This is a genomic window from Pseudarthrobacter enclensis, from assembly GCF_030811655.1.
In the GTDB taxonomy this organism is placed as follows: domain Bacteria; phylum Actinomycetota; class Actinomycetes; order Actinomycetales; family Micrococcaceae; genus Arthrobacter; species Arthrobacter enclensis_A.
Map to the genome: position 1 here is coordinate 1 of NZ_JAUSRE010000029.1, position 50,888 is coordinate 50,888.

Annotated in this window: 47 protein-coding genes; 23 read left to right on the forward strand and 24 right to left on the reverse strand. The window is 63.5% G+C overall.

What is annotated here, in order from left to right; genetic code table 11:
• Positions 1 to 618 precede the first annotated feature (618 nt).
• From J2X98_RS20075 to J2X98_RS20100, 6 genes are all read left to right on the forward strand, one after another.
• Positions 619 to 891 carry a hypothetical protein gene (locus J2X98_RS20075; RefSeq protein WP_307311791.1) on the forward strand — a complete coding sequence of 91 codons (273 nt, stop codon included), beginning with the start codon at positions 619 to 621 and terminating at the stop codon, positions 889 to 891.
• A gap of 159 nt (positions 892 to 1,050) precedes the next feature.
• Positions 1,051 to 3,348 (forward strand): bifunctional polysaccharide deacetylase/glycosyltransferase family 2 protein, encoded by a 2,298-nt coding sequence (locus J2X98_RS20080; protein ID WP_307311793.1) that lies wholly within the window; start codon positions 1,051 to 1,053, stop codon positions 3,346 to 3,348.
• A gap of 124 nt (positions 3,349 to 3,472) precedes the next feature.
• Positions 3,473 to 4,432 carry a chitinase gene (locus J2X98_RS20085; protein WP_307311796.1) on the forward strand — a complete coding sequence of 320 codons (960 nt, stop codon included), beginning with the start codon at positions 3,473 to 3,475 and terminating at the stop codon, positions 4,430 to 4,432.
• On the forward strand, positions 4,429 to 5,082 hold the full coding sequence (locus J2X98_RS20090; RefSeq protein WP_186338480.1) for a hypothetical protein: 654 nt from the start codon (positions 4,429 to 4,431) through the stop codon (positions 5,080 to 5,082). Before J2X98_RS20085 ends, J2X98_RS20090 begins: the two co-directional genes overlap by 4 nt.
• A gap of 44 nt (positions 5,083 to 5,126) precedes the next feature.
• Entirely contained in the window at positions 5,127 to 5,528 is a 402-nt protein-coding gene (locus J2X98_RS20095) for a DUF3054 domain-containing protein (RefSeq protein ID WP_307311801.1), read from the forward strand.
• Positions 5,529 to 5,641: 113 nt separating this feature from the next.
• Positions 5,642 to 5,923 (forward strand): Lrp/AsnC family transcriptional regulator, encoded by a 282-nt coding sequence (locus J2X98_RS20100; RefSeq protein WP_043456257.1) that lies wholly within the window; start codon positions 5,642 to 5,644, stop codon positions 5,921 to 5,923.
• Positions 5,924 to 5,954: 31 nt separating this feature from the next.
• Here J2X98_RS20100 and trpD read toward each other — a convergent pair whose 3' ends face one another.
• Positions 5,955 to 7,010, reverse strand: coding sequence for an anthranilate phosphoribosyltransferase (gene trpD / locus J2X98_RS20105; RefSeq protein WP_307311805.1), 1,056 nt, complete (start codon positions 7,008 to 7,010; stop codon positions 5,955 to 5,957).
• Between the two features lie 112 nt (positions 7,011 to 7,122).
• Here trpD and ctaE point away from each other — a divergent pair, with 112 nt between their 5' ends.
• The 4 genes from ctaE (at position 7,123) to qcrB (ending at position 11,490) form a co-directional block, all read left to right on the forward strand.
• Positions 7,123 to 7,797 carry an aa3-type cytochrome oxidase subunit III gene (gene ctaE, locus J2X98_RS20110; protein ID WP_331322530.1) on the forward strand — a complete coding sequence of 225 codons (675 nt, stop codon included), beginning with the start codon at positions 7,123 to 7,125 and terminating at the stop codon, positions 7,795 to 7,797.
• Positions 7,798 to 7,883: 86 nt separating this feature from the next.
• Positions 7,884 to 8,672, forward strand: coding sequence for a cytochrome bc1 complex diheme cytochrome c subunit (qcrC, locus tag J2X98_RS20115; protein WP_307311810.1), 789 nt, complete (start codon positions 7,884 to 7,886; stop codon positions 8,670 to 8,672).
• A 99-nt stretch (positions 8,673 to 8,771) separates the two neighbouring features.
• Entirely contained in the window at positions 8,772 to 9,842 is a 1,071-nt protein-coding gene (gene qcrA, locus J2X98_RS20120) for a cytochrome bc1 complex Rieske iron-sulfur subunit (protein ID WP_307311813.1), read from the forward strand.
• Positions 9,820 to 11,490, forward strand: a complete 1,671-nt coding sequence (qcrB, locus tag J2X98_RS20125) for a cytochrome bc1 complex cytochrome b subunit (RefSeq protein WP_141941440.1) — start codon at positions 9,820 to 9,822, stop codon at positions 11,488 to 11,490. The genes qcrA and qcrB overlap by 23 nt, the downstream gene beginning before the upstream one ends.
• A 160-nt stretch (positions 11,491 to 11,650) precedes the next feature.
• On the opposite strand, the gene J2X98_RS20130 is transcribed toward qcrB, so the two are convergent.
• Entirely contained in the window at positions 11,651 to 12,421 is a 771-nt protein-coding gene (locus J2X98_RS20130; RefSeq protein WP_141941442.1) for a GntR family transcriptional regulator, read from the reverse strand.
• A gap of 162 nt (positions 12,422 to 12,583) precedes the next feature.
• Between J2X98_RS20130 and J2X98_RS20135 the strand changes: the two genes are divergently transcribed.
• Positions 12,584 to 12,877, forward strand: coding sequence for an HPr family phosphocarrier protein (locus J2X98_RS20135; RefSeq protein ID WP_307311817.1), 294 nt, complete (start codon positions 12,584 to 12,586; stop codon positions 12,875 to 12,877).
• Positions 12,878 to 12,950: 73 nt separating this feature from the next.
• Here the strand turns inward: J2X98_RS20135 and J2X98_RS20140 are convergent, their stop codons facing one another.
• From J2X98_RS20140 to J2X98_RS20160, 5 genes are all read right to left on the reverse strand, one after another.
• Positions 12,951 to 13,352 (reverse strand): cytochrome c oxidase subunit 4, encoded by a 402-nt coding sequence (locus J2X98_RS20140; protein ID WP_141941446.1) that lies wholly within the window; start codon positions 13,350 to 13,352, stop codon positions 12,951 to 12,953.
• Positions 13,349 to 15,076 (reverse strand): aa3-type cytochrome oxidase subunit I, encoded by a 1,728-nt coding sequence (gene ctaD / locus J2X98_RS20145; protein ID WP_141941448.1) that lies wholly within the window; start codon positions 15,074 to 15,076, stop codon positions 13,349 to 13,351. The genes J2X98_RS20140 and ctaD overlap by 4 nt, the downstream gene beginning before the upstream one ends.
• Before the next feature lie 10 nt (positions 15,077 to 15,086).
• A complete protein-coding gene (gene ctaC / locus J2X98_RS20150; protein WP_141941450.1) occupies positions 15,087 to 15,959 on the reverse strand; it encodes an aa3-type cytochrome oxidase subunit II in 873 nt (290 codons plus the stop codon).
• Positions 15,960 to 16,144: 185 nt separating this feature from the next.
• Positions 16,145 to 16,531 carry a HesB/IscA family protein gene (locus J2X98_RS20155; protein WP_043456239.1) on the reverse strand — a complete coding sequence of 129 codons (387 nt, stop codon included), beginning with the start codon at positions 16,529 to 16,531 and terminating at the stop codon, positions 16,145 to 16,147.
• Between the two features lie 185 nt (positions 16,532 to 16,716).
• Positions 16,717 to 18,171 (reverse strand): dipeptidase, encoded by a 1,455-nt coding sequence (locus tag J2X98_RS20160; RefSeq protein ID WP_307311824.1) that lies wholly within the window; start codon positions 18,169 to 18,171, stop codon positions 16,717 to 16,719.
• 92 nt (positions 18,172 to 18,263) lie between these two features.
• On the opposite strand from J2X98_RS20160, the gene J2X98_RS20165 reads away from it, so the two are divergent.
• A complete protein-coding gene (locus J2X98_RS20165) occupies positions 18,264 to 18,866 on the forward strand; it encodes a DUF3043 domain-containing protein (protein ID WP_307311827.1) in 603 nt (200 codons plus the stop codon).
• Between the two features lie 105 nt (positions 18,867 to 18,971).
• Here J2X98_RS20165 and J2X98_RS20170 read toward each other — a convergent pair whose 3' ends face one another.
• On the reverse strand, positions 18,972 to 20,042 hold the full coding sequence (locus J2X98_RS20170; RefSeq protein WP_307311830.1) for a quinone-dependent dihydroorotate dehydrogenase: 1,071 nt from the start codon (positions 20,040 to 20,042) through the stop codon (positions 18,972 to 18,974).
• 91 nt (positions 20,043 to 20,133) lie between these two features.
• Here J2X98_RS20170 and J2X98_RS20175 point away from each other — a divergent pair, with 91 nt between their 5' ends.
• Positions 20,134 to 21,093 carry an alpha/beta hydrolase gene (locus tag J2X98_RS20175; protein WP_307311832.1) on the forward strand — a complete coding sequence of 320 codons (960 nt, stop codon included), beginning with the start codon at positions 20,134 to 20,136 and terminating at the stop codon, positions 21,091 to 21,093.
• A gap of 1 nt (position 21,094) precedes the next feature.
• Here the strand turns inward: J2X98_RS20175 and J2X98_RS20180 are convergent, their stop codons facing one another.
• From J2X98_RS20180 to leuA, 3 genes are all read right to left on the reverse strand, one after another.
• On the reverse strand, positions 21,095 to 21,943 hold the full coding sequence (locus J2X98_RS20180; RefSeq protein WP_307311833.1) for an isoprenyl transferase: 849 nt from the start codon (positions 21,941 to 21,943) through the stop codon (positions 21,095 to 21,097).
• A gap of 2 nt (positions 21,944 to 21,945) precedes the next feature.
• Positions 21,946 to 22,698 (reverse strand): DNA repair protein RecO, encoded by a 753-nt coding sequence (gene recO / locus J2X98_RS20185; protein ID WP_141941460.1) that lies wholly within the window; start codon positions 22,696 to 22,698, stop codon positions 21,946 to 21,948.
• An 85-nt stretch (positions 22,699 to 22,783) separates the two neighbouring features.
• Positions 22,784 to 24,523, reverse strand: coding sequence for a 2-isopropylmalate synthase (gene leuA / locus J2X98_RS20190; RefSeq protein WP_141941462.1), 1,740 nt, complete (start codon positions 24,521 to 24,523; stop codon positions 22,784 to 22,786).
• Between the two features lie 253 nt (positions 24,524 to 24,776).
• On the opposite strand from leuA, the gene J2X98_RS20195 reads away from it, so the two are divergent.
• Positions 24,777 to 26,729: a M13 family metallopeptidase gene (locus J2X98_RS20195; protein WP_307311837.1), complete on the forward strand. Its 1,953-nt coding sequence runs from the start codon at positions 24,777 to 24,779 to the stop codon at positions 26,727 to 26,729.
• Between the two features lie 91 nt (positions 26,730 to 26,820).
• Here the strand turns inward: J2X98_RS20195 and J2X98_RS20200 are convergent, their stop codons facing one another.
• From J2X98_RS20200 to J2X98_RS20220, 5 genes are all read right to left on the reverse strand, one after another.
• Positions 26,821 to 28,416 carry an LCP family protein gene (locus J2X98_RS20200; protein ID WP_141941467.1) on the reverse strand — a complete coding sequence of 532 codons (1,596 nt, stop codon included), beginning with the start codon at positions 28,414 to 28,416 and terminating at the stop codon, positions 26,821 to 26,823.
• 97 nt (positions 28,417 to 28,513) lie between these two features.
• Positions 28,514 to 29,473 (reverse strand): GTPase Era, encoded by a 960-nt coding sequence (gene era / locus J2X98_RS20205; protein WP_141941469.1) that lies wholly within the window; start codon positions 29,471 to 29,473, stop codon positions 28,514 to 28,516.
• Positions 29,457 to 30,788 (reverse strand): hemolysin family protein, encoded by a 1,332-nt coding sequence (locus tag J2X98_RS20210; RefSeq protein WP_141941471.1) that lies wholly within the window; start codon positions 30,786 to 30,788, stop codon positions 29,457 to 29,459. Before J2X98_RS20210 ends, era begins: the two co-directional genes overlap by 17 nt.
• Positions 30,785 to 31,258 carry an rRNA maturation RNase YbeY gene (ybeY, locus tag J2X98_RS20215; protein WP_141941473.1) on the reverse strand — a complete coding sequence of 158 codons (474 nt, stop codon included), beginning with the start codon at positions 31,256 to 31,258 and terminating at the stop codon, positions 30,785 to 30,787. The genes J2X98_RS20210 and ybeY overlap by 4 nt, the downstream gene beginning before the upstream one ends.
• Positions 31,255 to 32,343 (reverse strand): PhoH family protein, encoded by a 1,089-nt coding sequence (locus J2X98_RS20220; protein WP_141946342.1) that lies wholly within the window; start codon positions 32,341 to 32,343, stop codon positions 31,255 to 31,257. Before J2X98_RS20220 ends, ybeY begins: the two co-directional genes overlap by 4 nt.
• Before the next feature lie 364 nt (positions 32,344 to 32,707).
• Between J2X98_RS20220 and J2X98_RS20225 the strand changes: the two genes are divergently transcribed.
• The gene (locus J2X98_RS20225; protein ID WP_307311841.1) at positions 32,708 to 33,664 is read left to right on the forward strand and encodes a GerMN domain-containing protein; all 957 of its coding nucleotides are present in this window, start codon (positions 32,708 to 32,710) and stop codon (positions 33,662 to 33,664) included.
• Here J2X98_RS20225 and J2X98_RS20230 read toward each other — a convergent pair.
• The 3 genes from J2X98_RS20230 to hrcA form a co-directional block, all read right to left on the reverse strand.
• Positions 33,651 to 34,430 (reverse strand): 16S rRNA (uracil(1498)-N(3))-methyltransferase, encoded by a 780-nt coding sequence (locus J2X98_RS20230; protein WP_141941476.1) that lies wholly within the window; start codon positions 34,428 to 34,430, stop codon positions 33,651 to 33,653. The genes J2X98_RS20225 and J2X98_RS20230 overlap by 14 nt on opposite strands.
• A 2-nt stretch (positions 34,431 to 34,432) precedes the next feature.
• Positions 34,433 to 35,560 carry a molecular chaperone DnaJ gene (gene dnaJ / locus J2X98_RS20235; RefSeq protein ID WP_141941479.1) on the reverse strand — a complete coding sequence of 376 codons (1,128 nt, stop codon included), beginning with the start codon at positions 35,558 to 35,560 and terminating at the stop codon, positions 34,433 to 34,435.
• A gap of 89 nt (positions 35,561 to 35,649) precedes the next feature.
• Entirely contained in the window at positions 35,650 to 36,663 is a 1,014-nt protein-coding gene (hrcA, locus tag J2X98_RS20240) for a heat-inducible transcriptional repressor HrcA (protein WP_141941481.1), read from the reverse strand.
• A gap of 171 nt (positions 36,664 to 36,834) precedes the next feature.
• On the opposite strand from hrcA, the gene J2X98_RS20245 reads away from it, so the two are divergent.
• Positions 36,835 to 37,686, forward strand: a complete 852-nt coding sequence (locus J2X98_RS20245; RefSeq protein WP_141941483.1) for a DUF3097 domain-containing protein — start codon at positions 36,835 to 36,837, stop codon at positions 37,684 to 37,686.
• Between the two features lie 73 nt (positions 37,687 to 37,759).
• A complete protein-coding gene (locus J2X98_RS20250; RefSeq protein WP_141941485.1) occupies positions 37,760 to 38,170 on the forward strand; it encodes a DUF4870 domain-containing protein in 411 nt (136 codons plus the stop codon).
• 58 nt (positions 38,171 to 38,228) lie between these two features.
• On the opposite strand, the gene hemW is transcribed toward J2X98_RS20250, so the two are convergent.
• Positions 38,229 to 39,458 (reverse strand): radical SAM family heme chaperone HemW, encoded by a 1,230-nt coding sequence (gene hemW / locus J2X98_RS20255; protein WP_307311846.1) that lies wholly within the window; start codon positions 39,456 to 39,458, stop codon positions 38,229 to 38,231.
• 25 nt (positions 39,459 to 39,483) lie between these two features.
• On the reverse strand, positions 39,484 to 41,340 hold the full coding sequence (gene lepA / locus J2X98_RS20260; protein WP_141941488.1) for a translation elongation factor 4: 1,857 nt from the start codon (positions 41,338 to 41,340) through the stop codon (positions 39,484 to 39,486).
• A 170-nt stretch (positions 41,341 to 41,510) separates the two neighbouring features.
• Between lepA and J2X98_RS20265 the strand changes: the two genes are divergently transcribed.
• Positions 41,511 to 42,056: a type II toxin-antitoxin system PemK/MazF family toxin gene (locus J2X98_RS20265; RefSeq protein WP_307311851.1), complete on the forward strand. Its 546-nt coding sequence runs from the start codon at positions 41,511 to 41,513 to the stop codon at positions 42,054 to 42,056.
• Between the two features lie 169 nt (positions 42,057 to 42,225).
• Positions 42,226 to 42,486, forward strand: a complete 261-nt coding sequence (rpsT, locus tag J2X98_RS20270; RefSeq protein WP_018761400.1) for a 30S ribosomal protein S20 — start codon at positions 42,226 to 42,228, stop codon at positions 42,484 to 42,486.
• 135 nt (positions 42,487 to 42,621) lie between these two features.
• Here the strand turns inward: rpsT and holA are convergent, their stop codons facing one another.
• The 3 genes from holA to J2X98_RS20285 all read right to left on the reverse strand — a co-directional run bounded on the left by holA (position 42,622) and on the right by J2X98_RS20285 (position 46,727).
• Positions 42,622 to 43,515 (reverse strand): DNA polymerase III subunit delta, encoded by an 894-nt coding sequence (gene holA / locus J2X98_RS20275; protein ID WP_307311853.1) that lies wholly within the window; start codon positions 43,513 to 43,515, stop codon positions 42,622 to 42,624.
• Positions 43,464 to 44,486, reverse strand: a complete 1,023-nt coding sequence (locus tag J2X98_RS20280) for a ComEC/Rec2 family competence protein (protein ID WP_373460935.1) — start codon at positions 44,484 to 44,486, stop codon at positions 43,464 to 43,466. The genes holA and J2X98_RS20280 overlap by 52 nt, the downstream gene beginning before the upstream one ends.
• A gap of 318 nt (positions 44,487 to 44,804) precedes the next feature.
• A complete protein-coding gene (locus J2X98_RS20285; RefSeq protein ID WP_307311856.1) occupies positions 44,805 to 46,727 on the reverse strand; it encodes an AAA family ATPase in 1,923 nt (640 codons plus the stop codon).
• Between the two features lie 292 nt (positions 46,728 to 47,019).
• On the opposite strand from J2X98_RS20285, the gene J2X98_RS20290 reads away from it, so the two are divergent.
• The 4 genes from J2X98_RS20290 to J2X98_RS20305 all read left to right on the forward strand — a co-directional run bounded on the left by J2X98_RS20290 (position 47,020) and on the right by J2X98_RS20305 (position 50,691).
• Positions 47,020 to 47,157, forward strand: a complete 138-nt coding sequence (locus J2X98_RS20290; protein WP_307311860.1) for a hypothetical protein — start codon at positions 47,020 to 47,022, stop codon at positions 47,155 to 47,157.
• A gap of 35 nt (positions 47,158 to 47,192) precedes the next feature.
• Positions 47,193 to 48,905, forward strand: a complete 1,713-nt coding sequence (locus J2X98_RS20295; protein ID WP_307311863.1) for a ThiF family adenylyltransferase — start codon at positions 47,193 to 47,195, stop codon at positions 48,903 to 48,905.
• Positions 48,906 to 48,922: 17 nt separating this feature from the next.
• The gene (locus J2X98_RS20300) at positions 48,923 to 49,366 is read left to right on the forward strand and encodes a Mov34/MPN/PAD-1 family protein (RefSeq protein WP_307311867.1); all 444 of its coding nucleotides are present in this window, start codon (positions 48,923 to 48,925) and stop codon (positions 49,364 to 49,366) included.
• A 179-nt stretch (positions 49,367 to 49,545) separates the two neighbouring features.
• Entirely contained in the window at positions 49,546 to 50,691 is a 1,146-nt protein-coding gene (locus J2X98_RS20305; RefSeq protein ID WP_307311870.1) for a DUF4062 domain-containing protein, read from the forward strand.
• Positions 50,692 to 50,888: the final 197 nt, after the last annotated feature.

The window sequence follows — 50,888 nt, forward strand, 5'->3', positions numbered from 1 at the left end:
CATGACCAAGTGGGTGTTTTGGCTTCCCTCGTCACCCCTGACGCCGGGGTCTGATCAAGGAATACGCCAAGACTCAATCCGCAGGGATGCCAGTAACGCGAACCTGGACCGTGCGGTCCTCCGGTACCCCTCAATGGCGACGCCGGATTGAGGCGCCCACCACCGATCCGAGTCCAAGACCCAGCGCGCATCCCCAGAATGGTGATTGGAAGATGGCCAGCCCCAGGCTGATTCCCAAGGCAGCTCCTACGAGGCTGCAAATCCACAGGGCTTTGTTCACTGCGCCTCCGGTCCGAGTGGGCTGGCCATGGTCCTGCTGTGACCTTACTGCATCCCCCTCCCCCTATCTGGCGGAAACGGGGGGCATGGCCCGGAAGTTGGGTAGCTCACACCCATGCGCGCTGCCGGTGGACGTCCTACTCTTTTGGACACGGCGGCAGGCCAGCCGGTTCTGCTGCGGGCGCGCATTGAAATAGCCTTTCCGGCCTTTCTTTTGTTCATGCAGACGGCGGCGGCGCCCGGTTCTCCCTTTAGCTCCAAGGACGCCCCATGCGTGAAGTCCTCCGCCCCGTAAACTGCACCCATCCCGGTGCCACCTGTGAGGGATGCCGATCGCTAATGCGCGACCAAGCCCTGAAGCATGCCCCCGGAAGACCCGTCCTGCTGTTGCGCCCGGCGCCGGTCAAGGTCCGGTCCTGTGTGGGCAATGCCGTGGCCTACACGGTGACGGACGTCCTCGTGGAATGGGACGAAGACTCCTGCTACCACCTGCGGTGGGAAGCGAGTTGGCTGGTTCGCAGGTGCACCGGCCAACAGGCAGTGAACAGCAAGGATGACGTACCCCTTCCCTCGCGCTTTGGGGCCATGGGACCTGCCCCCTCGCATAGGTAGGTAATACCTAACTCTTCATTGAGGTACGCGTTACGCGTGATGGGCCCGAACGCTGAAACCTATTCTCGTGTCTCCGGCCAGCCCTCACGGGCGACTCCAATGCAGTTCCCATTTGTAGGAAGAGGCCCAATGTCGAACCTCTCACCTCACTTACCAGCTGTGCAGCCACCAGTGTTCTTCGATGTCACCGGCACCCGCTGGCACAGGATCCTGAATGCTTTCCTGGCCTCAACGCTGGCCCTGGGGCTGGTTCTCGGGGTGGTGCTGCCGGCAGTTACCGCGCCGCTTCAGCATGCCCCATTGAACCAGACCCCGGACTATCCCCGTCAACTGCTTGCGCAACAGGACCTGAAAGACATCCCCCGGGTCGGGTACGACCAGGGCAATGAGATCTTCCACCGCATTGCGCTCGTGGAGCGGCGCGACGGCATCGATTACCTGAAGGATCCCTTCAGCAACCAAGTATGGCGGGAGGCAACAGCAGAGGAAGCCGCGACCATAGGAAACAAACCGTACGCCCTCGAAGCCTATGGCCTGCCTCCCGACCGCACGCTCATGCTCACCTTCGACGACGGACCGGATACTCGATTCACCCCGGAAATCCTGGACCTCCTATCGCATGAAGGAGTGCCCGCCACCTTCTTTGTCGTCGGTCAAAATGTCGTCGAAAGTCCGGATATCATCCGCCGCATGATCCGGGAAGGCCACATGGTGGGCAACCACACCATGAGTCATATCGACTTCTGGGCGCATGACGACGCCTTCAACCGGCAAGAGATCATCGGCGAGGACCGTGTGCTGCGGGCTGTTGACAACTACGCCTCCAGGCTGTTCCGGATCCCAGCCGGAAACCCTGAGAACAACACCCTCGCCCTGCTTCAGTCACAGCAACTGGGGTATCTGGACGTCAACATGGACCTCGATACCCGGGACTGGGAGTACAAGCCGGGAACCCCGATTCCTGCCCCGGAACTGGATGGACTTGGCCACGTCATGCTGGTCCATGACGGCGGCGGGGACAGGACAGCGACAATTGAAATGTTGAAGAAATTCATTCCCAAGGCCAAAGCCCAGGGGTACCGGTTTACCACCCTGGAGCCCATGCTGCCAGCTGCCTTTGTCCCCCAGCACAGCGTCACCCCCGGCTTCCAGGACAGCCTGACCTTCGGCGCTCTTACTGCCTACCTGGTAACGCCGAACGTGGTACTGACCTGGTTGTTCTGGTTTGGCGTTGGGTCACTGACCATCCTGACATTCCTTTTCGTGCTGCTGGCCCTCATCAGCAATTTCAAGCAAAGGAAAAGGAAGTGGGACCCGCCCGGCTCCACGGACTGGCCATTTGTCAGTGTTGTCCTCCCGGTCTTCAACGAGGAACCGGTCGTCCGCAAGACCCTGGATGCACTCAGGGCCAGCGACTATGCGCACTTCGAAGTGGTGGCGGTAGATGACGGATCCACAGACGGCACCCTTGAGGTCCTCAGCAGCTACGCAGAGAAGTGGCCGCAGCTCCGCGTCTACACGCAGGCCAACTCGGGCAAACCCGCGGCAAGCAACTACGGCATAGCGCAGTCGAAGGGGGAAGTCATCGTGACTTTGGATGGCGACACATTGTTTGAACCGCGCACCGTCAGGATGCTGGCCCGCCATTTTGTGGCACCTTCGGGGACCAAGGAGATAGGCGCCGTTGCCGGTCACGTAAAGGTAGGCAACCGGCGTAACCTCGTGGCGGCGTGGCAGAGCCTGGAGTATCTCTCAGGCATCTGCGTCACCAGGATGGCAGAAGGCCTGATGGGTGCCATCTCCATCGTGCCGGGAGCATGCGCAGCATGGCGCAGGGAGGCGCTGGTCAAAGCCGGTGGATACTCCGATGCAACATTGGCGGAAGATGCGGACTTGACGCTGTCCCTGCAGCAACTGGGCTACAGCATCGTGCAGGAGAACAACGCCGTGGCATGGACGGAGGCGCCGCTGACGATTCGGGGGCTGTTCAAGCAGCGGTTGAGATGGACCTACGGCAACATCCAGACCCTCTACAAACACCGCTCCATGCTCTTCAACCCCAAGTTCGGTGCGCTGGGATTGCTCACCATGCCCTACGCACTGGTCTCGGTCCTGGTTCCGCTCATCTTCATGCCGCTGACCGTGGGCGTAGCCGTACTGAGCCTTGCACGCGGCGAATGGCAGGCGATCGCGCTGTTTTCCGCCTTCGTCATGGCAACTCATATGGTGATCTCCGTGGTCGCGGTCCTGATGGTGCATGAGAGTCCCTCGCATCTGCTCATAGTGCCGATCTACCGGCTCATCTACGAACCCCTGCGCGCATACGTCGTATTCGGCGCAGCCCTGAGGGCACTGAGGGGATCCGCCGTCGGCTGGTACAAACCCCAGCGGACCAACAGCGCCGTACTGCCATCCTCCATTACCGACAACCACCCACTCTCCCCCACCTCCGTGTGACATGTCAGCGCTGCAAAATACGCGTCTAAAGCGGTGGGGAGCGCCCCTTCTGGCGCTGGCTTTCGTCCTGACAGGCTGCGCGGGCACTCCGGCGGGCGGCCAGGGACCAAACGAACCAACTCCAGTGCCGGCCGTCGGCTGGTTCGGAGGCTACCTTGACGTCACAGTGCCGCCGGGGCCGGTCCTGGAGAACGCCGCTGGCGGACGGGCCACGACGCTGCTCGCCTTTGTCACTGCCGACCCCGCGCAGCAGTGCGTTCCTTCCTGGGGCGGAACCGTCAGCCTCGATGAAGCGGCCAGGACGCTGCAGCTCGATGACAAGATCCGGAAGTTCCGGGCGGCAGGCAATGACGTTGCGGTCTCATTCGGTGGTCAACGCGGACCGGAACTGGCAACCGTCTGCCAGGACGCCGCCGCTCTCGCGGATGCCTATACAACTGTCATCAACCGCTATTCACTGAACGTAGTGGATCTGGACGTGGAAGGGCAGGCAGCCGACCCCGTCGCGGCCAAAGCGCGGGCAGAGGCTCTGGCCCGGATCCAGGCTCAAAGGCCCAAGGGCAACCCCCTGCGGGTCTGGCTGACACTCCCCGTGGCAAGGGATGGCCTCGGCAGCAAGGGTAAGGACAACGTGAAGGCGATGCTCTCCGCCGGGGTGGAACTCGCGGGCGTGAACATCATGACCATGAATTTCGGCCCACTCCGGGAGGGAGAGAGCATGCTCGCAGCGTCACAACTTGCAGCTGAGGCCACGCACCAGGACCTGGAGCAACTGTATTCCGGCGCCGGCAAACCCGCCGATGCCGGAAAGATCTGGCAGGGCATCGGGCTCACTCCCATGGTGGGCGACAACGATGTGGCGGGAAATACTTTCTCCGTGCAGGATGCGTCAGGCCTGAACAGCTTTGCGCGCGAACGGGGCATCGGCCGGCTGTCCCTTTGGTCCATCAACAGGGACAACGGATGCAGCCCGCTGGCGGCGGATGGGCCCCCGGGGCCATCAGCTGACTGCAGCGGCGTCGAGCAGGACGCCGGCGACTTTACCAGGGCGCTCAGCAACAGTTTCACCGGCAGCAGCCAATGACGGGACCGCAGAACACCTCCAGCCCGGACCGGCCGGCCCGCGCATCCGCCAGGCGGCGGGTCAAACCCGGCCTGGCGGCGGCAGTCTCATGCTGCCTTGCGCTGGCGGTCGATGCCTGCACCGGGACAGCCTCCCATGGCGGGGACGAATCAGTGCGGACAGACGTTGTTGTCACGGCCTACACCTGGTTCGACAACACACCTCCTGGCTCTGCCCTCATCAGCAACCCCGTGCTCCACAAAACGGCCGGGGGTACGGGGACGTACTCTGATCCGGTGACTCTCGCCGTCGGGCATTCCCGTTCCACTGGTGAGGACGTCCTCGACATTCCGGCAGGCACGCGGATCTACCTCCCGGACGTCCGCCGCTATTTCATCGTTGAAGACACCTGCGGGGACGGGCCAAGACCTGAAGAAGGCCCCTGCCATACCGGCGCCGCGAAATTCGGGAATGCTTCACTGTGGATCGACATGTGGATCGGCGGAAAGGATGAGTCAGGCTCCTTCGTCCGAAACTGTGCACGGAAGGCGACAGGAATCACAACTGCGATCTTCAACCCGCAGGACCACTATCCTGTGGCGTCCGGTCACGGCGTTATTCATGACGGCAAGTGCGATGCCGGGTATGGAAAGGGCGTGGCCGGGAAGTAGGCGCGTGGAAGTCCGGCTGCGCATCGGCCGCTAAGCTCGAAACCATGAGTTCCTTGAAAACCACGCCGGCGAAATCCACCTCAGTGAAGGCGGTACTTGCGGCGGTGGCAGCGGACATCCTGCTGATCCTCGCGTTCGCTGCGATAGGCCGCGATGCGCACCACCGCGCGGAGGCCGTCCTGGGCGTACTCCAGACGGCATGGCCTTTCCTGGCAGGCGCGGCTGCGGGATGGATCGCATCCCGGGCCTGGCGTGCACCCTTGTCCTTCCTCCGGGCAGGTGTTCCGGTATGGCTCGGCAGCCTGGTCGGGGGCATGCTCCTCCGGGCACTGACTGCACAGACCGTTGTGCTTCCTTTCATCATCGTGGCCACCCTGGCCCTGGCCGTGTTCCTGCTGGGCTACCGTCTTTTGGTGGCGGGCTTTGGCAGGCTCCGCAAAAAATAGCCGCCGGAACCGCAGCAGGGGCGGCCGCCGCGAAATGTCGCCCGTGTAATAGGCTGGTGCAGAGAAAACCTGCCGGGCCCTGCCGCGGCGGAACTGATTGAAGGGGTTCAAACGTGGTTACCGCATTTGTTCTGATCAAGACTGACGCCGCACGCATTCCGGAGACGGCAGAGGAGATCTCGGCCATCGAGGGCATTAGCGAGGTCTATTCAGTGACGGGTGAATGGGACCTGATTGCGGTGGCACGCGTGCACCGGCACGAGGACCTTGCCGACGTCATCGCCGACCGCCTCTCCAAGGTTCCCGCGGTAGTCCACACCACCACACACATCGCGTTCCGGGCTTACTCGCAGCACGACCTGGACGCTGCGTTTTCGCTGGGCTTCGAACAGTAAGCTGCCCACCGTTGGAGACCCCGGAGACTTTTCAGGCGCGGGATAGGGAAACCCAACGGTCCAGGACGGCAGCGGCAGCACCGGTGTCGATCGACCGGGCCGCCCGCGCGTAGGCGTTCTGCATCCGGGCAAGGAACGGACCCTCGGCGTCACTGTCGAATGCGACCAGACCGGCGGCGGCGTTTACCAGCACTGCGTCCCTCGCCGGGCCCTCTTTGCCGGCCAGTACGTCACGGACAACTCCTGCGTTGGCCGCAGCATCGCCGCCCCGCAGCTGCTCCACCGTGGCAAGTCTGATTCCGAGGTCCTGCGGGGAGAAACGCAGTTCGTTGACGCTGCCGTTCCGGATCTCCCAGACAGTGGAAGGCCCGGTCGTGGTGAGCTCGTCCAGGCCGTCGTTGCCGCGGAACACCAGTCCCCTGCTCCCCCGCCGTGCCAGGACGCCCGCCACCAGCGGCGCCATGCGGGCGTTGGCCACGCCTACGGCCGAGGCCTGCACATTGGCAGGGTTGGTCAGCGGTCCCAGAAAATTGAATGCAGTGGGGATGGCCAGTTCGCGGCGCGGAACCGCGGTATGCCGGAATGATGGGTGGAAGACCTGCGCAAAGCAGAACGTGATGCCGGCCTCTTCTGCATTGCGGACCACCTGGTCGATGGTCAGGTCAAGCCGCACCCCCAGGGCCTCGAGCACGTCCGCCGATCCCGACGACGACGACGCGGCACGGTTGCCATGCTTGACCACCTTTGCCCCGGCACCGGCCGCGACGAGGGCGGCCATGGTGGAGATATTCACGGTGTTAAGTTGGTCACCACCCGTGCCGACGATGTCGAGTTTTTCGCCGGAAATTGCCACGGGCCTGGCGTGGGAAAGCATCGCCTCAACGAGGCCGGACAGCTCGTCCACCGTTTCGCCCTTGGCGCTGAGGGCTACCAGGAATCCGGCGATCTGGGCGGGCGTCGCTTCCCCGGACATGATGGTATCCATGGCCCAGGAGGTGTTCTCCGCTGTGAGGTCGGTGCCCTTGATCAACGCGCAGATCAGCCTGGGCCAGGTGTTGCCGGACGCTGCAGATGCCAGTGAAGTCACCTGCTGATGCTATCTACCCATACGGTGCACTGACCAATGTGAACGGGGTCCGGAACTTTTCCGGGCAATTTCGCGTCTTTGTAGAAAAAGTCCCCCGAAAAGGCGGTTTGCGTTGGGCAGCACGGACTTTTACAGACATAATGTCTATGTGACATCTGCGACCCATGCCCCCAGTACCCCGGCGCACCCAACGCTGAATCGCCCCAACATGGTTTCCGTCGGAACCGTTGTGTGGCTCTCCAGCGAGTTGATGTTCTTCGCCGGTCTCTTTGCCATGTACTTCACGCTCCGCTCCACCAGCGGGCAGTTGTGGGCGGAAGAGACAGCCAAGCTCAACTTCCCCTTTGCGCTCGTTAACACGATTGTCCTCGTGGCCAGTTCCTTCACTTGCCAGATGGGCGTCTTCGCTGCAGAGCGGCTACAGCCCCGGCGTACCGGAGGTGCGCTGCAGTTCGCCCGCTGGGGAATGAACGAATGGTTCACCCTTACGTTCCTTATGGGCGCGTTCTTCGTTGCCGGCCAGACCACCGAGTACGCCATGCTGGTCTCGGAGCATGTCTCGCTCTCCTCCAACGCCTACGGTTCCGCCTTCTACATGACCACAGGCTTCCACGGCCTCCACGTCATCGGCGGCCTGATCGCCTTCCTGCTCATCATGGGCCGGTCCTTCGCCGCGAAGAAGTTCGGACACTTCGAAGCAACATCCGCGATCGTCACTTCTTACTACTGGCACTTCGTTGACGTCGTGTGGATCGGCCTCTTCCTGGTCATCTACGTACTCAAGTAGCCAGCTTTGATTCTTTTTCTACAAGAGGCAGAATTTCAGGTAGCGGCTCCCGGAGCCGGCGCAGGATCGAATAAAGGAACCACCACGTGAAGGCACTCTCACAAAAGCGGCGTCACCCACTTGCAGCAATAGCGCTGCTTCTGATGGGGCTACTCGTCACGGGTGGGCTGTACGCCGCGGCAACCTCCATGAATGAGGCCAAGGCGAGCACCACCACCGCAAGCGCAAGCGACGTCGAAGAAGGCGGCAAACTGTTCGCCGCCAACTGCGCCACCTGCCACGGTATGGGCGCGAGTGGTTCCAAAGACGGCCCTTCACTCGTGGGCGTTGGCGCAGCTGCAGTTGACTTCCAGGTGGGCACCGGCCGCATGCCGATGCAGATGAACGGTCCCCAGGCCATGAAGAAGCCGGTCCAGTTCAATGAGCAGCAGACCTCACAGCTTGCAGCCTACGTAGCTTCCCTGGGAGCCGGCCCGGCAATTCCTGCGGACGACCTGACAAATGGTGGCGGTGACGCCGCAAAGGGTGGAGAGCTTTTCCGCACCAACTGCGCCATGTGCCACAATGCCGCAGCAGCTGGCGGTGCGCTGACCCAGGGTAAATTCGCACCGGCCCTGGCCGATGTCACCGGTAAGCACATTTACGAGGCCATGGCTACCGGCCCCCAGAACATGCCGGTGTTCAACGACGCCAACATCAGCCCTGAAGGCAAGAAGGACATCATCACATTCCTGAAGCAGATCGAGACCACCGGTTCGCCGGGCGGTGCCGACCTCGGCTCCCTCGGCCCGGTTGCCGAAGGCCTGTTCGTATGGGTTGCTGGTCTCGGTGTGATTATCGCTTTCACCATCTGGCTGACCTCCCGCACGTCCTGACGTTTCGGCGGGACCAACACACTTCTGCTGCCCTGTCAGCAGCTTGAAATTAGAAACTAACCCGGCGAGAGTCGGGACGAGAGAAGGATGAGGCGAATTATGGGCAACCATAGTGACGGCAGTCCGAACCACTCGGGCACCGTAGCTACGGCTGGTCAGAATGAGGTGGAGAAGTTCCAGGATCCTGGAATTCCCCCGCATCGTTTGCGCCTGGCTGACACGGACCCGAAGGCCGCAAAGCGGGCAGAACGGCAGGTCGCCTTACTGTTTGGCATCTCGGTTGTTGGAACCCTGATCTTCCTGGTGGCGTACTTCGCCATTGATCTGGGCAACGACTCCAGCATTGCCACTATCCGGCTCCAGAACGCCCTGCTCGGCATAGGCACTGCCTTCGCCATGCTGGGCATCGGTACCGGCATCGTGCACTGGGCCAAGGCCTTGATGCCCGATCACGAAGTCTCCGAGGAGCGCCACGCGATCCGCTACGAGGAGGACCGCCAGGCTGCTGTCCGCATCGTCGACGACATCGTCGAGGAAACCGGCATTAAGCGCCGCCCGCTGATCCGCAACACCCTCCTGGGTGCTGTAGCGCTTGCTCCGCTTCCCGCGGTTGCCATCTTTGGCGATCTTGGTCCGCGGCCTGACGACAAGCTCGCACACACTATGTGGGCTCCCCAGGACGGAAAGCTCAAACGACTTACCCGCGACCCCGACGGAACTCCCATCAAGGCCTCGGATGTCACCATCGGCTCCGCCTTCCACGTGATCCCGGAGGGCCTGAACGAGCTGCAGGAAGGCAAGCTCAATGAGAAGGCCAAGTCTGTTGTCCTCCTCATGCGCCTGGATCCTTCGTCGCTGCATCCCTCCAAGGGACGCGAGCAGTGGGGTTACAACGGCATCGTTGCCTACTCCAAGATCTGCACCCACGTCGGTTGCCCCGTTGCTCTGTACGAGCAGCAGACGCACCACCTGCTGTGCCCGTGCCACCAGTCCACCTTTGACCTCACGCAAGAGTGCAAGGTGATCTTCGGCCCCGCCAGCCGTCCTCTCCCCCAGCTGCCCATCGCAGTTGATGACGAGGGCTACCTCGTCGCTACCAGCGACTTCCATGAACCCGTAGGACCAAGTTACTGGGAGCGTGATGAGCATGAGCGCAACATCAACAGCTGAACCCGCTTTCGTCGCTAAAACAAAGGCGGGCCGGTTTACCGACTTTGTTGATTCCCGCGTCGGCGGTTCCGGCATCCTTCGCGAATTCGGCCGCAAGGTCTTTCCGGACCACTGGTCGTTCATGTTCGGTGAGGTGGCGCTGTACTCCTTCGTCATCCTGCTGCTGTCGGGTACTTTCCTGACGTTTTTCTTCGACCCGTCCATGGCCGAGACGCATTACGACGGTTCCTACACGCCCCTCAAGGGCGTGGAAATGTCGGTGGCGTACAGCTCGTCCCTGAATATCTCGTTTGATATCCGCGGCGGCCTGTTCATGCGCCAGGTGCACCACTGGGCTGCGCTGCTGTTCGTGGCATCCGTAGCGGTCCACATGCTTAGGGTGTTCTTTACCGGTGCCTTCCGCCGTCCGCGTGAAATGAACTGGGTTGTCGGCAGCGTGCTGCTGATCCTGGCCATGGCAGCCGGCTTCACGGGCTACTCCCTTCCCGATGACCTGCTTTCCGGCAACGGCCTGCGAATCATCGACGGTGTTATCAAGTCCATCCCGGTTATCGGCACGTACATCTCCTTCTTCCTGTTTGGCGGAGAGTTCCCGGGCACGGCCATCATCAGCCGCCTGTACACGCTGCACATCCTGCTGGTACCGGCCATGATCCTGCTGATGATCGTCCTGCACCTGTTCATGGTGGTCATCCACAAGCACACGCAGTACCCCGGTCCTGGCCGCAACGACAACAACGTTGTGGGCTACCCTCTCGGTCCTGTGTACGCAGCGAAGGCCGGCGGCTTCTTCTTCATCGTGTTTGGTGTCCTGGCCCTGATGGCTGCGTTCTTCACCATCAACCCCATCTGGAACTACGGTCCGTACGACCCCTCCCCTGTTTCGGCCGGCACTCAGCCTGACTGGTACATCGGCTTCGTTGACGGTGCACTCCGCTTGATGCCAGGCAACCCGTTCGGCTGGCACGTTGAGCAGGTCTGGTTCGGACATGTGTTCACCTTCAACGTGCTGCTGCCGGCACTGGTACCGGCTGGGATCCTGTTCACCGTCATGTTCACGTACCCGTGGATCGAGCGCTGGGTTACCAAGGACGACCGGGAACACCACGTCCTTGACCGTCCGCGCAACGCACCCACCCGCACCGCCATCGGTGTGGCCGGCTTCGTCTGGTATTGCGTCATGTGGGCCGCTGCAGGTTCGGACCTCATCGCAACGCACTTCCACGTTTCGCTGAACGACGTGACGTACTGGCTGCGTGCACTGTTCTTCATCGGACCGATCATCGGCTTCATTGTCACCAAGCGTGTGGCCCTTGCACTGCAGCGCAAGGACCGGGAAATCGCACTGCACGGCCGTGAGACCGGACGTATCGTCCGACTCCCGCACGGCGAGTTCATCGAAGTCCACGCGCCCCTGGACGAGTACAAGCGCTACAAGCTGGTTGGCTTTGAGTCGCCGCAGGTGATTCCGGCCCAGCCCAACGAGCACGGCGTCGTCACCCGCAAGGAAAAGCGGCGCGCCTTCCTCTCCCGCTGGTTCTTCGAGGACCGCGTTGCCCCGGCAACGCCTGCTGAGCTTGAGGCAGCCCACGGCCACGGCCACGAAGCTGTTGAAGCCGCAGAGGGAAGCAAGAGCCTGACGCACTAATCCCCAGTGTGGACAGGAAAGGCCCGATCCATTCAGGATCGGGCCTTTTCTGCGTTGCCGGGCCGGCAGGGAGCTGTAGAGCCCGCCAGTATCGCGGTCGTTGGAGGACCCTGCCAGGCCACGCTTGAAGAGGGCGGCGGCGGTGCTGCCGGGTAAAGGGCTAGTGGTTGCGGGCGCGCCTGGCTCCGGGCCGCTGCAGAGGCACCCAGAGTTTGTACCGGTCCGCGCGGTAGTACGAAACTGAGTAGTCCACCATGGCCCGTGCAACGAACGCGTGCCGCTGGATTTTCAACAGCGGCGCCCCCACCTCAACATTCAGCAGCCGGGCAGTGGAGGGCGAAGCGGCGGTCGCCTCGATCATGTCCTCTCCCCACTCCATAACCAGGCCGAACTGTTCGCTGAGCACGTTGTACAGCGACGTGGGCGGCTCGCCGTCTAGCAGCCCGGGAACGCGGTGCGCCGGAATGAAGTTTTCGTCCACGCTCATGGGCTCGCCGTCCGCAAGGAGCAACCGCCGGAAGCGGACCAGCGGGGTCCCTTCATCCAGCTGCAGTTCGCGGGCAAGGAACGCGCTGGCGCCTATTTGTTCGAAGCTAAGCACCTTGGCCGCCGGAACCATGCCGCGACGCTGCATCTCTTCGCTGTAGGAGGTCAGCTTCACCTGGAGGTCTACCTTGGGCCGCCGGACAAACGTCCCCAGGCCCACTACGCGTTCGATGACTTCCTCCCCCACCAAGGCGTCAATGGCCTGCCGGACTGTCATCCTTGCCAGGCCGAAACGCTCGGCAAGATCGCGCTCGGATGGAAGAGCCGAGCCGGGAGGGCAGGACTCCGCGATGAACGTACGAAGAATTTCACGCAGTTGAACGTATATGGCGGTCCCACTGGTGCGATCTATCTCGCCCGTAATGGCCGTGGCGCCAGCTGCCATGGTTTCTCTCCTGCTTTCGGGTTTGCAGCCAATTCTAGAACGGTCTAGACCAGCGCGGCGACCACGGCAGTCTTTAGTGAGGCCACCCAGCTCCCGCTATATTTGGTGAGGAAATTTCGCAATAGACGGGCGGGGGCCGTCGTTTCAAGGTAGGGAGTCCCCTTGCTAACAGAGAAGGCCGTGGTGGCAGCACCTGTGGGCCTGCATGCCCGTGCTGCCGCGGTATTTGTCCGCGCCGTCACCGACACCGGGCTTCCGGTCACCATCAGCAAGGCCGGCGCCGCCAAGGTGGACGCGCGTTCCCTGCTGCAGGTGATGACTGCCGACTTCCCCCATGGGTGCGAGGTAGAACTGTCCGTCAGCGGGAACGTCCTGCAGGACGCTCTGGCGCATCAAACCGCACTGGACGCACTCCGCGGCATCCGCGAACTCCTGGAGTCGCAGGGAGCCCCCTAAAGGCTGCGGAAACCGCAAAAACGACGTCGGGCCCCACCATTGGTGGGGCCCGACGTCGTTTTAGGTGTTTTACTTAGTGCGCGTGGTCGCCGCGGCTGTATTCATACACCCAGCCAACGAGTGCCACGATGGCGATGCCACCGGCAATGAAAATGATCCAGGCACCCACGGCCAGGCCGAGGAAGCCGGTGGCGCAGGCAATCCCCAGAACCAGGGGCCACCAGCTCCAAGGGCTGAAGTGGCCCTGCTCGCCGGCGCCTTCATGGATTTCAGCGTCGCTGCGGTCCTCGGGCCGGAGGCCTACGCGCTTACCCGTGAAGCCAAGGTACGCGCCGATCATGCCGGCGAGGCCGCCCACCAGCAGGATACCCAGCGTACCCACCCACTCACTCCAGCTGGTGAGGAAGCCGTAGACGAGTGCGACAGGGACGAAGAAGAAGACTCCAGAACCAAAAATCCAGGATTCGATTTTCACAGTGCGGTGTCCTTCTGGTCGGCGTTGCCGAGAACCGCTGCTGCGGGAGCCGGCGACTCAGCGGTGTGGACCTGGCGGAGTTCGGGGTGGTGCAGGTCCAGTGCGGGACGCTCCGAACGGATCCGGGGCAGGGACGTGAAGTTGTGGCGCGGCGGCGGGCAGGATGTGGCCCACTCGAGTGATGCACCGAAGCCCCACGGATCATCAACCTGGACACGCTCTGCACTGCGCCAGGTGATGTAGATGTTCCAGAAGAACGGGATGAGGGACGCACCGAGAACGAACGACGAGATGGTGGAGAACTGGTTCATCCAGGTGAAGTTGTCCTCTGGCAGGTAGTCGGCGTACCGGCGGGGCATACCCTCGACACCCAGCCAGTGCTGGATGAGGAACGTTCCGTGGAAGCCCAGGAACAGGAGCCAGAAGTGGATCTTGCCCAGGCGCTCGTTGAGCATCTTGCCGGTCCACTTGGGCCACCAGAAGTAGAAGCCGGCGAACATGGCGAACACCACGGTGCCGAACACCACGTAGTGGAAGTGCGCCACCACGAAGTAGGAGTCCGAAACGTGGAAGTCCAGCGGCGGCGAGGCCAGGATGATGCCGGTAAGGCCGCCGAAGAGGAAGGTGATCATGAAGCCGATGCTCCACAGCATGGGGGTCTCGAACGTCAGCGACCCCCGCCACATGGTGCCGATCCAGTTGAAGAACTTCACGCCAGTGGGCACCGCGATCAGCATGGTCATGAAGGAGAAGAACGGCAGGAGGACTGCACCGGTGACGTACATGTGGTGCGCCCACACGGTCACCGACAGAGCGGCGATCGCGATGGTGGCGTACACCAGGCCCTTGTAGCCGAAGATCGGCTTGCGGCTGAACACCGGGAAGATCTCCGAGACGATGCCGAAGAACGGCAGCGCGATGATGTACACCTCGGGGTGCCCGAAGAACCAGAACAGGTGCTGCCAAAGGACAGCGCCACCGTTGGCGGGATCGAAGATGTGCGCACCGAACTTGCGGTCCGCACCCAGGGCGAACAGGGCGGCGGCCAGCGGCGGGAAGGCCATCAGCACCAGGATGGCGGTGATCAGGGTGTTCCACGTGAAGATCGGCATCCGCCACATGGTCATGCCGGGAGCGCGCATGCAGATGATGGTGGTGATGAAGTTGACCGCACCGAGGATGGTGCCGAAGCCGGACAGTGCCAGCCCGAAGACCCACAGGTCACCGCCGATGCCGGGGGTGAACGTGGTGTTGGACAGCGGCGCGTAGGCAAACCAGCCAAAGGACGCAGCACCCTGCGGCGTGATGAACCCGGACACGGCAATGGTGGAGCCGAACAGGAAGAACCAGAACGCCAGCGCATTCAGGCGGGGGAAAGCAACGTCAGGGGCGCCGATCTGCAGCGGCATGATTACGTTGGCAAACCCGGCGAACAGCGGGGTGGCGAACATCAGCAGCATGACCGTGCCGTGCATGGTGAACAGCTGGTTGTACTGCTCCTTGGTCTGCAGGATCTGCATGCCGGGCTCAAACAGCTCGGCGCGGATCAGCAGCGCCATCACGCCGCCCAGGCAGAAGAACACGAACGACGCGATCAGGTACATGTACCCGATGGTCTTGTGGTCAGTGGAGGTGATCCAGTTGACGACGATGCGCCCCTTGGATTTGGGTACCACGGGAGCCGGCAGGACTCCCGCTGGTGCGGATTGGGTGTACGTAGCCACGTCGCTCCCCTTACTTGGTTTCGTTCAGGTTCGGGTTGCGGTCGTAATCCACGCCGAGCAGGCCGGTGTTGCCTTCAGCCTTGAGCTGGTCCATGTGGGCCTGGAATTCGGATTCCGACACCACCTTCACTCGGAACAGCATTTCGGAGTGGTACTCGCCGCAGAGTTCGGCACACTTGCCGTCGTAGGTGCCCTCTTTAGTGGGGGTGAACCGGATGTAGTTGGTCTTGCCGGGGATCATGTCGCGCTTCTGAAGGAAAGCGGGGACCCAGAAAGAGTGGATGACATCGCGGGAGTTGAGTTCGAGGTCGACGGACTTGTTGACCGGCAAGTACAGGGTGGGGAGCTGTTCCTTGTCAATGGGGTTGCCCGTGAGGTGCGCCTGGACGCCGGCCTCGTGGAGGTCTTCCTGGATGACGTTGCCGGACTTGTAGTTGAAGTCCCAGGCCCACTGCTTGCCGCGGACGTCAACTACGACGTCGGCCGGCTGCGAACGGTCATCGATGGCCTGCTGGTCGCGGTCGGTGAAGTAGAAAAACACCAGGACCATGAAGATGGGGATAGTCAGGTAGAAGACCTCGAGCGGGAGATTGAAGCTGGTCTGCCGCGGGAAGCCTACGGTTCCCTTGCGGCGGCGGTAGGCAACCAGGCACCAGATGATCAGGCCCCATGTAATGGTGCCCACCACGAGCGCAGCAATCCATGAGTTGACCCAGAGGTCCATGATGCGGTCGGTGTTGCTGGTGGTGCCACGTTCAGTGGGCATCCACCCTTTCTCTACCTCTGGCGAACATCCGGTCAAAACCAACGCGCCGGCAATTGCCAAGCTTGAGATCGTGGTGATCGTTTTGCGTCGGCTGCCGGTTCGGTTCTGCGAACTCACAGACGGCCCTTCCTACTTGTTGCTGTTGTCCGGGCAGCCAAAGGCGCTCCGGGCACAAAAAAGTTTTACTACTCGGTGTAGAGCTTACCGCTCCGCCGGGCGTTTCGCCCACATGTCCGCGCCGAGCCCCCGTGCCGTTTTGGACGGCAGGAAACCCGGCGCGGACATCAGGCGAAATAACCGGCTTAGTGGAATGAATCACCGCAGGCGCAGGAGCCACCGGCGTTCGGATTGTCGATGGTGAAACCCTGCTTCGAGATAGTGTCCTCGAAGTCGATGCTGGCCCCGCTCAGGTACGGAACGCTCATCTTGTCGACAACAACTTCGACGCCGTCAAAGTCGCGCACGGCATCGCCATCAAGGAGCCGTTCGTCGAAGTAGAGCTGGTAAATCAACCCTGAGCATCCACCGGGCTGCACTGCCACGCGCAGGCGCAGGTCCGTCCGGCCTTCCTGCTCAAGGAGGCTGCGTACCTTCCCGGCGGCGACGTCGGTCAGGTTGACCTCGTGAACGGGCAGTTCGTCGCTGGCCACGGTGGTGGCGGTGCTGGTTTCGTTGGTTGAGGTGCTCATTGGCCTACCTTCTTAGGACGGTCTGGCGGCGCCGCCGGAACGGCGCCTGCCCCTACAAATACGGTATGGGCTATAGCTACATGCTACGCGCGGCAGTCCTGTAGCTCTAACTCCTGGCGTAACCGTCAAAGCAGTCCGGTTGTTCCCTGGAAGCCCGTACGATTCGCGATGCCTTAAAAAGGACCTTAGTGCTGCGCAGCAAGACCTTCGCCGTTGAATCGGGCAAGCATCAGCGCCTCTGCCAGGATGGCGTTGCGGAAGTCGCCGATATGGAGGGACTCGTTGGCGCTGTGGGCCCTCGAATCCGGGTCCTCCACGCCCGTAACCAGGATCTGGGCAGCCGGGTACAGCTCAGTCAGATCCGCAATGAACGGAATGGAGCCGCCAATTCCGGTTTCCACGGCGCGAACGCCCCAGGCCTCCCCCAGGGCCCACAGGGCCACGGACGCAGCGGGCGAGGAAGTGTCGGTCCGGAACGGGTTGCCGGCCTCCCCCGGAGTGAAGACGACCCTGGCCCCGAACGGCGCGTGCGATTCCACATGCCGGCGCACAGCTTCCATGGCTTCTGCGGGATCCTGGCCCGGCGCCAGCCGAAGGCTGAACTTGGCCCGCGCGCGCGGCAGCAGGGTATTGGATGCCACGTCCACGGCGGGGGCATCGAACCCGATGATGGAGAGTGCCGGCTTGGTCCACAGCCGTGAGGCGATACTTCCCGTCCCGGCAAGCCTGACCCCGTCGAGCACCGAAGCGTCGGTGCGGTAGTCCGCTTCCGGCATGTCGACCGAGGCCGTGTCCCGGGCGACCAGGCCCTCGATGGCCACGGTGCCGTCGTCGTCGTGAAGCGTTGCGATCAGGCGGGACAGCAGGGTGGGTGCGTCCAGCACCGGACCGCCGTACATGCCCGAGTGCACGGCGTGCTCCAGGACCTGCACCTCTATGGTGCCGTCCACCAAGCCGCGAAGGCTGGTGGTGAGCGCAGGGACCCCGACTTTCCAGTTGCCCGAATCGGCCACCACGATGACGTCGGCCCGCAGCAGCTCGCGGTTTGCCTCAAGGAACGGGCGGAACGTGGGTGATCCCGCTTCCTCCTCGCCTTCGATGAAGAAGGTCACCCCAAGCCCCAGGGAACCGGCCAGGACGTCCGCCACGGCGGTGTATGCAGCGATGTGCGTCATGATCCCGGCCTTGTCATCGGCGGCACCACGGCCGTACAGGCGGCCGTTTTTCTCGACGGCGGCGAAAGGCTCGGTTTCCCACAGCGACTCGTCGCCCACCGGCTGGACGTCGTGGTGGGCGTACAGCAGGATGGTCGGCTTTCCTTCGGTGGCAGGACGGCGCGCGACGACGGCCGGCCCGCCGGGGGTGCCGTCCGCTTTGTTGACGGAGAGTACCTGGACGTCGGCAAGGCCGGCGCCACGCAGGAGTTCGGCGACGGCGTCAGCGCTGCGTTCCAGCGGTGCCCGGTCAAAGCTGGGCCAGGCTATACCTGGGATGGATACGAGATCCTTGAGCCTTGAGAGCGTCCGGTCGAAGGAGCGGTCTACCGCCGAACGGAGATCTTCCGTCCTGTCGGTTGTCCCGGTGTCCATTCCCGGGGTGTCTGTGGTGCTGTGCGGGGTGGCCGCCGGTGATGAAGTCATGGCCAAAACATTACCCCCGTCACATTCGGCGGCCGTCTGCGCCAACCGCGGGCACAGGCAAAGGGCGGGCCGCTGCAAGGTATTCTGGTCAGGTGTTCGGACGTAGAAAAGAAGCGCCCACGGCGCAGGAAACCATAGACCAGCAGGCAGCGGAGGCGGCTGCGCGGCAGAACAGCGCCGTCGGAAAGGGGGCGCCAACCCCTACGCGCAAGGCACAGGAAGCTGCCCGCAAGCGCCCGCTGGTGCCCGAGGACCGCAAGGCCTCCAAAGCTGCCGAACGCCAGGCCGTCCAGGACCAGCGCCTGAAGATGCGCCGGGCCCTGGATACCGGCGACGAGAAGTTCCTGCCGCTGCGGGACAAGGGTCCGCAGAAGCGCTTTGCCCGTGACTTCGTGGACGCGCGGTTCAACCTGGGCGAGTACCTGATGTTTGGCGCCCTGCTCTTCGTGCTGGTCTCCCTGGTAGTCCCGGCCTCCAGCGACATGATGATCTACGTCCTCGGTGCTTTCTGGGTGATGTTCCTGGCCGTTTTCGTGGACGTTTTCATCCTTTCGCGGAAGCTTCGCAAGCGGCTGGCCGAAAAGTTTGGCGCTGTGGAGGGCGGTACCGTTTGGTACGGTTCCATGCGCTCCCTTCAGTTCCGCAAACTGCGGCTTCCCAAGCCCCAGGTGCAGCGCGGGCAGTACCCCGCCTGAACCGTCACCACTTCAAGACAGAAAACCCCGGCGGGATGATCCCGCCGGGGTTTTCTGTCACTTGATCCTTGTCACGCTCCCGGGGTGCCCGCGGCACCCCCAGGGTCAGGAGCGGCGGTTCTTTGCCAGCTGCCTGTTGATCCTGGCTGCCCAGAACGGTCCCTCATACAGGAAGGCGGTGTAGCCCTGCACCAGGGTTGCACCGGCGTCGAGCCGCTCCTGGACGTCCTGCGCCGATTCCACGCCGCCGACCGCAACGAGGGTCAAAGCGTCTCCGGCAGCTTGTTTGAGCCGCTTCAGCACCTCGAGCGAACGTTGCTTCAACGGTGCGCCCGACAGCCCGCCTGCACCGCATTTCTCCACCTCGTCCGCAGGCGAGGTCAGTCCCGTCCGGGCGATGGTGGTGTTGGTGGCGATGATGCCGTCCAGCTTCAGGTCCAAGGCAAGCCGTGCAACGTCGTCGATGTCCTCGTCGCTGAGGTCAGGGGCGATCTTCACCAGCAGCGGCACATGGCGCCCGGCGGCATGGTCGGCTTCCTGCCCCACCGCGGTGAGAAGGGGACGCAGCGTCTCCACGTCCTGGAGCAGCCGCAGTCCGGGCGTGTTGGGTGAACTCACGTTCACCACGAGGTAGTCCGCGGCAGGTGCCAGGCTGCGGGCGCTGACCAGGTAATCGTCCACTGCGTCGGCCAGCTCCACCACCTTTGTCTTGCCGATGTTGACGCCGATGACCGGCCGCACCGCCGGGTAGCGGCGCTGAAGCGCGGCACGCGCTGCCTTGAGCCGGGGGGCCACGGCCGCGGCGCCGTCGTTGTTGAATCCCATGCGGTTGATGACCGCACGGTCCTTCACCAGGCGGAACAGCCGCGGCTTGTCGTTGCCGGGCTGGGCCTGTCCGGTGATGGTGCCTACCTCCACGTGGCCGAAGCCAAGCTCAGTGAGAGCCTCGATGCCGTGGCCTTCCTTGTCGAAACCGGCAGCCAGCCCGAAAGGCGAGGGAAAGGTGACACCGAAGGCCGTGGTCCGCAGCGACGGGGCCGGCGCCGTCAGCTTCTGAAGCACCTTCCCGGCACCTGATGCATGCGCGAGGCGGATGCCTTTGAATCCGATCTTGTGGGCGCGCTCGGCGTCCATCCATGAAAAGGCCAGCCTGAAGAAAGTGGGGTAAACGCGCATGGCTCCAGTTTCCCGTCTCTTGGGCGCGGTGCCAAAACGAAGAAGCCGGCGGCAGGACATAAGTACCGGGGCGCCGGTTTAGCATGAGGGCATGCAGTGGGAGCAGGACATCCTGGGCGCGGACTTCGAGTCCCATTCCTTCGTGGCGGCGGGACCTGACGGGGTGGAACGCACGGCCACCCTGGTCCGGCTCCGGCCGCCGCGGCAGGACGGCGCCGCCGCCCTCCCCCGCCGCGCTGTGCTCTTCCTGCATGGTTGGAGCGATTACTTCTTCAACACCGACCTGGCGCGGTTCTGGGCTGCGGCCGGCTACGACTTCTACGCCCTGGACATGCACAACCATGGACGGAGCCTGCGTCCGGAGTCACCGGGCGGTTACGTGGACGACCTTGCCGCCTACGATGCCGAAATCGAGGAGGCATGCCGGCTCATCAGCCTTGAAGGGGCGCCGGGACCCGTGGCTTTGATGGGCCATTCCACCGGCGGACTGGTGGCGGCCCTGTGGACCAGCAGGCATCCGGAGGCGGTATCGCTGCTGGTCCTTAACAGCCCGTGGCTTGAGATGCATGGCAGTTCGCTGGTGCGGCGTGCCGCCTCCGGCATGGTGGGTCCTGTGGCCCGTCTCCGGCCTCAGACAGTACTCCGCCTGCCTGAGCGGGGCCACTACTGGCGCACCATCAGCAGTGCGGCCGATGGCGAGTGGCCGCTTGACGAGCGCTACCGGCCGCGGATGGCCTTCCCCGTGCGGGCGGGCTGGCTAAGTGCGGTGCTGGCCGGGCACGCAAGGGTGGCCCGGGGCCTGGAGATCGAGGCGCCGATACTTGTCCTGCTCTCCAAGGGCAGCGCCAATGGGCTGCTGTGGTCGGAGGAAATGCGCCGCACGGACGCCGTCCTGGACGTCAACACCATCAGCGCGAGGGCACTCAGTCTGGGCCGCACGGTGACCGTGGAACGAATCGACGGCGCCCTCCACGACGTGCTCCTGTCCCCCGAGCCCATCCGGTCCGATGCCTACTCGCGGCTGTCCCGCTGGCTGCGGGCGTACGGCTGAGTTACTGCAAGGGAAGGCTCTGGCCCGGGTTCGCGGGCGCGGCGGCATCCACCGCACCGCCGTAGCGCCGGTCACGCCGGGCATATTCCTCGACGGCAGCCCAGAGCGTGCGCCTGTCCACGTCAGGCCACAGCGTGTCCATGAAGACGAACTCCGCGTAGGCCGACTGCCACAGCAGGAAGTTGGACAGCCTCTGCTCCCCCGAACTGCGCAGGAAGAGGTCCACGTCCGGGAGGTCCGGTTCGTCGAGGTATTTCTGGATGGTCCGTTCGGTGATGGCACCCGGTTTTAGCTTGCCTGCCGCAACGTCGGCGGCGATGGCGGACACGGCATCAGTGATCTCAGCGCGGCCGCCGTAATTAACACACATGGTCAAATTACATGTCGAGTTGCCGGCCGTGAACTCCTCGGCCTCCTCCAGTTCCCGGATCACGGAGCCCCACAGCCGCGGCCTCCGTCCTGCCCACCGGATCCTGATTCCCCAGTCATCCAACTGGTTCCGCTGGCGTCGCAGCACATCCTTGTTAAATCCCATCAGGAAGCGGACTTCCTCAGGCGACCTGCGCCAGTTCTCGGTGGAGAAGGCATAGACACTGACGTACTCGATGCCCAACTCGATGGCACCGGCCATCACGTCCAGCAACGCCGGCTCGCCCGCCTTGTGCCCCTCGATCCGCGGCAGGCCCCGCTGATTGGCCCAGCGGCCGTTGCCGTCCATGACGATGGCCACGTGCCGGGGAATGAATTCCGCCGGGATGGACGGCGCCACCGCGCCGGAGGGGTGCGGGTAGGGCGCCACCACGGGATGGGTGCGCCTGCGGGCTGCGTCGTTCTTCTTTCCCATGGCCACTGTCAGCTACGCTCCACATGTTTGAGGGACTTCAGTACTCGTTCCAGGTGCCACTGCAGGTATGCAGCTACCAATCCCGCAGCTTCCTTGCGGTGCTGGGGCAGGGAAGAGTCCGCCGTGGCCCACTCCCCCGTCAGCAACGCCGCCAGCAGGATGACGGTCTCGGGCGCGGGCGCGGGGGACCCTGGCGGGCGGCACTGGGGGCAGACCATGCCGCCCAGCGGTGCGGAAAACGCGGTGTGCGGACCGGCCACACCGCACCGGGCGCAGTCGGTGAAGCTCGGAGCCCAACCGCCGGTGGCAAGGGCGCGCAGCAGGTAGGAATCCAGGATCAGGCCGGCGGCATGTTCGTCGCGGCTCAGGGAAGCAAGGGCCCCCACCAGCAGGTTGTACTGCGCGGTTCCGGCCTCACCGTCCACGTCGGTAAGCTTTTCCGCCGTCTCGGTCATGGCCGCGGCGACGGTGTACCTGCCATAGTCAGCAGCGATGCTCCCGCCGTATGCACCTTTGGCAACAGCCTGCGTGACAATGTCCAGCGTGCGGCCCGAGACCAGCTGGAGGTCCGCCACCATGAAAGGTTCAAGCCGGGCGCCAAAACGGCTGCTGGTGCGCCGGACCCCCTTGGCGACGGCGCGAACCTGCCCGTGGTGCTTGGTCAGGAGGGTAATAATCCTGTCCGCCTCGCCCAGCTTGTGGGTACGGAGCACCACGGCGTCGTCCCGGTATGCCCGGGAGGCAAAAGACTGTTGGACCACGCTCTATCTTCCCATCCTGCGGGGGCAGGAGCTGGCAGGACCCGGTGGTGCCGCCGGAGCAAACCGGCGGCACCACCGTCCCGTATCAGGCTTGGGCGTCCCGGATGGCCCGGTTGACCGCTGAGATAACGGCCTTGAGCGAGGACATGCTGGTGTTGGCGTCGATGCCGACACCCCAGAGGACGCGTTCACCAACGGCACATTCGACGTAGGCCGCGGCCATGGCGTTGCCGCCTTCGGACAGGGCGTGCTCGCTGTAGTCCAGCACCCGGACATCCACGCCGTCCTCGTGCAGGATATTCAGCAGGGCAGCAATAGGACCGTTTCCGGTGCCCGTCCGGCTCACCTGCGCACCGTCAATGGTGAGCGAAGCGTGAAGCGTCATGCCGCCGTCGGCGTCCGTCTCCGTTTTGACCCCGCCCAGGGAGTAGCGTCCCCACTGGCCGTCCGCCTTGCCGGAGGGCAGGTACTCGTCCTGGAAAATCTGCCAGAGCTGGGCGCCGCTGACCTCCCCGCCCACGGTATCCGTGCGGCGCTGGATGACCCCGGAGAACTCGATCTGGGCGCGGCGGGGCAGGTCCAGGCTGTGCTCGTTCTTCAGCAGGTAGGCCACGCCGCCCTTGCCGGACTGGGAATTCACGCGGATGACAGCCTCGTAGCTCCGGCCCAGGTCCTTCGGGTCGACCGGGAGGTACGGAACCTGCCAGGTGAAGTCGTCCACAGCCTTGCCGGCCGCGGCAGCATCACGCTCCAGCGCTTCAAACCCCTTCTTGATGGCGTCCTGGTGGGAGCCGGAGAAGGCCGTGAACACCAGGTCACCGCCATACGGGGAGCGTTCCGGGACGGGCAGCTGGTTGCAGTACTCCACGGTTCGGCGGACGTCGTCAATGTTGGAGAAATCAATCATGGGGTCGATGCCCTGTACAAACAGGTTCAGCCCCAGGGTGACCAGGTCCACGTTCCCGGTACGCTCGCCGTTGCCGAAGAGGCAGCCTTCAATGCGGTCTGCGCCGGCCATGTAGCCCAGCTCGGCGGCCGCCACTCCGGTGCCGCGGTCGTTGTGCGGGTGCAGGGAGAGGATGATGCCCTCACGGGGGTGGAGGTGGCGGCTCATCCACTCGATGGAGTCGGCGTAGACATTCGGCGTGGCCATTTCCACCGTGGCGGGCAGGTTGATGATCACCTGGCGGTCGGCGGAAGCTTCGAAGACATCGGCCACAGCATTGCAGACCCGCACGGCGTACTCGAGCTCGGTGCCCGTGAAGGACTCCGGGGAGTATTCGTACGTCACGTGCGTGTCAGCGAGCGTTTCCTCGTACTTCTTGCACAGGCGCGCGCCCTGGAGTGCGATGTCCAGGATGCCGTCCTCATCCTGGTTGAAGACCACGCGCCGCTGCAGTACAGAGGTGGAGTTGTAGAGGTGGACGATGGCCTGCTTGGCGCCTACGAGGGACTCATAGGTGCGCTCGATGAGGTGTTCGCGTGCCTGGGTCAGGACCTGGATGGTGACGTCATCAGGAATGTGGTTGCCCTCGATGAGCTGGCGGACAAAATCGAAGTCCGTCTGTGAAGCGGAAGGGAATCCGACCTCAATTTCCTTGTAGCCCATACGGACCAGCAGGTCGAACATCTTCATCTTGCGGGCCGGGCTCATGGGGTCGATCAGTGCCTGGTTGCCGTCGCGCAGATCCACCGCGCACCACCGCGGCGCCCTGGTGATGACCTTGTCCGGCCAAGTGCGGTCCGGGAGTTCAACCTTGATCTGGTCCTGGAACGGCGTGTACCGGTGGGCAGGCATTCCGGAGGGCTTCTGTGCGTTTCGCATGATGTTCGTGGCCTTTTCTATCGATCTTCAGTGAAAGGGTGGCCGGGCAACACAAACTCCGCAGCGAGGGTGGGCCGTCCGCTAGATAGCGTCTGTGGCCTCGCCGCGGCAGCTAAGGAGAAGGAGCTCTGCACGCACTCTTTGAGGGTAACACGGGTGCGTAAGATGAAAGGGCACTACCGTCCGTAAAGTCCAGCATGCAGACGCCTCGGGTGTACCGCCCGGCAGCGGCGTCCCAGCAAAAGGAGTTGCCGTGCCCATTTCGGGGATCGATCTGTCCACCTTTGATCACACAGTCCGGCCACAGGACGACCTCTACCAGCACGTCAACGGCGCCTGGCTGAAGACCACCGAGATTCCCGACGACAGGCCCCTTGAGGGCACCTTCACGGCACTCCGCGACGGGTCGGAGATTGCTGTCCGGGACATCATCGAGGAAGCTGCGGCCAAGGGCGCGGACGCCAGCGGGATCGAGCGGAAAATCGGGGACCTCTACAACAGCTTCATGGACGAGGCGACAGTGGAAGCCAAGGGCATGGAGCCCATCCGGGGCCGGCTCGCTGAAGTGGCCGCCACCGGATCGGTGCCGGAACTCATTGCGCTTGCCGGCCGGTTATTCCGTGCCGACGTCGGCGGCCTGTTCTACATCTATCCCGCTCCCGATGCAGGAAATCCGGACCGGGTCCTGTTGTACACGGGGCAGGGCGGCCTGGGCCTGCCGGACGAGTCCTACTACCGGGAGGAGAAGTTCGCGCCCGTCGTTACGGCCTACACGGCGCACGTGGAGAAGATGTTCGAACTGGCAGGACTTCCGGATCCCCACGGCGCTGCCGGGCGGGTGGTCCAACTGGAGACAAAGCTGGCCTCGCACCATTGGGACAACGTCACACTGCGGGACCCGCAAAAGACGTACAACCTGAAGACTGCAGACCAGGCCAATGCGCTCTTCCCGCTCCTGTCCACCTGGTTTGACGCTGCGGGAATCGACCCGGACAAGCGCGCCGAAATCGTGGTGAGCACTCCTGACTTCTTCTCCGGGGCGGCGGCGCTCCTGGACGAAGTACCGCTGGCCACGTGGCAGGAATGGCTGGCCATGCGCGTCGTCAGCGCGGCTGCACCGTACCTGTCCCCCGCGTTTGTGGACGCCAATTTCGCCTTCTATGGCACCACCATCAGCGGCACGCCCCGGAACAAGGACCGGTGGAAGCGCGGCGTCGCCGTCGTCGAAGCCGCCCTTGGCGAGGCCGTGGGGCAAATATACGTGGCGCGCCATTTCCCCGAGACGCACAAGGCGCGCATGCAGACCCTGGTGGCCAACCTCATTGAGGCCTACCGCCGCAGCATCAATGACGTCGGCTGGATGGGTGCGGACACCAAGGCAGAGGCCCTTCGCAAGCTTGAAGCCTTCCGGGCGAAGATCGGCTACCCGGACGAATGGATCGATTACTCCGCCGTGGAAATCGACCCCCGCGATCTGCTGGGGAACGTGGAGCGCGCCCACAATGCGGACGTCGACAGGCACTTGGACGAGGTGGGCAAGCCGGTGGACCGGAACAAGTGGCTGATGACGCCGCAGACGGTCAATGCGTACTACCACCCCATGATGAATGAGATCGTGTTCCCGGCGGCCATCCTGCAGCCTCCGTTCTTCACTGCCGACGCGGATGACGCGGTCAACTACGGCGGCATTGGCGCCGTCATAGGCCACGAAATCGGCCATGGCTTTGATGACCAGGGATCACAGTTCGACGGCGGAGGGGCGCTGCGGAACTGGTGGACGGACCAGGACCGCCAGGCGTTCGAGGCACTGACGGCCCGGCTCGTGGCGCAGTATGAGGCGTTGTCCCCCACCGCCGCACCGGGGCACCATGTCAACGGCAGGCTCACGCTCGGTGAGAACATCGGAGACCTGGCGGGCCTCACCATCGCCTACAAGGCATACCTGATCAGCCTCGAGGGCAAGGAACCGGAGGTCCTTGACGGTATGACGGGTCAGCAGCGTTTCTTCGCCTCCTGGGCTGCCGGGTGGCGCCAGGTCATCCGGCAGGAAGAGGCCATCCGGCGGCTGGCCACCGATCCCCACTCCCCTAACGAGTTCCGAACCAATGCCATCGCCCGGAACCTGGACCCGTTCCACGAGGCATTCGACGTCACCGACGAGGACGGCATGTGGATGCCCCCCACGGAGCGCGTCAGCATCTGGTAGCCGGAACCCAATGCACGATGGGCCCCCTTTGACGGGGGCCCATTTCGTTGGCTGACTGCAGCCCGGTCCTATGGGGACTGCGGCGGTACCGTTACTGCCGGACGATGACGTTCGGATTGGCCTGCTGGCAGACTTTGTCGCCTGCCGTCTGGTTGACGATGTCCTGCGGCAATGCGGCCGCGGCGGCACCCCCTGAGCCGGCCGCGAAAGCGGTGCCTGTGGTGAAATCGCTGCCAACATACACCTGGACTCCTGTCACGGCGGGAGCCGGAATCATGAGTGTCGAAGGGATCCCCAACAGCGCGGCGACGTCAGCCGCCACATCATTGAAGCCGTTGCCGTAATAGACAGCCGTTTTGCCGACCGGCTGGGCCAGGAACTGCCCCGTCTGGGTGAAGCCGCCGGCGACGAGGGCCTGCACGAGCTCCTGCGCGCGGCCGTTGACGCCGCTGCCGTTCGCAACGGTTACGGGCTGGATGGCTTTGTTGTAGGGCGGCACCGGCGGGGCTGTCGCGGTTGGAGACGCGGACGGGGATGCCGTCTCACTTGGTGACGGAGTTGTTGGTGCGGTGGGGTCGGTCAAATCAACGTTCTTCCGCAGTGCCGAGAAAAGCTGTGCGCCGGCAGGCTCCGCGATCACCAGCCGGTTGGGGTCGATGGGCGCCGGCGTCGTGGGTACTGCCACGAACGCGACCTTGGTGATGTCGATGTTCTTGAGTCGGTTTCCGATGGTCAACAGAGCTGGAACGGAAGCAAGCCCGTCGTCAACCGTCAGGTTCTGGGTCACCACATCGGCAATCTTCAGCATTTTGGCCGGATCGGACAGGGTTCCGTCGTCCTTGATCTTCCGGGTCAGCGACGACAGGAAGCTTTGCTGCGCCTTGATGCGGCCGAGGTCGCCGCCGTCGGCAAAGGCATGGCGGGCGCGCAGGAAGGCAAGGGCCATCTCCCCCTGCACAGAGGACGTCCCGGCCGGCAGCCGCAGCCCCGAGTCGGGATCATAAACTGCGTCACTGATGCAGACCTGAACACCGCCCACCGCATTGGACAGCTCCTTCACGGCGTTGAAGTCGGCCATCATGAAATGGTCCACCTGCATACCGGTGAGTTTGTTGATGGTGTCCACGGCACAGCCGATGCCGGCCTCGCTCATGGCCTCGTTGATCATGACGCCGGTACGGGCCGGGTAGTCCTTGTTGGTCTTCCTGTCCTTGCAATCGGGAATGTCCACCAGCAGGTCGCGTGGGAAGCTGATGACGTTGACGCGCTTGTTGTCCTCGGAGATGTCCATCAGCATCATGACGTCCGACTTGCCGTAACCGGTGGAATCATCAGCCGTCCCGTACTCGGAGTTCTTTCCGTCCCTGGTATCCGAACCAAGAATCAGGATCTGCAGCCGCCCCGTGGCATCGTTCCCGGGCGACTCGGTGGTCTCACCACCAGCGTTCAGGGGTGCTTTGGAAATATTGTTCTGGAGCCTGAAAAACCAGAATCCGGCAAAAGCGATTCCGGCCACCAGGACCAGTGCCACCACGCCGGTCACGGCTTTCAGCCATACGGGCATCCCGCGCAAAGGTCCAAGGTGCCGGGCAGCCCCAACAGCCCCGCCGTCCGAATGGCGGGACACCGGTCCCGGCCCGACTGACAGGTCAGCCTCGTTGTCGCGCTGATCGCGGCCTTGACCCACGTGCTGAACCTTCCTCTAGATTCGAAACCCGGCCCAACTTAGTGGTCCAGTTGGGAGAACTTCCCCGCCCCGCTCCCGGGGACCCCCTAGTCGTGGGTCAGAAACCCAATTTAACCAGCTGCTTGGGGTCACGCTGCCAGTCTTTGGCCACTTTGACGTGAAGGTCCAGGTAGACGCGGGTGCCCAGGAGCGCCTCGATGCCCTTGCGGGCGTTGGTGCCCACCTCACGCAGCCGGCTTCCGCCCTTACCGATGATGATGGCCTTCTGCGATGGCCGCTCAACATAGAGGTTTACGCGGACGTCCAGCAGGGGGTTGTCTTCCGGCCGGTCCTCCCGGGGGACTATTTCCTCGACCACGACAGCCAGGGAGTGGGGAAGCTCGTCCCGGACCCCTTCCAGGGCGGCTTCGCGGATCAGCTCAGCCACCATAACGGCTTCGGGTTCGTCGGTGAGTTCTCCGTCCGGGTACAGCGGAGGGGACGGCGGCATGTGGCTGATCAGCACATCAGCAACGGTCTCAACCTGGAAACCGTCTGTGGCGGAAACGGGAACAATGTCCTTCCAGCCGTCCTCCCCCATCACCTCACGGCCAAGGGCCGCCACGGCAAGGAGCTGTTCGGTCAGTGCCTGCTTGTCCACGAGGTCAGCCTTGGTGACGATGGCAACCACCGGCTTGCGGCCGACGGCGGCGAGCTGGGCAGCGATGAACTTGTCACCGGGGCCGATTTTCTCGTTGGCCGGAAGGCAGAATCCGATGGCGTCCACTTCGGCGAGAGTGTCCGCGACGAGGTCGTTCAGGCGCTTGCCGAGGAGGGTGCGGGGGCGGTGCAGGCCCGGCGTGTCCACGAGAATCAGCTGGGCGTCGTCCCGGTGCACGATTCCCCGGATGGTGTGCCGCGTGGTCTGCGGCTTGGCGGACGTAATGGCCACTTTCTTACCCACCAACGCGTTGGTGAGGGTGGATTTACCCGCGTTGGGGCGCCCCACCAGGACGGAAAACCCTGCGCGGAAGCCGCCAAAGTCGTCCGTATCCGCAACCTTATTTTTCTTGCTCACGTGGAACTCCCTGCTGGGTTGCTTCGGCCTCTTCCAGGAGGCCTTCAAGGTCAGTCTCTACTCTTGGTACCGGTGCCGCAATGATGTGGCTGACCCGGTTTCGCCGGCCTTCCAGCCGTTCCGCGCGCAGGGACACGCCCTGCACCTCAACGCTGCTTCCGACGATCGGGACGCGGCCAAGCGCCTTGGCGAGGAGGCCACCGACGGTGTCCACTTCGTCGTCGTCAATTTCCAGGTCGAAAAGCTCACCGAGGTTGTCGATGCCCATCCGCGCACTGACGCGGTAGGAGCCGTCACCGAGGGCCACCGCATCCGCGCTCTCGGTGTCGTATTCGTCCACGATCTCGCCCACAATTTCCTCGATCAGATCCTCGAGGGTCACCAGGCCGGCCGTGCCGCCGTACTCGTCGATGACAATGGCGACGTGTGTGGATTCCTTTTGCAGTTCGCGCAGGAGGTCGCTGACCGGCTTCGATTCCGGCACGTAACGGACTTCGCGCGCCAGTGACTCAACCACCGGCGGCTGCTGGCCTGCGCCCAGCTGGTGGACGACCGCGGCAACATCCTTGAGGTAGACGATGCCAAGGATGTGGTCCGTGTTTTCGTTGATGACCGGAATCCTGGAATAGCCTGAACGAAGAAACAGGGACATCGCCTGGTGCAGGCTTGAGCCGGCATCGATGCTCACGATGTCCGTCCGGGGCACCATCACTGCCCGCACCAGCGTGTCACCGAAGTCGAATACGGACTGGATCATCTCCGCCTCGGTGTCCTCGATCATGTCGGACTCGCTGGCCCGGTCCACAAGTTCCCGGAACTCCTGCTCGCTGAAGAACGCGTCGTCGCCGCCGGGCGCACCAGGAGCTGCCGAACTTCCCAGGGCAACCAGCCAGCCCGGAATCGGTCCCAGCACGCTGGTGAGGAACCGGACCATCGGAGCGGTGAAGCGCACCACGGCCGTGGAATGCAGCCGCCCGAGCTGCCGGGGCGACACGCCCACGATCACGAATCCCAGGAGAGCCATGATGCCGGTGGCCACCAGCCCGGCCAGCCACACGTTGTCGAGGAGGCTCGCGATAAGGACTGCGACAGCGACGGCGGAAGCCATCTCAAACCAGACACGCCAGAACCGCAGGGCCCGGGTGTGGGCTACGGGTTCGGCAAGGATGCGCCGCATGGCGGTGCCGCGGCTTCTGTGCAGTGCCTCTTCGGCGTCATGCCGGGGAAGGAAACTGAACGCCGCCTCGGCAGCTGTCAGCAGAGCCGCGACGGCAAGGAAGACCAGTGCCACCGCGACCAGGAGCAGTTGCGTCACTGGGTGGTCTCGGCGGGTGCTTCTTTGCCGGTGAAGCCGGACAGCAATTCACGCTGAAGACCGAACATCTCCGCCTTCTCCTCGGGCTCGGCGTGGTCGTAGCCCAGCAGGTGGAGAATGCCATGCGTGGTCAGCAGCAGCATCTCGTCCTGGAGCGAGTGGCCGGCATTCCTGGCCTGGACCTTCGCCACCTGCGGGCAGATGGCGATGTCGCCCAGCATGCCCTGCGGGGTGGGCCGGTCCGGGGTTCCGGGAGTCAGTTCGTCCATGGGAACCGACAGCACGTCCGTGGCGCCCGGCTCGTCCATGAGTTCGATGTGCAGCTTCTCCATGGCTGGTTCATCCACGAGCAGGATGGACAGTTCGGCCTGGGGATGGATGTAGAGCTGCTCGAAAATGTACCGTGACAGGGCAACGAGCTCCGACTCCTCCACTTGGATGCCGGACTCGTTGTTCACCTCGATGCTCACGCGCGTTCCCCCCGTTTTTCCCTGCTTGCTGAGTGCTTGACGCGGTTCCGCTGGGTTTCATCCCAGATGCTGTAGGCGTTGACGATGTCCCCCACGAGCCGGTGCCGCACAACGTCTGCGGCGTCCAGGACCGAGAAGCTTACGCCTTCAATGCCCTGAAGGATCTCCTCGACGATCCGCAGCCCGGAGCGCGTCCCGAAGGGCAGGTCCACCTGCGTGACGTCTCCGGTCACCACCATCTTGGAACCAAAGCCAAGGCGGGTGAGGAACATTTTCATCTGCTCGGGCGTCGTGTTCTGGGCCTCGTCCAGGATAATGAAGGCGTCATTGAGGGTCCGGCCTCGCATGTAGGCCAGCGGCGCCACCTCGATTGTTCCGGCGGCCATCAGCCGCGGGATGGACTCTGGATCCATCATGTCGTGCAGTGCGTCATAGAGCGGGCGCAGGTAGGGGTCGATCTTGTCGCTGAGCGTGCCGGGCAGGAACCCAAGCCGCTCCCCTGCCTCAACCGCGGGACGGGTCAGGATGATCCGGCTGACCTCTTTCTGCTGCAGCGCCTGGACTGCCTTGGCCATGGCCAGGTAGGTCTTGCCGGTGCCGGCAGGGCCGATGCCAAAGATCACGGTGTTGGCGTCGATGGCATCAACGTAATTCTTCTGGTTGAGCGTCTTGGGCCGGATGGTCCGTCCACGGCTCGAGAGGATGTCGTGGGTGAGCACCTCAACCGGGTTCTGCAGGGACTGGGTGCGCAGGAGGGACACCAGTTGCTGCAGCACCGCCGGAGTGATGACTGTGCCGCGGGCCACCAGGCCACGGACCTCCTGGAGCAGCCGCATGATCCGCGGTACATCGCTGACCGGGCCGCTGATGGACAGTTCATTGCCGCGCGCGTGGAAGTTGACATCCGGGAACTGCTCTTCGATGAATCGCAGGGCCTCATCATGGCTGCCGAGTGATTGAACCATCTGGTCGGAGTTCTCAAAGAGGACTACTTCTGTCCGGATCCCGGGCATGGAGTGCGGGAATTCCCCCGGACCGCCTTCGCCCGTATTGAGCCGGCGCTTACCATTCGCTGATTCAGTCATGGTGCTGGCCCGCAGGCCCGTGGTCCCCTCGAAGTTCGACGTCATTAGTTTTGTTGCTGATGCCGGCTCCCGTTGCCCGGAGCGCCGCGCCCAGCGGTCCCTCTATCTTACGCCAGCACCTGGAGGCTCCCGATACCGGGATGCTGCTTCCCGCGTGAAACGGTCCTTCCAGGGCTGCCCGGGCCCGCCGTTAGATATCAACTTCATATCGGCCTCATATCGTTCCCGTTGCAGTTGTGCCGGAAGCGGCTGGCAGCGGCTGATGTTGCGCAACGCTGTGCAATGCTGGAAATCCAGCATCTGTTGGGACACCAGGCCGCCAGGGGATCGGCCCGCCATGCCAGGAAAGGACAAGGGCAGTACTGTGCCGGTAACCTCTGCGCCCTACGGGGCAGGACGATACAAGGGCCGCCTGCGCCCGGCTGTCCTGGCAGGGATCCTGGTGCTGGTTCCGGCTCTGGCGGGCTGCACTGCCGACGGCGGGTCCTCGCCCGCAGCCACTGTCGCGTCCGTCCCCGCATCCGGCGGCACCATGCCCGATGCTCCCGCCACCAGCGCTCCGCTCGAAACCACCCAGTCCTCCAACAAGGCCCCGGTCTACTGGATCGGCCGCAGCGGCGGAAACATCTTCCTGTACCGCGAATTCCGCGACGTCCCGGAGCAGGAGAACCCGGTCACCCGGGCCCTGCGGGCCATGATGTCGGAGAAGCCGCTGGATCCCGACTTCTTCACCCCGTGGCAAAACCCGGACAAACTTGCCACGTCCATTTCCGGCAAGGACGTCATCACAGTCGATGTCTCCTCCGATGCCTTCAACAGCAACCTGGACGCCGACATGGCGGCCCGCGCCATCCAGCAGCTCATTTACACGGCAACGGCTGCTGCTGCCAGTTCGGGCCTTATCGACGCGGGGCAGCAGATCCGCGTCCGGATCCTGGTGGACGGCCACACGGACTATGTTGCGTTCGGCAAGATCCAGTTGGGGTCCCTCATGACCCGCGCTGCCGGCCTGGTGGCACCGGTTTGGATCATCGACCCCCAGGAGAACACCGAGGTGCCGGCAGGCAGCGTCAAGATCACCGGACGAAGCACCTCTCCGGGGTCCAAGCTCCACTGGCAGATCCTGCAGTCGACGGACGGCGGCAGCAAGGCACCGTTCCTGACCGGCGAAACCACTGCGGCCACGGACCCGGCCCAGGCCGGCGCCTTTACCGTTGCCCTCAACCTGCCCGTGGGCGACTACGAACTGAGGGTGGCCCAGGCGGGCCAGGATGGCCAACCGGACCGGAACGAGGACACCAGGTCCTTCAAAGTGCGCTAGCGGCCCATCGACCGAGGATGTCGCTGGCCAGTACGACGGCGGCCGGCCCGGCCGTGGAGGAGCGCAGGACATGGTGCCCCAGCAGGGCAGTCACGGCACCTTTGTCGCAGAGCTTCGTTACTTCGCGAGGTCCGATCCCGCCCTCCGGTCCAACGATCAGGAGGACTTCGCGGGGGCCGGCGCCCTCACCGGAGTGCCATTGCTCAAGGACAGTCCGGAGGGGGCGGACGGCGTCTTCATGCAGGATAACAGCCAGGTCTGCCGCCTCCACCGCAGCGGATAGTCCGGGTGTGTCGACGGCGGCCCGCACCTCGGGGATCCAGGCCCGCCGCGCCTGCTTGGCGGCGGCGGCAACCGAAGACTCCCACTTGGCGTGCGCCCGGGCGGCCCGTTCACCTTTCCAGCGCACAATGGAGCGTTCGGACTGCCACGGTATGACGGCGTCGATCCCCAGCTCGGTGGCGGTTTCGATGGCAAGCTCGTCCCGGTCGCCCTTGGCCAGCGCCTGGACCAACACCAGCCGAACCTCCGGCCTTTCTTCCACTGTCAGCGAACCGCACTCCACCTCCATCCCGGAAGCGGCGGCGGAGACGACCTTCCCGGTCATGCGGGCGCCGGCACCGTCGACGATGTCCACCGCCTCGCCCGGGGACAGCCGTTTGACGGTAACGGCGTGCCGTGCTTCCGCACCCTCGAGCACGAAAATATGCCCAGGCAGCATCCCGGCCAGCGAACCGGGCGACGTGAAGAAGACGGGATTGCTCACCGCTACAGGTTACCGAACCGGTCCCGGAGCTTCGCGAACATGCCGCCGCTGGCCGCCAGCTTGCCTTCCGTGATCTGTTCTCCACGCAGTTTGGCCAGTTGGCGCAGAAGGTCTTCCTGGGCGGCATCGAGTTTGGCCGGGGTATCCACCTGGAGATGGACCTTCAGGTCGCCGCGGCCGTAACCCCTCAGGTGGGTGACGCCCAGCCCGCGGAGGGTGATGATTTCACCGGACTGGGTACCGGGCTTGACGTCAATTTCCTGGGTACCGTCGAAGGTCTCCAGGCTGACATCCGTGCCCAGTGCCGCCGCTGTCATGGGAATGTGCAGGGTGGCATGCAGATCGTCGCCCTCGCGTACATAGGTGGCATCGTTATTAACCCGGATCTCGACGTACAGGTCGCCGGCGGGACCGCCGGCGGGACCGGCTTCGCCCTGCCCGGACAGCTGGATCCGGGTTCCGGTTGCGACTCCGGCGGGAACTTTGATGGTCAGGGAACGGCGGCTGCGGACGCGGCCCTGGCCGCTGCATTCGTTGCAGGGGTCCTTGATGACCGTGCCGAATCCTTCACAGGTGCCGCAGGGTGCTGCGGTCATGACCTGCCCCAGGATGGAGCGGACGGCCCGCTGCACCTGGCCGCTGCCGCCGCAGATGTCGCAGCGTTCAGGCTGGGTGCCGGGGCGGCAGCAGGATCCGTCACAGGTGGGGCATACCACCGCGGTGTCCACTTCAAGCTTCTTGTTGACCCCGAACACGGCGTCCCGAAGGTCGATGCGGACACTGATGAGCGCGTCCTGGCCGCGGCGGACGCGTGAAGCGGGTCCGGTGCTGCCGCCGGCGCCGAAGAAGGTGTCGAAGATGTCCTGGAAGGCGAACCCCTGGCCGGCATACCCGCCGCCACCGAACCCGTTGTCCGTTCCGTTCTCGTTGCCGGTGGTGTCGTAGATCCTGCGCTTTTGGGGATCGGAAAGGACTTCGTATGCGTGGGTTACGGCCTTGAAGCGTTCTGCAGCGTCCTCCCCGGGGTTCACATCCGGGTGGAGGGTGCGGGCCAGCTTGCGGTAGGCCTTTTTGATCTCTTCCCCCGTTGCTTCGGGTGAGACTCCAAGGACGTCATAGTGGCTGCTCAAAGTTCGTGTCTCTTCCTTCTTGTACTGCGTTCAGTTGGGCACCCTGGCTGCTTTGATGGCCAGCCCGAGCATGCTCCGGCTGCAAAGAGTCAGGGCCCCAGAATCCTGGACAGGTAACGGGCCACTGCCCTGACGGCGGCCATGGTGGTGGGGTAGTCCATCCGAGTGGGGCCCAGGATGCCTACTTTCGCGGCGCTGTCCGGGCCGTAGCCGGTGGCCACCACGGAGGCTTCCGCAAGGCCGTCATACGGGTTTTCCCTTCCGATGCTGACGGCCACGCCACGGTGGTCCTGGGCCATTTCGCTCAACAGCCGCAGCATCACCACCTGTTCCTCCAGCGCCTCGAGCACCGGACCGATGCTCAGGGGGAAGTCCACATTGGACCTGGCGAGGTTGGCGGTTCCGGCCATGACCATGCGGTCTTCCCGGCTGCTCTGGGCCAGCCCCTCCAGGCCCAGGGCCAGGGCATGGGCTGCCTGGCGCTGCGCATGGGGAGTTGCCGCCACCACCGCGGGCAGCGCCTGCGCCAGGTGGCTCAAGCGTGTTCCGCCCAGAGCCCCAAGGAACCGGGTGCGCAGGGCTGCCACCGTTTCGTCACCAAGGTCCTGCCCGACGTCGATGACCCGCTGCTCCACTTTGCCGCTGTTGGCGATGAGGACCACCAGGACCTTCCGGGGGGCAAGCAGGACGAATTCGATATGGCGGACAAGTGCCCTGCTCAGGTGCGGATACTGCACGACCGCCACCTGGTTGGTCAGCTGGGACAGCAACCGGACGGTGCGGTCCAGCACGTCGTCGAGATCGTCGGCACCCTCGAGCAAGGTTTGGATGGCGCGGCGTTCAGGTGCCGAGAGTGGCTTCACCGCGGAGATCTGGTCGACGAAAAGCCGGTAGCCCTTGTCCGTGGGAATCCGCCCGGCACTGGTGTGGGGGGCCGTAATCAGCCCCTCATCCTCCAGGGCTGCCATGTCATTGCGGATCGTGGCACTGGAAACGCCAAGATGATGCCGCTCCACCAGGGCTTTAGACCCGACCGGCTCGCGGGAGTGGACGTAGTCCTCCACGATGGCCCGCAGTACTTCCAGTTTGCGTGGCTCGCTCACTCTCCACCTCCATCCATGGTCCGGGTACATGCCCCGCCCGGTGCAACGCAAGGGTTAGCACTCGACATGCCTAAGTGCTAACAGTCTATTATGCCTTGGCCCGTTGTTAGCATTGGTACCGCTCCGGGCGAAATTCCGGAGGAAGGACCTAGCGCTAGGCGGATCGATTCCATGGATTACCAGAACTGGGGGCCTCGCGGCATTTCCACTACAAACCGGACGGAACTGCCCGAAGTGCCCGTGGAGCGGGGCATGGTGCTCGAGGAAGTGCAGTCCGGGTGGGTAGGAGCCGTCACCCGCGTGGAGAAATCCGGCGGGATGCATGTGGTTGCGCTGGAGGACCGGAGGGGAAAATCCCGGTCCTTCCGGCTCGGCTTCGGCTTCCTCCTCGAGGGCCAGCCCATCCGGCTGATGCCGCCGGCGCCGAAACCCGCTGCCGGTGGTCCGGCCGCCGGCAGGACTGCCTCGGGATCAGTACGCGTGGAAGGCCAACGCGCACAGGTAGCGAAGGCAAGCCGGATCTGGGTGGAAGGCAAGCACGACGCCGAACTGGTGGAAAAGGTCTGGGGTGACGACCTGCGCGTGGAGGGCATCGTCGTCGAACCTTTGCATGGCATCGACGACCTGGCTGCAGCCGTCGCGGACTTCAGGCCCGGTCCGGGCCGGCGGCTCGGGGTCCTGGTTGACCATCTGGTTCCCGATTCCAAGGAATCCCGCATCGCGGACGCCGTTATGGCCTCCCCCGGCGCTGCCGGCAACGTCCTGATCGTGGGGCACCCCTACGTGGACGTGTGGCAGGCGATCCGGCCTGCTGTCCTGGGGATCGACAAGTGGCCCGCCGTGCCCCGGGGGCAGGACTGGAAGACGGGCATCCTCAAAGCCTTCGGCTGGCCCCACGCCACGAAGGAAGACGTCGGACTGGGGTGGCAGAAGTTGCTGGGCGCCGTCCGCACCTACGCGGACCTCGAAGCATCGCTGCTGGGCCGCGTTGAGGAGGTCATTGACTTCCTCACCGTGCCCTGACGGGCGGCACGGCCCCGAAAGCCAGTATTCTTGGTAGTTGTCAGCACCACTTGCACCCCGAAGGAAAACGACTGTGGCAGAAAACGCGCGTGATCACAGGGACGGCCAGGGCCGTTCCGAGTACCATGGCGTCCCCGCCAATGCCCTGCCGCTGACGGCCAGCGAAGACCGCCAGTGGGCAACCCTGGCGCACTTCGGGGGGATCCTGGGATGCGTGCCCTCCCTGTTGATCTACCTGATCTTCCGCGACCGCGGGCCGTTCACCGCCCAGGAGTCCAAGGAAGCCCTGAACTTCAGCCTGCCGCCCACCATCGCCGCGGTGCTGGCCAACATCCTGGTGTTCATTCCCTACGTGGGGAACATCTTCGCGGTCATCGCCACCCTGATCTGGGTTGCGCTCACGTGCTTCTCCGTGGCCGCGGGCATCCACGTCAACAAGGGCCAGCCGCACCGCTACCAGTACAACCTGCGCTGGATTAAGTAGCCGAGCCTCCCGCGGGGCCACCGGCCCCACGGGGCGGACCCGACGGGCGTGGGCCCAGTCAGTCGGGCAGTATCCGCCGGACTACTGCGTCCGCCAGGAGCCGGCCTTTGAGCGTGAGGACCAGGCGGTCCTTGAAGGCGGCAGCAGGTTCCACCAGGCTGTCAGCGATAAGCCCGGCCACTTGGTGCCGTCCCGCTGCGCTAAGCGTGGACATGTCCAGCCCTGACTGCAGGCGAGCCTCCAGCATCACCCGCTCCAGGTTCCGGGTTTCCGCGTCCAGGGTTTCCCGGCCCGCGGCCGGTGAGAGCCCCTGGGAAAGCCTGTTTGCATACGCGGACGGGTGCTTGACATTCCACCAGCGCACCCCGCCCATGTGCGAGTGGGCGCCTGGGCCGATCCCCCACCAGTCGTCACCGCGCCAGTACGCCAGGTTGTGCCGGCAAGCATGCTCCGGACTCCGCGCCCAGTTGCTGACCTCGTACCAGCCGAGTCCGGCTGCGGTGATGAGCTGGTCGGCGAGCTCGTACTTGTCGGCGTGGTCGTCGTCGTCAATTCCCGGAACCTCGCCGCGCCGCATCTGCGCTGCCAGCTTGGTGCCGTCCTCGACAATCAGGGCGTAGGCGCTGATGTGGTCCGGCCGGTAGGACAGGGCAGTCTCCAGGGAGTGTCGCCAGTCTGCGAGCGACTCCCCCGGAGTGCCGTAAATCAGGTCCAGGCTGACATCCAGTCCGGCCTCCCGCGCCCACTGCACCACCTGCGGAACCCTGCTGGGCGTGTGGGTGCGGTCCAGGACCTTGAGCACGTGCGGGACGGCGGACTGCATGCCGAAGGAAACCCTGGTGAAGCCCGCCTCCTTGAGGACGGCGAGGGATTCGGGGGTGACCGAATCGGGGTTGGCTTCGGTGGTGACCTCGGCGCCGTCCTCGATGCCCCACTGGTCAATGGCAGCGCGAAGGATCAGGGCGAGGTCATCAGCCGGCAGCAGGGTGGGCGTGCCGCCACCGAAAAAGACAGTGCCGAGCTTCCGCTCCGGCAGCCCGGACCGTGCCATCACCTTGGCTGCCAGGGCCACTTCCGATACAGCGGTCTGCGCGTACGCATCCTGTGACGCACCGCCGCCCAGTTCCGTGGCGGTGTAGGTGTTGAAGTCGCAGTACCCGCAGCGCACGGCACAGAACGGGATGTGGACGTACAGGCCAAAGGCCCGGGCCGCCGCACCGTCCGCCGCCTGGGCAGGCAGCAGACCGTCCGACGGCGCCGGGTCGCCGAGGGGAAGCACGCTGGGCATCAGCGCGCTCCCCGCAGTGCGGTGGTCACTTCTTCTTGGCCTTGTCCTTTGATTCGTCGGTGGTGAGGGCGGCGATGAACGCTTCCTGCGGCACCTCCACGGTACCCACCATCTTCATGCGCTTCTTGCCTTCTTTTTGCTTCTCCAGCAGCTTGCGCTTACGCGAGATGTCACCGCCGTAGCACTTGGCCAGCACATCCTTGCGGATGGCCCGGATGCTTTCGCGGGCGATGATCCTGGAACCGATGGCGGCCTGGATGGGCACCTCGAACTGCTGCCGCGGGATGAGTTCGCGAAGCTTGCCGGTCATCATCACACCGTAGGCGTAGGCCTTGTCCCGGTGCGTGATGGCACTGAAGGCATCCACCTGTTCGCCCTGGAGCATGATGTCGACCTTCACAAGGTCGGCAACCTGCTCACCGTCGGCCTTCCAGTCCAGGGAGCCGTAGCCCCGGGTCTTCGACTTGAGGATGTCGAAGAAGTCGAACACGATTTCCGCCAGCGGCAGGCGGTAGCGGATTTCCACCCGGTCCTCGGAAAGGTAGTCCATGCCGTTCATGACGCCGCGGCGTGACTGGCACAGTTCCATGATGGCGCCCACGAACTCGTTGGGGGCCAGGATGGTGGCGGAGACCATGGGCTCGCGTACCTCGGCGATCTTGCCCGTGGGGTACTCGCTGGGGTTGGTAACGCGGACCACCTTCTTGTCCTCCAACGTCACCTCGTACTCAACGTTCGGTGCGGTGGAGATGAGGTCGAGGTTGTACTCGCGCTCCAGGCGTTCGCGGGTGATCTCCAGGTGCAGGAGACCCAGGAACCCCACCCGGAACCCGAAGCCCAGTGCAGCCGAGGTCTCCGGCTCGTACACCAGGGCTGCATCATTGAGCATGAGCTTTTCGAGGGCGTCGCGGAGTACCGGGTAATCGGCACCGTCCAGCGGGTACAGGCCTGAGAACACCATGGGCTTGGCATCGGCGTAGCCGGGGAGCGATTCGGCAGCGGGCTTGGCAAGGTTGGTGACAGTGTCACCCACCTTGGACTGCCGGACGTCTTTTACCCCGGTGATCAGGTAGCCCACTTCGCCCACTCCGAGGCCCTTGGAGGGGGTGGGTTCCGGAGAGCTGACGCCGATTTCCAGGAGTTCGTGCGAGGCCTTGGTGGACATCATCTGGATGCGTTCACGCGGGTGGAGCATGCCGTCCACCACGCGCACATAGGTCACCACGCCGCGGTAGGTGTCATAGACCGAGTCGAAGATCATGGCACGGGCCGGCGCATCGGGGTCGCCCTTCGGTGCCGGCAGGTCGCGGACGATCTTGTCCAGGAGGGCTTCGACGCCCATGCCGGTCTTGCCCGAGACCCGCAGGACGTCCTCGGGGTCGCCGCCGATCAGGCTGGCCAGCTCGGCTGCGTACTTCTCAGGCTGCGCTGCCGGCAGGTCGATCTTGTTCAGCACCGGGATGATGGCAAGGTTGTTTTCCATGGCAAGGTACAGGTTCGCGAGGGTCTGGGCCTCGATACCCTGGGCTGCGTCCACCAGCAGGATGGCGCCCTCGCACGCGGCCAGGGAACGGGACACCTCATAGGTGAAGTCCACGTGCCCCGGGGTGTCGATCATATTCAGCGCATAGCTGACGCCGTCCACCTCCCACGGCATGCGGACCGCCTGGGATTTGATGGTGATGCCGCGTTCGCGCTCGATGTCCATCCGGTCCAGGTACTGGGCCTTCATGTCGCGCGCCTGGACCACCCCGGTTGACTGCAGCATACGGTCAGCCAGGGTGGACTTGCCGTGGTCAATATGCGCGATGATGCAAAAGTTCCGAATAATTGCCGGATCTGTCGCGGCGGGCACCGGTGCGGTGCGGGCCATGGGAGACACGCAGGGTCCTTACTGTTGGCTTTTCTGCAGCCATCCGCCAGGCACACAAAACGCGCCTGCGGGCCAGCCACACATCTTCAACGTCCAGTGTCCCACGTCCGGGACACCGCCACCGCATCGCGGCCGGAGCTTATTCGGGGTTCAGGTGGACAGCCGCCTAGGCTTTCGGGATGGCCCTGAATCTCCGTTCCCTTCAAAAGGCAGTGCGCCGCGGTCTGCGGATGCTGCAGACCGGGCAGTCCGCTGCCCCCGCCCCCGACAGGTACCGCCGTCCACTGGCAGGAACCGGCGGTATAACAGGTGGGTCCGCAGGTGCCGGCTACCCCGGCGACTACCTTGGCCGTGCCACGGTCCGGTACGCGCCGCAGCCTGACGGGGATCCGGACCCCGGCGAAGTTGTGTGGGCCTGGGTTCCCTACGAGGAGGACCACAGCAGGGGGAAGGACAGGCCGGTCCTGCTGGTGGGGCGCAACGGCCCCTACCTCCTGGCATTGATGATGACCAGCAGGGACAGGATCCCGGCCGGAACCGCGTCGGACGGGTACGTGGATCTTGGCGCAGGCGGCTGGGACAAGCAGGGCAGGGCCAGCGAGGTGCGGCTGGACCGCGTCCTGCAGCTCCGCCCGGAAAGCATCCGGCGGGAAGGGGCGGTGCTGGACGGTACGCGGTTCGAAAAGGTGGCGGCAGGGCTGCGCCGGAGACACGGCTGGTCCTGACCGGCGTAAATGGCCAGTCCCGCCACTGACCTGCTATTCTTTATTGCTGTGTGTCCGTGCAGGTCGACGGTCACTGATGGTTGGCCGCCATAGGTATCCCCACGCCGCTCAGTCAAGGCCAGCCTGAAAGCCCTCTAGACCATTTCCGCATTACAAAGAGAGTTCACACGTGGCGAATATCAAGTCCCAGAAGAAGCGCATCCTGACCAACGAGAAGGCTCGCCTGCGCAACAACGCAGTCAAGTCTGAGCTGAAGACTGCCATCCGCGCCGTCAACACCGCCGTTGAGTCCGCTGACAAGGAAGCTGCTACTACTGCGCTCGTTTCTGCCAGCCGTAAGTTGGACAAGGCTGTCAGCAAGGGTGTTCTGCACAAGAACAACGCAGCGAACCGCAAGTCGGCGATCTCCAAGAAGGTCAACGCACTCTAAGGTTTCCAGTTCCCACGAACTGATGGTCTGGCCGGTACCCCTGGGTACCGGCCAGACGCCTTTTAAGCCCTGGTATGCGCCGCACCGGACTCCGCGGCAGCCCGGCCGTCGGGCGGCTTAGCCCATCCGGCGCTGCTATCGGCCCTGGACGGACATGGCGATCACGGTCACGGCATGTTCGACGGCGTAGACGGGGTCGCGGGACAAGCCTTTAACCTGGGCGTCCGCCTCGGCAGTTGCCTGGATTGAGCGCACCAGCCCATCCGGCGTCCAGCGGCGCACGTCACGCTGTGCCTGCTCCACAAGCCAGGGCTGCATTCCAAGTTCCGCGGCGATCTGCGCGGATGACCCGGAGGCACCGGCCACTCGGGCCACGGTGCGCAGTTTGGCTGCCAAGGCGGCAACCAGTGGCACGGGGTCAGCACCGGTGGCAAGGGCGTGGCGCAGCGTTGACAGTGCCAGGGGCGCGTTTCCGGCCATGGCTGCGTCGGCAACTTTGAACGCCGTGGCCTCGATCCGCCCGCCGTAGTACTTGTCCACGGTCTCGGTGGTGACGGTGCTGCCCGCGTCCGCAATCAGTTGCGCGCAGGCAGCAGCAAGTTCGGACAGGTCTGCACCTACCGCGTTCACCAGCGCCTGGATGGCCTCGTGGTTGATGCGGCGCCCGGCCTCCTTGAACTCAGCAGTGACAAACTGCACCTTGTCTGAATCCTTCTTCAGCGGCTGGCAGTCAACCACCGGCCAGCCGCCTTTCCTGACGGCGTCGAGGAGCTTCTTGCCCCGGTTGCCGCCGGCATGCCGGAGCACAACGACGGCGTCCTGCTCCGGGTGCTGCAGGTAGGTGAGCGCATCTGCCAGGAAAGCGTCGTTCATTCCCTCCACAGCCTCGACCTCGATCAGTTTGCTTTCACCGAAGAGCGACGGGCTCACCTGCATGGCCAGGGCTCCGGGTTCATAACCGGCAGCGTTCATCCGGCTCAGTTCGACGTCCGGCGCGGCGGCCCTGACCCGGGACCGGATGCTGTCCATGGCCCGGATCCCCAGGTACTCCTCGGGGCCGCTGACCAGCACAATCGAGGCCGGGGCCGCGTCCCGCCAGGATGCTGCATTCGATGCCGGGGAGCGGGTTGCTCGCTTTTGCACAGCGGCCATCGACGGTCCCTTCCGGAGGTTTTATTGGAGTATCCCAGCCTGCCACGTCTGCGCCCGCCGTCCAAGCCGTGCATCCCGGCAAGCCGCTGCAGCCGCAGTTCCACGAGTTCTATCAGCGTCATGGTGGCGGCGTGCGCCTCCGTTACCTTGTGGAGGAGGCGGGCCGGCCCTGTGGCCATCCATACAGCGGCAACTGTCACCAAGGACATCAGCACCATGGAGACCAGCCCGGGAACCCCTTCGGGCCAGGGAAGAGCGGAGCCGGGCAACTGTGCGGCGAACCTGGCTATGGCAGCGACGCCGGCACTGAACAGTCCGGCCACGGCGATCAGTGCCGCTGCTGCCCACGGCAGCAGGACTACCAGGGGCACCGCCACCGTGCCGAGGAGGGTCACGGGCGCCACCAGGGGTGAGGCAACCACGTTGGCCAGCAGGGAATACGTTGCGAATTGCGGCTGCAGGAGGATGATGACGGGGCCGCACAGCAGCTGGGCGGACAACGGGACCGTCACGGCTGCTGCCATCCACCGTGGCACCGGTGCCGGGATCCAGTCGACGAACCTGCGCCCCAGAAGGATGATCCCCAAGGTGGCCAGGACGGACAGCAGGAATCCGTAACTTGAGCCCAGCCCGGGATCGGTCAGCAGCAGGGCGATGACAGCCAGGCACAGGAAGCTCAGCCCGCGTCCAGAGCGGCCGCCGGCGAGGGAGGCGACACCGATGGCGCCCATCAGTGCTGCGCGTAGGACACTGGCATCGGGTCCCACCAGGACCACGAAGAGGGCCAGGCCCGTGAGGGCGCAGGCTGCAGCGGCAACGCGTGGCAGCCGGAACCGCCTGCACAGCACCAGCAGCGCCCCCAGGACCAGGCTGCAGTTGGCCCCAGTGAAAGTTAAACCATGAGGTGGGTCTCTTTAGAGCAGCGTTTTCGCTGGTCAACGGCGTCTTCGTGCTATCCAATGGTGGAACTGGCGGACGATCAAACCCATTTTTCCGTTCGTGAGTGGACAGCGACTCCTTAGCGGGAGTCCATTTGATAGGAGATTGACTGACGAACGTTGAGAAGGGAGATGGGTGGCATAAGGCCCAAAGCACGGCCCGCTTGGAAGGGCGTGCATAGGCAACCCGGCGGCAATTGCGTACCCCTCTGTCACAAGGGTTATGACTCACGCGTGCGTCTTGTTGATCCTCCGAGCCAGGTTCTCGAAGTTGCTCAGCGTGGTCTGCGAGAGCTTCTCGACCTTGGCGGGGTTGCGGAGCAGTATCTCCGCCGGACGCCAGTGATCGAACTTGCCATCCAACGCCTCCAACCTCAGGATCAGGCGGTCGGGATGTTTAGCCAGACCACCCACCTTGTGCGAGGTGCCAAAGGCCTCGTTGTACAGCTCGAGGTAGTCGCCCGCGGTGAACAGGTCTTCGATGTCGCTGTGCTTCTGCTCCAGCACGGATCCGACGAACACGACCCGCTTGCCGGCGATCTTGTTCGCCTTGATCGCGGCCTCGACCTTCCCGCCGCCCTCCGTGCCGGAGTCGAGGAGCACGGTCACTGACACCTTCTGCCCGAGCAGGGAGACGAACGCAGGCACGTTCGACGCCCCTCCGGCTGGGAGGATCCGCCACCGCTCGTCGAGTCCTTCACGCCGTTGATCACGAAGATAACGACCGATCACGTCGAGGTACGCCAGGTCCGACGGGCCCTCGACCAGCAGATTCCGCTCCCCGATGAAGAGGTTCTGCGAGAGATCGTAGCCGAGGGCGGCCTGCAGGGGGAACGCGCTGTCCTCGCCGACCTCCAGGGCATCCGAGGACGTCACGGAACCGACGTCCTCGCCGCGGTCCTCCACAACGCGCACGCGCTCGATCTCCTCGACCATGAAAGGCGAATGCGTCGTGTAGATGACCTGCCCGACCGGGGCGAGTCGCTTGTTGATGAAGCGCAGGAAGTCACGCTGCGCCTTCGCGTGGAGCGTCAACGCGGGCTCGTCGAGCAGGATCACCACGTCGTCGCGGTCCTCGAATTCGCTGAAGGCCGCGAGGAAGGAGAAGAACCACTGGTAACCCGACGACCGGAGGGAGAAATTGTTCGTGAAATCGTGCTTGCGATCCTCGACGCGGAAGTTGAGGTAGCGCACGATGCTCGTCTGGCCGTTCGAAGCTGCAACGGTCTCCGGTTCGATCTCCACCTTGATCCGCAGTTCGGGATTCGTGCTCCAGTACTCGGCCATCTCGCGGGAGAGGTCGCTGGACACGGCCTCGAGTTCCGCGGTGCGCGACTCGAATTCTGCGTCAGTCACGGAGTCGATGTCGGTGTCGGCCAGCCGGAGCAGCGCGCGGGCCGTCTGCTTCGGCGACGCACCGGGCTGCTCGTTCTCAAGAGTTCGCAGAGCGGCGACGTCCACGCGGCCCTCAAGGTTCTGGTATGACGCGAAGCGGAAAAACTTCGGCATCCGCGACCGCACAGTCTCCCTGGCGATCGCCCCCACGTCCTCTGCATCGCCAATCAGGGACGTGATCCTCCGCAACGCCTCGCCGGCGGCAGCAGCGTTCTCGTCTGCGTCCTCTTCGGCATCCTCCGCTGCTTCGACGACGGCCGGCGCAGGCTTGGGCTTGGAGGCGAGGGCCTCCTTGAGCGATGTGACGGTGGCGTGCACCTCCAGAAGGGTTTCGGCCTCTGGATGATCCGTGAGCACGTTCTTCAGGAACCGGGGCTCGTCGACCGACACCCCTATCCAGAGGCTGCCGTTGTAGCGCCGTCCGACGGTCACGGTCTCCCGAGTGACGACGCCCTCACCTAGTGCGTCGCGGAACGCTTCTAGGTCATTTTCGTCCAGCAGAAAAGTCGCTTCGATTGGCGAAACCACCGAGAGGTCTTCTTTCCTGCCGTCGCGCTTCCACCGCCAGCGCGGGTAGTCGTCGCGCTCGACGAATGTGTCGCCGTAGACCGGATTCAACCTGTACAGGGCGTCCAGCATCGTCGACTTTCCCGACTCGTTCATGCCGACCAAAGTTGTTACGTCTGACTCCACCGACACCTCCGTCGAGTCCAACACGTTCTTGTACCGGCGAACCCGGAACGATGTCAGCTTCATTGCTCCCCCTTGTGCAGACCTTCGCTTTGCACGTTCAGCATACTTTGGGCCTCCGACACTCCGACGCTGAACCCGTTCGACCGTTTCGAATATAAGAGAGGACAACACCCCACGGCCGATTCAAGGTCGCGCCGAGCACCCTATACCGCATCGTCCAACGAACCCAGTAGAAAGCCGTCGGGCGCTAGGAACGACGCGATTTTGCTTCGCCTCCGCCAAATTGTCAGCCCCTTAGGCAAGACTGTGACCAGGCACGTGTTTCAACGCGCCGTACACAGATAAGGACTGAATTATGGCTGAAAACCCCAACAAACCGGAAAACCCCAACAAACCGGAAAATCCGCAACACCCAGAGCACCCGGAGCACCCCGACACCCCAAACAATCCGGGCTTCCCGCCCCGCCCACCGAAACCGGGCAAGGTCGGTTAACTATGCGGCAGCTCCGCTCACTGCGGGACGGTCTCTTGCAGCAGGAAGTCCTTCGACTGCAAGAGGCCGGCTACGGTGTCCTCAAACAAGACGCGCCGGAGGGGGAACTTTGGGTGTTGACCGTCCTGGCTCCAGCGGAAAAAACCGGGGTTGGTCCTCTTACGCTTTCCATAACTATTCCGGATTCGTACCCGTTGTTACCCCCGAGGGTAACTACGTCGGACCTGACAATGGGTCATCACCAACACCCGTTCTCAAAAGATCTTTGCCTCATTGAACGGTCCACCGAAAATTGGATTCCGGACTGGCATCTAGACGGCCTACTCGACAATCAGTTAAGGCGCGCAGTAGCCGCCGGACAGGCCACGGCAGGTCAAGGCATCGATGAGTTCGAACAGGGCGAACCATTTAGCGCATATTACAGTTACGCCGAACCCGCTGGTTTCCTGATCGATTCCGCCGGTATGGATCTTCCTGTTGGGGCCTCAGGAGAACTTGAAGCGTCCTTTACCCAAAGCAATGGTCCTGCAAAGCGGCTGCTCGTTATTCTGAACCAGATGTGGAAGGGTGCAGATCTGGTCTACCAAGCCCCTAAAGAGCTACACGCCGCCTTTGACCCTTACCCGCCCACCACGATAAGGGGTCGATGGGTCACCTTGGACAAACCTCCTGCCACTAACGACGCAAAAGAGATATGGCAGATCGCGCGGGAGGCTTGTCCAGTTTTTCCGCGACATAACAATGTGCCACTAGAGGTTCTGGCAGTTGGTTTTCCCGAAGAGCACGGTGCAGATGTCACTGGCATGGGCTGGATCCTTGTCGTTAAGGAGCCTGGGGGCTTCCTGCAGAAGAAGGGCAGAGGCAAGGGGGCTCCCACCCCGCTCAAAAGCTCCGATTCACACCGACTAGTTCGCGCCTATCGAGCAGGTCATTCTGATCTCACTTTTAGAGCCCCCGAAACTCATGGACTGGAAACAAAAAAGGTTGCAGTCCTCGGATGCGGTGCTATCGGCAGTATGGTCGTGGAACATTTAGCGCGCGCGGGAGTGGGCGAGTTCTATTTGCTCGATGAGGACACTTTGGAGCCAGGAAACCTGGCCCGACATGCTGGCGCTCTAGACACAATCTGCACAGACAAAAGCTCAGCGATGGCTCACCGTATCCACCAAATAAATCCCTATGCCCGATCTACGGCCAAGAAACTCCATATTGGACTGGCATCTCTGATCGAGGGCCAGACAGAAACAGAGTTCCTCGCTACGGTGTTCAACTCAGTCGATGTGGTCGTAGACGCAACAGTGGAAGTTGGCGTGCAACAATACTCAAGCCTCCTTGCCCAAGATCTGGGGACCATGTGGGTGGCACTAGAGGGTTCGCCAGGAATCGCCGGGGGCAGCGTTGTCAAGATAGATCCCGCAGCTGAAGGCTGTTTCGGATGCTTCCAATGGCATCAAAACACCGGCTCGATACCTGAACCGCCCGTAGTTCACGGAGGACTTATACAACCTGCGGGTTGTGCCTCTCCAACCTTCACAGGCACTGGATTTGACCTGTCGGTGATAGCACTTCAGGCTGCAAGAGTGATAGTTGGTGCCCTTATGAGATCAACGGTAGGCGGCTACCCTGAAGACGGTTACGACGCACACATCCTTAGCCTTCGTGAACCTGGTGGCAGACCGATTCCGCCAACATGGCAGGGCTTCCAAGTCTCTCGGCACACGAAGTGCGGAAATCACGAGGTCGCATAATCGAGACGCGAAAAAAGGTGCGGTGGGACGCACACACAAAACTCGACATCATCCAGGAAGCCGATGCTGCATTTCCCAACGAAACTGGGGGCATCCTCCTCGGCCACTGTCAAAAAGACTTCATCCACATCACTCACGCGATTGGGCCTGGCCCGAACGCCCACCACCAGCGCAGTACATTCACTCCCGATCGCGACTGGCAGTACGAACGGATAGATGAACTGTTCAGTGGGTCTCAAGACACCCTTGCATACCTTGGAGATTGGCACACTCATCCCCAAGGTCTCCCCTGTCCCAGCAAGACCGACCTAGCGCTTCTGAACTTAATTGCCAAGTCGCCCGAGAGCCAATGTCCCGCACCGATCATGTGCATCCTCGCGCCCGATGCAACCGGGGAGTGGTTCGAGATGCTCTTCTTCTATGATCTGACCCAGGGTGAAGCACGGTTGCATTTGCTGTGAAATTGCGATGGCCTGTTCAGACTGCAGTTGCTCGCTCGTTATTGCTGCAACGTCCACAGCCCGCACGAGGATCCTTTCTGGGTCGGGATTGACTTGCTCAGCAACGAATTGAGATTGAACGTGACCATTGGTTCGCTTGCCAAAGTGTAAACGGCGTACCACTGTGGTGAACTTGGGGCATGACTGACGCTTCGTTGCTGGTTGATCAACGCTCGGCATCTTTGACTGCCTCCGAACAAGATGTAAAGGCGTGGGCTAGCGGGCGACGGGTGTTCGTTTCGAGTCTCATTACCGACATGCCCCAGGAACGCTCAGCAGTCCGTGCAGCAATCGAGACCATCGGCGCGACGCCGGTGATGTTCGAGGATTTAGGTCCTTTGGATGTGTCCGCAGATCAGGCTTATCTGGCGGGGGTGCGCAGCTCCGAGGTTTATATAGGCATGTGGGGACCCCGTTACGGCGTACGCATGTCCGACGGATACTCAGCGACCCATGCTGAGTATAGAGAAGCCGAACGCAACGGACTGAGGCTCTGCCTGTTTGTACATGGCGAGGCATCTGGCGAGATGGACGGCGCACAACGCGATCTCATTCAGGGTGCCCGCAACCTTTATACGACCAGTTCTTGGAGCGATCCAGCAGATTTACAACAGCGAGTAATTCGGCGGCTAAAGGATCTGGCAGCTGAGGAGCTGGCACCATGGGTGCGCGTTGGGCGAGTACTCTTCCGGGCACGTGAGATCACCAGTGACGGTAGGACGATCTCGATCACGGCCGACGTGCGAAGTGATGCAGTGCATGCCGAGTTGGTGCGTCTGCGCGACGGCCGGGCCAGCGGCGTCGCCTTTGCCTCTCCCACTGAAGCTCTGTCGGTGCAGCTGGCCGAGCTATCAACTCGAACAATCTCGACCATTGCGCACGAGGAGCGTCTGACGCTGGTAGCTCAGGAGCGGCGATCGTCGCACATGCGAACTGCACTCAATGGTATTTCTGCCGATGAAGTGGCACGTCGCGCACTGTCCGACGGCCTCTTCGGAACTTCTACGCTCGGCGAGCAAGCTAGGTGGCTCGCACGTCCAACTGATCCCTTGGCCCCTTTACGGGGATCTGGTTTTGACGACAGCGTTCTGCGTCCGATCGCGCGACTACTGTTCACCGAACAACTCATTACCGACGGATCCGCAGCGCGGATCGACTCGTTCGCCCTCGGTCCCGCACACCAAGGTGCACGCCGACTTCAAGCCACATGGACCCCGCCGCAAATTTATGTGAATGAACCGGACCCAGCCCGACTATCAATTGACGGAACTGTCACTGGTCTTTAAGAGCGGCACGGACAAACGATCGTTGCGTCCTCCACCCCCCGGCCCCCGGAGGATGGTTGCTCAGGAGTAAACTTGCCGTGATGGTAGCGCTGGGCTGCCATCGGGGGGTGCCTCTATGGTTTTCGTCAAGCCGCTGCGGGGTGGTTTCGTGGTTCCGGCTCCTGGTAGAGGGTTCCGTCTCGGAGCATGGCGAAGAG

What these genes read in the sequence shown, in the direction of transcription:
- J2X98_RS20265 (WP_307311851.1), top strand. Translation starts at nt 41,511, where the DNA reads ATGGCCCTGAATCTCCGTTCCCTTCAAAAGGCAGTGCGCCGCGGTCTG.
- J2X98_RS20285 (WP_307311856.1), bottom strand. Translation starts at nt 46,727, where the DNA reads ATGAAGCTGACATCGTTCCGGGTTCGCCGGTACAAGAACGTGTTGGAC.
- J2X98_RS20245 (WP_141941483.1), top strand. Translation starts at nt 36,835, where the DNA reads ATGGATTACCAGAACTGGGGGCCTCGCGGCATTTCCACTACAAACCGG.
- holA (WP_307311853.1), bottom strand. Translation starts at nt 43,515, where the DNA reads ATGGACAGCATCCGGTCCCGGGTCAGGGCCGCCGCGCCGGACGTCGAA.
- J2X98_RS20130 (WP_141941442.1), bottom strand. Translation starts at nt 12,421, where the DNA reads ATGGCAGCTGGCGCCACGGCCATTACGGGCGAGATAGATCGCACCAGT.
- J2X98_RS20090 (WP_186338480.1), top strand. Translation starts at nt 4,429, where the DNA reads ATGACGGGACCGCAGAACACCTCCAGCCCGGACCGGCCGGCCCGCGCA.
- J2X98_RS20160 (WP_307311824.1), bottom strand. Translation starts at nt 18,171, where the DNA reads ATGACTTCATCACCGGCGGCCACCCCGCACAGCACCACAGACACCCCG.
- qcrA (WP_307311813.1), top strand. Translation starts at nt 8,772, where the DNA reads ATGGGCAACCATAGTGACGGCAGTCCGAACCACTCGGGCACCGTAGCT.
- leuA (WP_141941462.1), bottom strand. Translation starts at nt 24,523, where the DNA reads ATGCGAAACGCACAGAAGCCCTCCGGAATGCCTGCCCACCGGTACACG.
- J2X98_RS20175 (WP_307311832.1), top strand. Translation starts at nt 20,134, where the DNA reads ATGCAGTGGGAGCAGGACATCCTGGGCGCGGACTTCGAGTCCCATTCC.
- J2X98_RS20290 (WP_307311860.1), top strand. Translation starts at nt 47,020, where the DNA reads ATGGCTGAAAACCCCAACAAACCGGAAAACCCCAACAAACCGGAAAAT.
- hemW (WP_307311846.1), bottom strand. Translation starts at nt 39,458, where the DNA reads ATGCCCAGCGTGCTTCCCCTCGGCGACCCGGCGCCGTCGGACGGTCTG.
- qcrB (WP_141941440.1), top strand. Translation starts at nt 9,820, where the DNA reads ATGAGCGCAACATCAACAGCTGAACCCGCTTTCGTCGCTAAAACAAAG.
- J2X98_RS20305 (WP_307311870.1), top strand. Translation starts at nt 49,546, where the DNA reads ATGACTGACGCTTCGTTGCTGGTTGATCAACGCTCGGCATCTTTGACT.
- J2X98_RS20095 (WP_307311801.1), top strand. Translation starts at nt 5,127, where the DNA reads ATGAGTTCCTTGAAAACCACGCCGGCGAAATCCACCTCAGTGAAGGCG.
- J2X98_RS20220 (WP_141946342.1), bottom strand. Translation starts at nt 32,343, where the DNA reads ATGACTGAATCAGCGAATGGTAAGCGCCGGCTCAATACGGGCGAAGGC.
- J2X98_RS20170 (WP_307311830.1), bottom strand. Translation starts at nt 20,042, where the DNA reads ATGCGCGTTTACCCCACTTTCTTCAGGCTGGCCTTTTCATGGATGGAC.
- J2X98_RS20155 (WP_043456239.1), bottom strand. Translation starts at nt 16,531, where the DNA reads ATGAGCACCTCAACCAACGAAACCAGCACCGCCACCACCGTGGCCAGC.
- J2X98_RS20075 (WP_307311791.1), top strand. Translation starts at nt 619, where the DNA reads ATGCGCGACCAAGCCCTGAAGCATGCCCCCGGAAGACCCGTCCTGCTG.